General features: G+C 73.2%; 50 protein-coding genes and 1 riboswitch. Of the genes, 20 read left to right on the top strand and 30 right to left on the bottom strand.

From position 1 onward, the window contains the following. The 3 genes from AB0J67_RS14985 to AB0J67_RS14975 form a co-directional block, all read left to right on the top strand. The coding region (locus tag AB0J67_RS14985; RefSeq protein ID WP_363481819.1) for a glycoside hydrolase family 48 protein at nucleotides 1-3,024 on the top strand (3,024 nt) is incomplete at its 5' end. A 60-nt stretch (nucleotides 3,025-3,084) separates the two neighbouring features. After that, a complete protein-coding gene (locus AB0J67_RS14980) occupies nucleotides 3,085-3,879 on the top strand; it encodes a DUF4240 domain-containing protein (protein ID WP_363481816.1) in 795 nt (264 codons plus the stop codon). A gap of 73 nt (nucleotides 3,880-3,952) precedes the next feature. Further along, complete coding sequence (locus tag AB0J67_RS14975) at nucleotides 3,953-4,234, top strand: hypothetical protein (protein WP_363481813.1); 282 nt, start codon at nucleotides 3,953-3,955, stop codon at nucleotides 4,232-4,234. Nucleotides 4,235-4,302: 68 nt separating this feature from the next. On the opposite strand, the gene AB0J67_RS14970 is transcribed toward AB0J67_RS14975, so the two are convergent. Then, nucleotides 4,303-5,472 (bottom strand): low temperature requirement protein A, encoded by a 1,170-nt coding sequence (locus tag AB0J67_RS14970; protein WP_363481811.1) that lies wholly within the window; start codon nucleotides 5,470-5,472, stop codon nucleotides 4,303-4,305. A 133-nt stretch (nucleotides 5,473-5,605) separates the two neighbouring features. Here AB0J67_RS14970 and AB0J67_RS14965 point away from each other — a divergent pair, with 133 nt between their 5' ends. Further along, a complete protein-coding gene (locus AB0J67_RS14965; RefSeq protein ID WP_363481808.1) occupies nucleotides 5,606-6,097 on the top strand; it encodes an Hsp20/alpha crystallin family protein in 492 nt (163 codons plus the stop codon). 140 nt (nucleotides 6,098-6,237) lie between these two features. Here the strand turns inward: AB0J67_RS14965 and AB0J67_RS14960 are convergent, their stop codons facing one another. Together AB0J67_RS14960 and AB0J67_RS14955 are read right to left on the bottom strand one after the other, a co-directional pair. Beyond that, the gene (locus tag AB0J67_RS14960; protein WP_363481805.1) at nucleotides 6,238-8,355 is read right to left on the bottom strand and encodes an alpha-galactosidase; all 2,118 of its coding nucleotides are present in this window, start codon (nucleotides 8,353-8,355) and stop codon (nucleotides 6,238-6,240) included. A gap of 73 nt (nucleotides 8,356-8,428) precedes the next feature. After that, the gene (locus tag AB0J67_RS14955) at nucleotides 8,429-9,193 is read right to left on the bottom strand and encodes a GNAT family N-acetyltransferase (RefSeq protein WP_363481802.1); all 765 of its coding nucleotides are present in this window, start codon (nucleotides 9,191-9,193) and stop codon (nucleotides 8,429-8,431) included. Nucleotides 9,194-9,248: 55 nt separating this feature from the next. On the opposite strand from AB0J67_RS14955, the gene AB0J67_RS14950 reads away from it, so the two are divergent. Continuing rightward, complete coding sequence (locus AB0J67_RS14950; protein ID WP_363481799.1) at nucleotides 9,249-9,971, top strand: DUF72 domain-containing protein; 723 nt, start codon at nucleotides 9,249-9,251, stop codon at nucleotides 9,969-9,971. Nucleotides 9,972-10,118: 147 nt separating this feature from the next. Here AB0J67_RS14950 and AB0J67_RS14945 read toward each other — a convergent pair whose 3' ends face one another. Beyond that, the gene (locus tag AB0J67_RS14945) at nucleotides 10,119-10,832 is read right to left on the bottom strand and encodes a hemerythrin domain-containing protein (protein WP_363481796.1); all 714 of its coding nucleotides are present in this window, start codon (nucleotides 10,830-10,832) and stop codon (nucleotides 10,119-10,121) included. A 176-nt stretch (nucleotides 10,833-11,008) separates the two neighbouring features. Next, the gene (locus tag AB0J67_RS14940) at nucleotides 11,009-12,163 is read right to left on the bottom strand and encodes a site-2 protease family protein (protein WP_363481793.1); all 1,155 of its coding nucleotides are present in this window, start codon (nucleotides 12,161-12,163) and stop codon (nucleotides 11,009-11,011) included. Nucleotides 12,164-12,294: 131 nt separating this feature from the next. Here AB0J67_RS14940 and AB0J67_RS14935 point away from each other — a divergent pair, with 131 nt between their 5' ends. Together AB0J67_RS14935 and AB0J67_RS14930 are read left to right on the top strand one after the other, a co-directional pair. Continuing rightward, nucleotides 12,295-13,263, top strand: coding sequence for a CapA family protein (locus AB0J67_RS14935; protein ID WP_363481790.1), 969 nt, complete (start codon nucleotides 12,295-12,297; stop codon nucleotides 13,261-13,263). Nucleotides 13,264-13,414: 151 nt separating this feature from the next. Next, entirely contained in the window at nucleotides 13,415-13,594 is a 180-nt protein-coding gene (locus tag AB0J67_RS14930; RefSeq protein WP_363481787.1) for a hypothetical protein, read from the top strand. A gap of 22 nt (nucleotides 13,595-13,616) precedes the next feature. Here the strand turns inward: AB0J67_RS14930 and AB0J67_RS14925 are convergent, their stop codons facing one another. The 5 genes from AB0J67_RS14925 to AB0J67_RS14905 all read right to left on the bottom strand — a co-directional run bounded on the left by AB0J67_RS14925 (nucleotide 13,617) and on the right by AB0J67_RS14905 (nucleotide 18,427). Next, nucleotides 13,617-14,378, bottom strand: coding sequence for a nucleotidyltransferase domain-containing protein (locus AB0J67_RS14925; protein WP_363481784.1), 762 nt, complete (start codon nucleotides 14,376-14,378; stop codon nucleotides 13,617-13,619). Beyond that, the gene (locus AB0J67_RS14920) at nucleotides 14,375-15,880 is read right to left on the bottom strand and encodes a PQQ-binding-like beta-propeller repeat protein (protein WP_363481781.1); all 1,506 of its coding nucleotides are present in this window, start codon (nucleotides 15,878-15,880) and stop codon (nucleotides 14,375-14,377) included. The genes AB0J67_RS14925 and AB0J67_RS14920 overlap by 4 nt, the downstream gene beginning before the upstream one ends. Before the next feature lie 61 nt (nucleotides 15,881-15,941). Beyond that, nucleotides 15,942-16,634 carry a nucleotidyltransferase domain-containing protein gene (locus AB0J67_RS14915; protein WP_363481778.1) on the bottom strand — a complete coding sequence of 231 codons (693 nt, stop codon included), beginning with the start codon at nucleotides 16,632-16,634 and terminating at the stop codon, nucleotides 15,942-15,944. 2 nt (nucleotides 16,635-16,636) lie between these two features. After that, nucleotides 16,637-17,644 carry an L-glyceraldehyde 3-phosphate reductase gene (mgrA, locus tag AB0J67_RS14910; protein ID WP_363481775.1) on the bottom strand — a complete coding sequence of 336 codons (1,008 nt, stop codon included), beginning with the start codon at nucleotides 17,642-17,644 and terminating at the stop codon, nucleotides 16,637-16,639. 201 nt (nucleotides 17,645-17,845) lie between these two features. Beyond that, entirely contained in the window at nucleotides 17,846-18,427 is a 582-nt protein-coding gene (locus AB0J67_RS14905) for a dihydrofolate reductase family protein (protein WP_363481772.1), read from the bottom strand. Nucleotides 18,428-18,812: 385 nt separating this feature from the next. Here AB0J67_RS14905 and AB0J67_RS14900 point away from each other — a divergent pair, with 385 nt between their 5' ends. Together AB0J67_RS14900 and AB0J67_RS14895 are read left to right on the top strand one after the other, a co-directional pair. Continuing rightward, nucleotides 18,813-20,099 carry an MFS transporter gene (locus AB0J67_RS14900; protein ID WP_363481769.1) on the top strand — a complete coding sequence of 429 codons (1,287 nt, stop codon included), beginning with the start codon at nucleotides 18,813-18,815 and terminating at the stop codon, nucleotides 20,097-20,099. Between the two features lie 173 nt (nucleotides 20,100-20,272). Next, a complete protein-coding gene (locus AB0J67_RS14895) occupies nucleotides 20,273-20,743 on the top strand; it encodes a GNAT family N-acetyltransferase (RefSeq protein WP_363481766.1) in 471 nt (156 codons plus the stop codon). Between the two features lie 133 nt (nucleotides 20,744-20,876). On the opposite strand, the gene AB0J67_RS14890 is transcribed toward AB0J67_RS14895, so the two are convergent. Next, the gene (locus tag AB0J67_RS14890) at nucleotides 20,877-21,365 is read right to left on the bottom strand and encodes a molybdenum cofactor biosysynthesis protein (RefSeq protein ID WP_363481763.1); all 489 of its coding nucleotides are present in this window, start codon (nucleotides 21,363-21,365) and stop codon (nucleotides 20,877-20,879) included. A 75-nt stretch (nucleotides 21,366-21,440) separates the two neighbouring features. On the opposite strand from AB0J67_RS14890, the gene AB0J67_RS14885 reads away from it, so the two are divergent. The 3 genes from AB0J67_RS14885 to gcvP all read left to right on the top strand — a co-directional run bounded on the left by AB0J67_RS14885 (nucleotide 21,441) and on the right by gcvP (nucleotide 26,040). After that, entirely contained in the window at nucleotides 21,441-21,845 is a 405-nt protein-coding gene (locus AB0J67_RS14885; RefSeq protein WP_363481760.1) for a hypothetical protein, read from the top strand. A gap of 95 nt (nucleotides 21,846-21,940) precedes the next feature. Further along, entirely contained in the window at nucleotides 21,941-22,918 is a 978-nt protein-coding gene (locus AB0J67_RS14880; protein ID WP_363481757.1) for a zinc-binding dehydrogenase, read from the top strand. Nucleotides 22,919-23,079: 161 nt separating this feature from the next. Then, a riboswitch (glycine riboswitch) is annotated at nucleotides 23,080-23,168 on the top strand. Nucleotides 23,169-23,235: 67 nt separating this feature from the next. Then, complete coding sequence (gene gcvP, locus AB0J67_RS14875) at nucleotides 23,236-26,040, top strand: aminomethyl-transferring glycine dehydrogenase (RefSeq protein WP_363481754.1); 2,805 nt, start codon at nucleotides 23,236-23,238, stop codon at nucleotides 26,038-26,040. 121 nt (nucleotides 26,041-26,161) lie between these two features. Here gcvP and AB0J67_RS14870 read toward each other — a convergent pair whose 3' ends face one another. Further along, nucleotides 26,162-26,359, bottom strand: a complete 198-nt coding sequence (locus AB0J67_RS14870) for a DUF5999 family protein (RefSeq protein ID WP_120321268.1) — start codon at nucleotides 26,357-26,359, stop codon at nucleotides 26,162-26,164. Nucleotides 26,360-26,567: 208 nt separating this feature from the next. Between AB0J67_RS14870 and AB0J67_RS14865 the strand changes: the two genes are divergently transcribed. Continuing rightward, entirely contained in the window at nucleotides 26,568-27,743 is a 1,176-nt protein-coding gene (locus AB0J67_RS14865) for a chorismate-binding protein (RefSeq protein WP_363481751.1), read from the top strand. A 137-nt stretch (nucleotides 27,744-27,880) separates the two neighbouring features. Here AB0J67_RS14865 and AB0J67_RS14860 read toward each other — a convergent pair whose 3' ends face one another. The 5 genes from AB0J67_RS14860 to AB0J67_RS14840 form a co-directional block, all read right to left on the bottom strand. Next, a complete protein-coding gene (locus AB0J67_RS14860; RefSeq protein ID WP_363481749.1) occupies nucleotides 27,881-29,533 on the bottom strand; it encodes a substrate-binding and VWA domain-containing protein in 1,653 nt (550 codons plus the stop codon). A gap of 267 nt (nucleotides 29,534-29,800) precedes the next feature. After that, the gene (locus AB0J67_RS14855) at nucleotides 29,801-30,973 is read right to left on the bottom strand and encodes an alanine racemase (RefSeq protein ID WP_363481746.1); all 1,173 of its coding nucleotides are present in this window, start codon (nucleotides 30,971-30,973) and stop codon (nucleotides 29,801-29,803) included. A gap of 58 nt (nucleotides 30,974-31,031) precedes the next feature. Then, nucleotides 31,032-32,639 carry an IucA/IucC family protein gene (locus AB0J67_RS14850; RefSeq protein ID WP_363481822.1) on the bottom strand — a complete coding sequence of 536 codons (1,608 nt, stop codon included), beginning with the start codon at nucleotides 32,637-32,639 and terminating at the stop codon, nucleotides 31,032-31,034. Further along, nucleotides 32,639-34,195 (bottom strand): IucA/IucC family protein, encoded by a 1,557-nt coding sequence (locus tag AB0J67_RS14845; protein ID WP_363481743.1) that lies wholly within the window; start codon nucleotides 34,193-34,195, stop codon nucleotides 32,639-32,641. Before AB0J67_RS14845 ends, AB0J67_RS14850 begins: the two co-directional genes overlap by 1 nt. Nucleotides 34,196-34,411: 216 nt before the next feature. Next, nucleotides 34,412-35,293: an EamA family transporter gene (locus AB0J67_RS14840; protein WP_363481740.1), complete on the bottom strand. Its 882-nt coding sequence runs from the start codon at nucleotides 35,291-35,293 to the stop codon at nucleotides 34,412-34,414. A gap of 83 nt (nucleotides 35,294-35,376) precedes the next feature. Here AB0J67_RS14840 and AB0J67_RS14835 point away from each other — a divergent pair, with 83 nt between their 5' ends. After that, a complete protein-coding gene (locus tag AB0J67_RS14835; RefSeq protein ID WP_363481737.1) occupies nucleotides 35,377-36,288 on the top strand; it encodes a LysR family transcriptional regulator in 912 nt (303 codons plus the stop codon). A gap of 99 nt (nucleotides 36,289-36,387) precedes the next feature. Here AB0J67_RS14835 and AB0J67_RS14830 read toward each other — a convergent pair whose 3' ends face one another. Then, nucleotides 36,388-37,164 (bottom strand): TSUP family transporter, encoded by a 777-nt coding sequence (locus AB0J67_RS14830; RefSeq protein ID WP_363481734.1) that lies wholly within the window; start codon nucleotides 37,162-37,164, stop codon nucleotides 36,388-36,390. 226 nt (nucleotides 37,165-37,390) lie between these two features. Here AB0J67_RS14830 and AB0J67_RS14825 point away from each other — a divergent pair, with 226 nt between their 5' ends. Further along, nucleotides 37,391-38,200 carry an alpha/beta hydrolase gene (locus AB0J67_RS14825; RefSeq protein WP_363481731.1) on the top strand — a complete coding sequence of 270 codons (810 nt, stop codon included), beginning with the start codon at nucleotides 37,391-37,393 and terminating at the stop codon, nucleotides 38,198-38,200. A 67-nt stretch (nucleotides 38,201-38,267) separates the two neighbouring features. Here the strand turns inward: AB0J67_RS14825 and AB0J67_RS14820 are convergent, their stop codons facing one another. From AB0J67_RS14820 to AB0J67_RS14795, 6 genes are all read right to left on the bottom strand, one after another. Further along, nucleotides 38,268-39,224, bottom strand: a complete 957-nt coding sequence (locus AB0J67_RS14820) for a sporulation protein (protein WP_363481728.1) — start codon at nucleotides 39,222-39,224, stop codon at nucleotides 38,268-38,270. A 51-nt stretch (nucleotides 39,225-39,275) separates the two neighbouring features. Next, nucleotides 39,276-40,874 carry an ABC-F family ATP-binding cassette domain-containing protein gene (locus tag AB0J67_RS14815; protein ID WP_363481725.1) on the bottom strand — a complete coding sequence of 533 codons (1,599 nt, stop codon included), beginning with the start codon at nucleotides 40,872-40,874 and terminating at the stop codon, nucleotides 39,276-39,278. 132 nt (nucleotides 40,875-41,006) lie between these two features. Next, the gene (locus AB0J67_RS14810) at nucleotides 41,007-41,318 is read right to left on the bottom strand and encodes a GNAT family N-acetyltransferase (protein WP_363481722.1); all 312 of its coding nucleotides are present in this window, start codon (nucleotides 41,316-41,318) and stop codon (nucleotides 41,007-41,009) included. Beyond that, nucleotides 41,315-42,277, bottom strand: a complete 963-nt coding sequence (locus AB0J67_RS14805; protein ID WP_363481719.1) for an aldo/keto reductase — start codon at nucleotides 42,275-42,277, stop codon at nucleotides 41,315-41,317. The genes AB0J67_RS14810 and AB0J67_RS14805 overlap by 4 nt, the downstream gene beginning before the upstream one ends. A 67-nt stretch (nucleotides 42,278-42,344) precedes the next feature. Then, nucleotides 42,345-42,584 (bottom strand): hypothetical protein, encoded by a 240-nt coding sequence (locus tag AB0J67_RS14800; RefSeq protein WP_363481716.1) that lies wholly within the window; start codon nucleotides 42,582-42,584, stop codon nucleotides 42,345-42,347. A gap of 110 nt (nucleotides 42,585-42,694) precedes the next feature. Beyond that, nucleotides 42,695-43,168: a GNAT family N-acetyltransferase gene (locus tag AB0J67_RS14795; protein WP_363481713.1), complete on the bottom strand. Its 474-nt coding sequence runs from the start codon at nucleotides 43,166-43,168 to the stop codon at nucleotides 42,695-42,697. Nucleotides 43,169-43,220: 52 nt separating this feature from the next. On the opposite strand from AB0J67_RS14795, the gene AB0J67_RS14790 reads away from it, so the two are divergent. Continuing rightward, nucleotides 43,221-43,892 carry an MOSC domain-containing protein gene (locus AB0J67_RS14790; protein ID WP_363481710.1) on the top strand — a complete coding sequence of 224 codons (672 nt, stop codon included), beginning with the start codon at nucleotides 43,221-43,223 and terminating at the stop codon, nucleotides 43,890-43,892. On the opposite strand, the gene AB0J67_RS14785 is transcribed toward AB0J67_RS14790, so the two are convergent. Next, nucleotides 43,883-44,692 (bottom strand): PhzF family phenazine biosynthesis protein, encoded by an 810-nt coding sequence (locus AB0J67_RS14785; RefSeq protein ID WP_363481707.1) that lies wholly within the window; start codon nucleotides 44,690-44,692, stop codon nucleotides 43,883-43,885. The genes AB0J67_RS14790 and AB0J67_RS14785 overlap by 10 nt on opposite strands. 67 nt (nucleotides 44,693-44,759) lie before the next feature. Next, nucleotides 44,760-45,761, bottom strand: a complete 1,002-nt coding sequence (locus AB0J67_RS14780; RefSeq protein WP_363481704.1) for a class I SAM-dependent methyltransferase — start codon at nucleotides 45,759-45,761, stop codon at nucleotides 44,760-44,762. 97 nt (nucleotides 45,762-45,858) lie between these two features. Between AB0J67_RS14780 and AB0J67_RS14775 the strand changes: the two genes are divergently transcribed. Continuing rightward, complete coding sequence (locus AB0J67_RS14775; RefSeq protein WP_363481701.1) at nucleotides 45,859-46,392, top strand: NUDIX domain-containing protein; 534 nt, start codon at nucleotides 45,859-45,861, stop codon at nucleotides 46,390-46,392. A 4-nt stretch (nucleotides 46,393-46,396) separates the two neighbouring features. Continuing rightward, entirely contained in the window at nucleotides 46,397-47,005 is a 609-nt protein-coding gene (locus tag AB0J67_RS14770) for a DUF4240 domain-containing protein (RefSeq protein ID WP_363481698.1), read from the top strand. A 125-nt stretch (nucleotides 47,006-47,130) separates the two neighbouring features. Here the strand turns inward: AB0J67_RS14770 and AB0J67_RS14765 are convergent, their stop codons facing one another. Then, nucleotides 47,131-47,541: a nuclear transport factor 2 family protein gene (locus tag AB0J67_RS14765; RefSeq protein ID WP_363481695.1), complete on the bottom strand. Its 411-nt coding sequence runs from the start codon at nucleotides 47,539-47,541 to the stop codon at nucleotides 47,131-47,133. An 81-nt stretch (nucleotides 47,542-47,622) separates the two neighbouring features. Here AB0J67_RS14765 and AB0J67_RS14760 point away from each other — a divergent pair, with 81 nt between their 5' ends. Further along, entirely contained in the window at nucleotides 47,623-48,189 is a 567-nt protein-coding gene (locus AB0J67_RS14760) for a helix-turn-helix domain-containing protein (protein WP_363481692.1), read from the top strand. A 10-nt stretch (nucleotides 48,190-48,199) separates the two neighbouring features. On the opposite strand, the gene AB0J67_RS14755 is transcribed toward AB0J67_RS14760, so the two are convergent. The 3 genes from AB0J67_RS14755 to AB0J67_RS14745 form a co-directional block, all read right to left on the bottom strand. Further along, nucleotides 48,200-49,519 carry a hemolysin family protein gene (locus AB0J67_RS14755; protein WP_363481689.1) on the bottom strand — a complete coding sequence of 440 codons (1,320 nt, stop codon included), beginning with the start codon at nucleotides 49,517-49,519 and terminating at the stop codon, nucleotides 48,200-48,202. A 129-nt stretch (nucleotides 49,520-49,648) separates the two neighbouring features. Further along, nucleotides 49,649-49,909: a hypothetical protein gene (locus AB0J67_RS14750; RefSeq protein ID WP_363481686.1), complete on the bottom strand. Its 261-nt coding sequence runs from the start codon at nucleotides 49,907-49,909 to the stop codon at nucleotides 49,649-49,651. Nucleotides 49,910-49,986: 77 nt separating this feature from the next. After that, the gene (locus tag AB0J67_RS14745) at nucleotides 49,987-50,637 is read right to left on the bottom strand and encodes an HAD family hydrolase (RefSeq protein ID WP_363481683.1); all 651 of its coding nucleotides are present in this window, start codon (nucleotides 50,635-50,637) and stop codon (nucleotides 49,987-49,989) included. A gap of 125 nt (nucleotides 50,638-50,762) precedes the next feature. Between AB0J67_RS14745 and AB0J67_RS14740 the strand changes: the two genes are divergently transcribed. Continuing rightward, nucleotides 50,763-51,110 carry an FBP domain-containing protein gene (locus AB0J67_RS14740; protein ID WP_363481680.1) on the top strand — a complete coding sequence of 116 codons (348 nt, stop codon included), beginning with the start codon at nucleotides 50,763-50,765 and terminating at the stop codon, nucleotides 51,108-51,110. The last annotated feature ends 21 nt before the right edge of the window (nucleotides 51,111-51,131 follow it).

The following is a 51,131-nucleotide window of genomic DNA, read 5'->3' as shown; positions in this document are numbered from 1 at the left end:
CTGTCCTACAACGGCAGCCTGGCCACCGGCGCGTCCACCGGCATCGGGTTCAACGCCTCGTACAGCGGCACGAACACCAACCCGAGCAACTTCGCCGTCAACGGCGTCTCCTGCGGCCCGATCACGCCCACGGTCAGCCTGGTCGTCTCGCCGACCAGCGTGAGCGTGCCCGAGGGCGGCACCGCGACGTATGCCGTGCGGCTGAGCGCCGCGCCGTCGTCGAACGTCACCGTCAGCACGACGGCCGGCTCGGGTGACGGCAACCTCACCGTGTCGTCGGGCGGCAGCCTGACCTTCACGCCGTCGAACTGGAACACCAACCAGATCGTGACGCTGGCCGCGGCCGAGGACACCGACACCACCAACGGCACCCGGCCGTTCACCGTCGCGGCGAGCGGCCTGACCTCGGTCACCGTCAACGCGACCGAGGCCGACAACGACTCGATCACGCCGCAGTCGCTGGTGGTCTCGTCGACCGCGGTGAGCGTCCCCGAGGGCGGCACCGCGTCGTACACCGTGCGCCTGGCCACGCAGCCGTCCGGCACCGTCACCGTGACGAACGGGGCGGGCTCCGGTGACACGAACCTCACCGTGTCGTCGGGCTTGACCCTGACCTTCACCGCGTCGAACTGGAACGTCCCGCAGACGGTGGTGCTGGCCGCGGCGCAGGACTCCGATACCACGAACGGCACCCGCCTGATCACGGTGTCGTCCAGCGGGCTGAGTTCGGTCACCGTGACCGCGACCGAGGCCGACGACGACACGATCACGCCGCAGTCGCTGATCGTCACGCCGACCGCGGTCAACGTGCCCGAGGGCGCGACCGCCGTGTACGCGGTGCGCCTGGCCGCGCAGCCGTCCGCCAACGTCACCGTCACCAGCACCGCGGGCACCGGTGACACCAGCATCACCGTGTCGTCGGGCGCGAGCCTGACGTTCACCACGTCGAACTGGAACACCAACCAGAACGTCACCCTCGCCGCGGCGCAGGACGCCGACAGCACCAACGGCACCCGGCCGATCGCGGTCGCGTCCAGCGGGCTGACCTCGGTCACCGTCACCGCGACGGAGGTCGACGACGAGAACACGGCCAACGCCTACATCACCGAGTTCACCACGCAGTACAACAAGCTGAAGGACCCCGCCAACGGCTACTTCTCGCCCGAGGGCATCCCGTACCACTCGATCGAGACGCTGATCGTCGAGGCGCCCGACCACGGCCACGAGACGACGTCGGAGGCGTTCAGCTTCTGGATCTGGCTGGAGGCGCAGTACGGCCGGATCACCGGCAACTGGACGCCGTTCAACAACGCCTGGAACATCACCGAGCAGTACATCATCCCGTCGGCCGCCGCCCAGCCCGGCCAGAGCACGTACAACCCGGCCGACCCGGCCGACTACGCCCCCGAGGCGCTGACGCCCAACGGGTACCCGGTGCCGCTGAGCACCAGCGTGGTGGCCGGTCAGGACCCGCTGGCCAACGAGCTGCAGAGCACGTACGGCAACCGCAACCTCTACGGCATGCACTGGCTGCTCGACGTGGACGACGTGTACAAGTACGGTACCGGCCGTACCGGCGCGGAGTGCGGCGACAGCACGCAGCGGGTGACGTACATCAACACGTTCCAGCGTGGACCGCAGGAGTCGGCGTGGGAGACGATCGGGCACCCGTCCTGTGACACGGGCCGGTTCGCGAACTTCCCGTCGCTGTTCATCCAGGGCTCCAGCACCGGGCAGTGGCGCTACACCAACGCCCCGGACGCCGACGCCCGCGCGGTGCAGGCGGCGTACTGGGCGCTGCAGTGGGCCACGGCCCAGGGCAACCAGTCGCAGATCTCGGCGACCGTGGCCAAGGCCGCGAAGATGGGCGACTACCTGCGGTACTCGATGTACGACAAGTACTTCAAGAACCCGGGCTGCACCTCGCCCTCGTGTGCCGCGGGCAGCGGCAAGAGCAGCAGCAACTACCTGCTGTCCTGGTACTACGCGTGGGGCGGCGACATCGCCGGGGCGTGGTCGTGGCGCATCGGCTCCAGCCACAACCACCAGGGCTACCAGAACCCGATGGCGGCGTGGATCATGTCGCCGTCCGGCCCGACCGCGCTGCGCCCGCTGTCGCCGACGGCCGCGACGGACTGGAACACCAGCCTCAACCGCCAGCTCGACTTCTACCTGTGGCTGCAGTCGGCCGAGGGCGCCATCGCCGGTGGCGCGACGAACAGCTGGAACGGCGACTACTCGGCGCCGCCCGCAGGCACGCCGACGTTCTACGGCCTGGCGTACGACGTCAAGCCGGTCTACCACGACCCGCCGAGCAACCAGTGGTTCGGCTTCCAGGCGTGGTCGCTGCACCGCGTCGCGGAGCTGTACTACGCCACCGGCAACGCCAAGGCCAAGCAGATCTTGGACAAGTGGGTCGCCTGGGCGGTCTCGCAGACCACTCTCGGCTCCGGTTCGAACTTCACCATCCCCGGTGACATGACCTGGTCCGGTGCGCCGTCCGGCAACTTCAGCGGCGGCACCGTGGCGGCCAACCCCGGCCTGCACGTGTCGGTCATCAAGACCAGCAGCGACGTCGGCGTCGCGGCGGCGTACGCCCGTACGCTGACGTACTACGCGGCCAAGGAGGGCAACACCACCCTCGGCAACTCGGCCAAGGCCACCGCGAAGGGCCTGCTGGACCGGCTGATCATGCTCAAGGCGAACTCCGCCAAGGGCATCGTGGTGCCGGAGACCCGCGAGGACTACAACAGGTTCGACGACGTGTGGAACTCCTCCACGCAGACCGGCCTGTACGTCCCGTCGGGCTTCAGCGGCACCATGGGCACCGGCGTGCCGATCAACTCCAGCTCGACGTTCATGAGCATCCGCCCGTTCTACCAGACCGACCCGGCCTGGCCGGCGGTCCAGTCCTACCTGAACGGCACCGGCCCGGCACCGACCTTCACCTACCACCGGTTCTGGGCTCAGGCGGACATCGCCATGGCGTTCGCCGACTACGGCAGCCTGTTCCCCGCCGGCTGACCCACCCCGCCCGCCCCGGCCCTCCCGGCCGGGGCGGGCCCCGTCCTCTCTGTGTTGATCATGAACTTGTGGACGTGTTCGACGGCGTGTCACCACCCTGGCACCGTGATCGATCCGGGTGGCCGAGCACAGCCGTCGCACGGGTGTGCGAGAGTGCCTGCCGTGGATGTGGGGGAGTTCTGGTGGCTCGTCGAACGGTCGGTGCGCGAATGCACCGGGCGGCGGGCACGCGCGACGTGGCTGCAGGAGCGGCTGGCCGGCCGCGGCACGCGCGACATCCTCGACTTCGAGGTCCATCTCGACGACGCCTCCGACCGGGCGATGACCTGGCTGATGTGGGGCGCCGCCTGCCGCATCGTCGGACCGTGCAGCGACGACAGCTTCCACTACCTGCGCAACTGGCTGATGACCCTGGGCCGGGACGCGTTCGAGCGGGTCGTCGCCGATCCTGACGCGCTGGCGCTGCTGCCGCAGGTGCGCCGCCTGGCCGCGCGGGACCGCGCCGCCTGGCGGCCGGACGAGTGGCCGGAGTGGGAAGAGCTCGACTACGCGGCCGGAGAGGCCTTCGAGGGCGTACGCGGCGCGGGCGCCAACATCTACCGCGCCGTCGAGCAGCACCGGGCCCACCCGCGACTGCCCACCCTGCAGGACGAGCGCTGGGACATCGCCGACCCGGCCGAGGCCGCCCGCCGCCTGCCGCAGCTGACCAGGCTGTTCGCGCGGAGCACGCCGCCCGCCCCGGACCGCGCGGTGGCCGTGCCCGGCCGGCACGGCGAGCCGCCGGTGGCGGAGCAGATCCCCGGCCAGCTCGTCATCCCCGGCCTGCCCGGCGACGAGGGCAGCCGGCCGGCTTGACATCGTCTGGCATGGTGCCCGGCAAGGCGGGTACCGCAGCAGAAAGCCCATTTAGCAGCACCGGGAGGCGCCAGTGACGGACAGTACGGACAAACCCGACGGTGGGGCGGGCACGCCGGACACGCCCGGCACCGAGGGAGGCGGGGCGGACGCACCCGGCACCGGGGACGGCGCGACGCCGGCGGACGGCGGTAGCTCGCTGGCGCTGTGCATCGCCCTGGGCGTCGCGTTCGGGGCGGCGTTCGGGGTGGCGCTGGACAACCTGGCGATGGGTGTCAGCATGGGCGTCGTCATCGGCGTGGTGATCGGCGTCATTATCCAGGGGCGGCGCCGGCGCGGGCCGCCGTCGGACTGAGGTGCGGCCCGTCGGCCGGGCGCCGGTGCCCCGCCGCCGTGCCGTCGAGCCGTGCCGCAAGTCCATGATCAACGGGGCGGGGTGGCGGTGGGGTGGCGGTCGAGCAGGGAGGTGGCGGCGGCGACGGCCAGGATCACGGCGGTCGAGGCCGCGCCCAGTGCCAGCGGGCTGAGCACGGGCACCGCTGCCGCCAGCAGCGCCAGCGCGGCGATGCCGGCCAGGTGCGGCCAGGGCGTGCGGCCGGTCAGTGCCCGCTGGAACAGGCCCACGCCGAGCAGGAAGAGCGCGGGCCCGCCGAGCACGGTGGCCGCGGTCGCGGCGTCGGTGTGCCCGGAGGGGTGGGACAGGGTCAGCTCGTCGCCGACGGCGGTGACGATGATGCCCGCCACCATGATCACGTGGAAGTAGTCGTACGCGGTGAGCGCGAACAGGCTGGGCGTCTCCAGCCGGGAGATGTGCTCCTTGCCCGCCTCCGCGGTGCGGTGGAAGTAGACCCACCACAGCCCGGCGCTGCCCAGGAACGCCACGGTGAACGCGGCGATGGTGGCCGGTGTCGCCGCGAGGCCCGCCGCCGTGGCACCGGTGACCAGGATCGACTCGCCCAGCGCGATGATGATGAACAGCTGGCAGCGCTCGGCGAGGTGGCTGCCGGAGATCGCCCACACGCTCGGCGCGGAGCGGCCCAGGCCGGGCAGCCGGAACCCGGTCATCGGCGCGATGTACTCGACGACCACAGCGGCGGCCCACAGCGCCGTGCGGGCGTGCCCGGTGGCGGCCGCGCCGGCCAGCCACAGCGCGCCGGTCATCATGAACCACAGCAGCACCCGGACGAAGTTCGTGCGCAGCTCCGGGCGGCCGCGTGAGGCGGCGACCATGAACGCCGTGCGGCCGACCTGGATGGTGACGTACGCGACGGCGAACGTCCAGCCCAGGCTGCCGTACGCGTCCGGGATCGAGGCCGACATGACGAGGCTGACCAGCATGACCGCGAGCAGCAGCAGCCGCACGGGCGCCCGGTCGGGGTCGAACCAGCTGCTCACCCACGAGGTGTAGAGCCAGGCCCACCAGACCGCGAGCAGCAGGAGTGCGGTGCGCAGCGCGCCGACCGGATCGAGGTGCTCCAGCAGCGCGTGCGACAGCTGGGTGACCGCGAACACGAAGACCAGGTCGAAGAACAGCTCGACCGGGGTCGCGCCGCGGTCCTCGTGGCTCCTGAGCAGGTCGTTGCCTGGTCCCATACCGCTCATTGTGGACGGGTGCGGGGGCGGGTCCGGGAAAGTGCGCCGAACCGGGAATTGAGTCGACCCGACTCAAGTTTCACCGGATGCCGGCCCGCGCGGGCCGGTGACAGAGGACTGAGGAGAACTGACAGTGAGCAACCTGACGCTGTGGACTCGGCGCGACCCGTTCGCGCAGTTCGACGCCCTGGTCCGGGAGGCCTTCGGCCCGGTCGCGACCCGACCGGCCGTGTTCAGCCCGGCCGCCGAGCTGACCCGCGACGGGGTGGACGCGGTGATCCGCCTGGAGCTGCCCGGCATCGATCCGGCCACCGACGTGGCCGTCGAGGTCGACCGCGGCCGCCTGCTGGTGCACGGCGAGCGCCGCGACGAGCGCGCCGACGGCGGGCACGGCCTGCGCGAGGTCCGCTACGGCGCGTTCCGGCGCAGCTTCCGGCTGCCGGGGCACGTGACGGCGGACGCGGTCAGCGCGTCGTACGACGCGGGCGTGCTGAGCATCCGGCTCGCCGGGGCGTACGCGGGCGCCGACCCGCGCCGCATCGCGGTCACGACAGCGCACCCCGCCACCCCGCTCCCGGTCATCACGCCCGAGCAGCCCACGGCCGAGCAGCCCACGGCCGAGTAGGGCCGCGCGGCCGACCGCATGGAGCACGAGCGTGGCCGTGGTCTACCGCGGCCACGCCCACTGCGCTCGGCCCGCCCGGCGGCCCAGGGTTAGGAAGGGCACCTTCTACAACGCATAGCGTTAAGAAGGTGCCCTTCCTTTCAGGCGGGGCGGAGTTCCAGGAGGAAGGCCTCGGCGGGGCGCAGGGAGGGCGCCAGCAGGCCGTGGGCGGCCAGGGCCGCGCCGGTGAGGACGAGGTCGGGCTGCCAGGGGCGGCCGTGCAGGTGCGGGCCGGGCAGCTCGGGCAGCAGGGACACGCGGTAGCGGGTCGCCGGGTCGAGGCCGGGCAGGCGCAGGCGGGTGCCGCCGTCGCGGGTGCTCGCGGTCAGCTGCGCGTACGCGAACAGCGCGTGCCCGCCGTCCGGCGCGACCACGCCGTACACGTGCGCTGACGGGTCGGGGTGGTCGGCGCGCACGGTGCGGCCGGTGTGGATGAGGCCGCGCAGCCGCCGGTACGCGCCGATCCAGGCGGCGAGCTGCGTGCGCTCGTCGTCGGTGCACGAGGTGATGTCCCACTCGATGCCGGCGTGGCCGAACAGGGCGGTCACGCAGCGGAAGGCCAGCGAGGTGGCGCGCCCGTTGGTGTGCGAGACGGGCGGGCCGACGTGGCAGCCGACCAGCTCCGGCGGCAGCAGCAGGCCGGTCCAGCGCTGGATGTGCTGCCGCTCCAGGGCGTCGTTGTTGTCCGAGCCCCACACCCGGTCGGTGCGCGCCAGCACGCCCAGGTCGACGCGGCTGCCGCCGGACGAGCACGACTCGATCTCCAGGCCGGGGTGCCGCCGCCGCAGCGCGTCGAGCAGCCGGTACACCGCAGTGGTCTGCGCGTGCACGCCCGCGCCGCCGCCGTGCACGGCCTCGACCAGGTCCCGGTTGTGGTCCCATTTCAGGTACGCCGGGCGGTACTCGGTCACCAGCGCGTCGAGGCGGTCCAGCAGGTAGGTGAAGACCTCCGGGCGGGCCACGTCGAGCACGTGCTGCCAGCGCTGCTCGTCGGGCAGCCGGCCGGGCGCGGCCAGCACCCAGTCCGGGTGCTCGCGGGCCAGGCGCGAGTCCGGGTTGACCATCTCGGGCTCCACCCACAGCCCGAACTGCATGCCGAGCCGGCGCACCTCGTCCACCAGCGGGTGCAGGCCGTCGGGCCAGACCTGCGGGTCGACGTACCAGTCGCCGAGGCCGGCCCGGTCGTGGCGGCGGCCCAGGAACCAGCCGTCGTCGAGCACGAACCGCTCCACGCCCAGCTCCGCCGCCGTGCGGGCGAGCGCGGTCAGCTTGCCGAGGTCGTGGTCGAAGTAGACGGCCTCCCAGGTGTTCAGGGTGAGCGGCCGGGGCGTGGCCGGGTGCGACGGGCGGGCGCGCAGCCAGCCGTGCAGCGCCGCGGACAGCCCGTCCAGCCCCGCTGACGAGTACGCGAAGTGCGCCCACGGGCTCTCGTACGTCTCGTCCTGCGCCAGCCGCACCTCGCCGGAGTCGAGCAGTTCGCCGCCGCCGAGCACGCCGTCGCGCTCGGGCAGGCGCTGGGCCAGGTGCTGGTGGTTGCCGCTCCAGCCGACGTGCACGCCCCACACCTCGCCGTGCCCGAAGCCGAAGCCGGGCGCGCCCACCACGAACAGCGGCGGCGCGCCGAAGCCGGTGCGGCCGCGGCGGCTCTCGTGCGCGATCGTCTGGTCGCCGAACAGGCTGCGCTGCGGGACGCGCTCGCGCGACCAGCGGCCGGTGAAGTCGAGCAGCTCGCCCGCCTGGGCGGGCACCGGCAGCAGGCACAGCAGGCTGTCCAGGTGCCACGTGCCCGGCGCGGTGTTGGTGACGGCGTGCCGCAGCCGCAGCAGGCCCTGGGGGGTGAGCTGGAGCTCGGTGCGCACCGTCACGCCTGCCGTCGGGTCGTGCGCGACGGCGGCGAGGGTGCCGCCGCCGTCCGGATCGGCCACGACCGACACCGGGGCGGCGAGGACGAGCCGCAGATGGCCCGGGCCGCCGTCGCGGTGGCCGGACACGCCGGGCCGCCCGGCCCAGCGGTCGTACTGCGTCGGCAGCAGCGGGACCGTCGGCGGCACCGCGTTGCCGCCCGCCTCCTGCGCGGCGAGCAGCTGGCCCAGCAGGTCCGGGTCGGTCTCACCGAGAGGAGCGCCCCAGTGCAGGACCCGGGGCAGCCGGGGCCCGGCGATGTCGAGCACGAGGGACACGCCCTCGGCACGCAGCGCCACGAGTTCGGAGTCGGCCATCGATTTCCCACCCGTTCAAACGAAATCCAACACGACCGGACGGCGTCGAGCGTAGGGACGTCGGCGGTGATCGTCAACGGGCGGTGAAGGCGAACTCCCCGTACTCCGCGGTGCGGGTGAAGCCCAGCCCTGCGTAGAGGGCCAGCGCGGCGGCGTTGTCGGCCTTCACGTTCAGCGTCACGTGGTCGACCGTGTCCAGCAGCCGCCGGCACAGCGCCGCGACGGCGCCCCGGGCCAGGCCCTGCCCGCGCGCGTCCGGATGCGTGGTGACGTTGCCCAGCGCCGCCACCCGGTACTTCGGCGACCACACGTGCACCCCGGCCACGGCCAGCAGCACGCCGTCGCGGCGCACGCCGACATACTGCCCGGTCTCCAGCATCCGGGCGTCGAACCAGTTCTCCGGGTACGCGACCGCGTACAGCGCCAGCACCTCGGCCAGGTCGGCCGGGCCGAGCGCGCCGCCCAGCGGGGCAGCCCCGGCCGGCGCGGTGTGGTCGGTCAGCGCCATCTTCAGATGCGGGCCGCCGGGCACCGCGTCGAAGCCGTCCGCGAGCACCAGCTCCGCGCCCGGTGACAGGTGGGCGTAGAAGCGGCGCGGCAGCAGCGGGGCCAGCGCCGCCAGCAGGGCGTGCGAGGCGCGCGGTGCGCGGTCGAAGGCCAGCAGCGTCGGCATCCCGCCGCCGTGGTACATCAGCGCCACCGCGTCGTCCAGGCGATACCAGCTCGTGTACGGCCAGAAGAAGTCGTCGAGGTCGCCGAGCTGGTACGCGTGCAGCGCGGGATCGCCGCCCAGCAGCCCGGCCAGCTCGCCCCGGTCGTGGACGCTGTGCAACGGCATACCCGATGATCACATGCGCCGCCGCCGCCGCCCCTCCCGGGTGGACACTGGAACGGTGATCGTCGTCGGCACCTCCGGCTGGCAGTACCGCGACTGGCGCGGCCCGTTCTACCCGAAGGGCCTGCCGCAGCGCCTCTGGCTGCGCCACTACACCGAGCAGTTCGACACGGTCGAGGTCAACAGCGTCTTCTACCGCCTGCCGCCGCGCGACACCTTCGCCCAGTGGCGCGACCAGCTCCCCGACGGCTTCCTGATGGCGGTCAAGATGAGCCGCTACCTCACCCACATCAAGCGCCTGCGCGACCCGGCCGAACCCGTCGCCCGCTTCCTCGGTGTGACCGGCGCCCTCGGCGACCGCCTCGGCCCCGTCCTGCTCCAGCTCCCGCCCACCCTGCGCGCCGACCCGGCCGCGTTGGACGCGGTGCTGCGCTGCTTTCCCGACGGCGTACGCGTGGCCGTCGAACCCCGCCACCGCTCCTGGTGGACCGACGAGACCCGCGCCGTGCTCGGCGCCCACGACGCCGCCCTGTGCTGGGCCGACCGCCTCGGCCGCCCGGTCACCCCGCTCTGGCGCACCGCCTCCTTCGGCTACCTCCGCCTGCACGAAGGCCGCGCCACGCCACGCCCCCGCTACGGCCGCGCCGCCCTGGACTCCTGGCTCGCCCGCATCACCGACACCTTCCCCGCCACGTCCCCGGTCTACGTCTACTTCAACAACGACCCCCACGCCGCCGCCGTCCACGACGCGTACGCCCTGAAAGGAAGGGCACCTTCTTAACGCCATGCGTAGCGGAAGGGCACCTTCTTAACGCCTTGACCCAGCTCGCGACGTATAGGCGGCCGGACCTCGCCGCCGGTCCACCGGACCGTGCACAGGCCGCAGCCCTGGACGTGATGACGTCCAGGGCTGCGCGGCACCGGTGGGTCAGGACTTGGCGCTGCTGAGCGACAGCGGGTCGGCCGGGGCCTTGGCCTTGGCCGCCTCCATCTTCGCGCCCAGCTCCTTGAGGTCAGCGCGGCTCATCTTCTTGCGCACCTCGGGGAACCACTCCTGCTCCTCCTCCTCGACGTGGTGGCGCACGTTCTCCATCAGCACCATCATCTTGGCGTCGAAGCGCTCGTCACGCGGGTCGGCCTCCTTCAGCTCCGACAGCATCCAGGCCACCACGTGGTGCTCCTCGACGCTCTCCAGCACGTGCTCCTTGGTCTCCGGGACCGCCTTGCGGGCGGTCGGGTAGAACAGCGTCTCCTCGATGTACGCGTGCGTGGTCAGTTCCTTGATCACCTCGTCGACGATCTGGCGCTTCTTGGCGTACGCCGTGTCGCCGGCCTTCTCGAACTGCTTGAACAGCTTCTCGACGACCTTGTGGTCGTCCTTGAGCAGCGCGATCGCGTCCTGGCCGACGGCGGTGGCCGGCATCGACTTCTTGCCCTGCGGCGACTTGGCCCGCGCGGTCGCGGTCTTGGCCGTCGCGGTGCTCTTCGCCGCCTTGGCCGTGGCGGTCGTCTTCGCGGCCTTCGCCGTCGCGGTCTTCGCAGCCGCGGTGGTCTTCGTGGCCGCGGTGCTCTTCGCCGCCTTGGTGGCCTTCTTGGTGGCGGTGGTGGCCTTGCTCTTGCCGGTGCCTGCGGTCTGGGTCATGGTTCCTCCCGAGGTGGATCACGTCCGTCGAGATGACATCTACCCGAAGGTGCGCGGCGATAGTCATGGATTGCACAGATCCGGTGGTATCGGTGGCTACGCGGGCTCCGCCACGCCGCCGCGGCGCGACGCCGGTCGGCCCGCCCGAGCGGGGTCGGCCGGCGTCGCCAGGCGCTCTAGGAGGGTGCCCTTCCTTTGCGGAGGGTGGACAGGTCGATGAGGCGGTTGAGGTCGGCGGTGGTGAGCAGGCCGACGAGGATGCCCTGGTCGATGACGAGGGCGGGGAGGCGGGAGGAGACCACGCTGCGGGCGGCTTCGTCGAGGGGGGTGTCGGGGGACAGCACGGCGAGGCGCTCCAGCGGGATGCGTACGTCGCGCAGCGTCGCCTCCGGGCGGCGGGCCTCGGGGACGCGGGCCATGGCGAACAGGGTGACCAGGCCCGCGGGGCGCCCGTCGGGGTCGAGCACCGGGTACGCGTCGGCGGGGCGCTGGGCGGCGGCGACGTCGGCGAAGTCGGTGAGGCGCTGGGTGACGTAGCCGCTGACGGGCGGCGGGATCATCGCGTCGCGGACGGCGAGCCCGGCCAGCGCGCCGCGCAGCCGCGCGTCCGCCTGCTCGGCCTGGCCCGCGAAGAGCAGGAACCAGCCGAGCAGCACCAGCCACAACCCGCCGAAGTCGGCGGCCCACACGATCTGCAGCGTGCCGGCGGCGATCAGCAGGGCGCTGACGACCATCCCGGTGCGGGCGGCGGCGCGGGCGGCGAAGGCCCGGTCGCCGCGCCACCACCAGAGGGCGGCGCGCAGCACGCGGCCGCCGTCCAGGGGCGCGCCGGGCAGCAGGTTGAACACGGCGAGCACGGCGTTGACCAGCGCCAGCCAGCCCAGCGCCACCCAGACCAGCGGGGCCAGGCCGGTGAGGTAGAGCCCGCCGGCGGCGGCGCCGAACACGGCCGCGGCGCCGAGGCTGGCCAGCGGCCCGGCGATGGCGACGAGCAGGTCGGCGCGGGCGTGCGGTGGCTCGGCCTCCAGCTCGGCGACGCCGCCCAGCAGCCATAGCGTGATCCGTTTGACGGGTACGCCGTAGTGGCGGGCCACGACCGCGTGGCTGAGCTCGTGGGCGAGCAGGGACAGCAGGAAGAGCACGGTGACCGCGGCGGCGGCGGTCCAGTACGCCCCGGTGGACACGCCGGGCGCGCCCGCGGGCAGCACGGCGGTCGCCAGCCCCTGGCCCAGCAGCAGCATGATCACCAGGACCGACCAGTGCACGCCGACCGGGATGCCGGCGATGCTGCCCAGCTTCAGCGTCGGCCGCATGCCGTCCTCCTCGCCCACCCATCATCCCTCGTGACGCCACCCGGGAGGGATCTTGCGCGGGTGGCTCCCGTGCTGCCCGATCCGGCCGGGTCGCCGGCCACATCGCCCGCAAGATCGCGGATCGGCCGATGGCGGGGGAGAATGAGGGCGTGAAGCTCGTGCTGGCGGGGGACACGATGCTGGGCAGGTGTGTCGCGGAGCGGCTCACCGTGGGCCAGGCGGGGTACCAGGAGATCGTCACCGAGGCCGTCCGCGAGCTCACCGCCGGGGCCGACCTGTGCGTGGTCAACCTGGAATGCTGCATCTCGGACCGGGGCGAGCCGTGGCCCGCGCCGGGCAAGCCGTTCTTCTTCCGTGCCCCGCCGCGTGCCGCGGGGCTGCTGGCCTGGCTCGGCGTGGACTGCGTGACCCTGGCCAACAACCACGCGCTCGACTTCGGCGTGCCGGCGCTCACCGACACCCTGGACCACCTGGCCCGCGCCGGGATCGCGGTGACCGGGGCCGGGGCCGACCTGGCCCAGGCCCGCGCCTGGCGGCTGCTGGAGGCGGGCGGGCTGCGGGTGGGCGTGCTCGGCGTCACCGACCACCCCGAGGACTTCGCCGCCACCGAGCTCGGACCCGGCGTGGCGTACGCGGACCTGCGGCATGGCGTGCCGGGGTGGCTCACCGACCTGGTGGCCGAGATGGCCGGCCAGGTCGACGTGGCCCTGGTGACGCCGCACTGGGGGCCGAACATGACCCCGGGCCCGGTGGAGCACGTACGCGAGGCCGCGGCGCGGCTGCTGGAGGCGGGCGCGACGCTGGTGGCCGGGCACTCGGCGCACGTGTTCCACGGGGTGCACGGCCCGGTGCTGTACGACATGGGCGACTTCGTGGACGACTACGCGGTGGACCCGCGGCTGCGCAACGACCTCGGGCTGCTGTTCGAGGTGACCGTCGACGAGCAGGGGCCGGTGTCGGCCGAGGCGGTGCCGCTGGCGCTGGACTTCACGCGCACCCGGCTCGCGGTGCCGCACGAGGCGCAGTGGATCGGCTGGCGCTTCGGCAAGGCGTGCGCCGAGCTCGGCACCCAGGTCACGACCACGGACGACGGCCGGCTGCGGGTGCCGCTGCGCTGAGGGCGGCCCGCTTTGCTCTGCTTACGGATACGCGCCAGCTCGGGTGCGTATTCGTAAGCAGAGCAAAGCCGCTCGGCCAGGTTTACCGAACGGCCCCCGCGGACACCTCAGTGCCAGTGCACCACCCCACACTGACCTCTTTGGAGTAACCATGTTCGCGATCATCGCCGCGATCTGCTTCGGGTTCGCGCTGCTACTGGACCTGCTCGGCGAGAGCCTGGAGCCGCTGTTCACCCCCGGCACGCTGACCATCCTGGGCCTGCTGTTCGTCGCGCTGCACCTGGCCGGCTTCGCCACCGCCGTGCGCGGGCGCAACTGGCGTCGGCGGTAACACGGACCCCCGCCTGTGTCGGTCAGGGGCGCAGGCGGGCCCGCACGACCAGATCGTGCAGGGCGTCGGCGGCGGCCGGCTGCTGCGGCAGCCCGGTCGCCGCCTTCGCTTCGGTGAGCTCGGCGCGCAGCCGGACCGCATCGGCCATGATCACATCGGGTCCGGGCAGCCCCGGGTCCACCCCGAGGCGGCGGTGCTCACCCTGGAGCTTGGCCGCGATCAGCTCCGGCACGTAGGGCAGTTTCGCCTCGGCGTACAGCAGGTTCAGGTCGGCCTGGACCTGCCCGGTGCGCATCAGGTGCAGCCCGGTGGCCAGCACCCGCAGCAGGTACAGGGCCGGCTTGAGCTCGCCGGTCTTCGCGAACAGCTTCTCCGACGACTCCGAGAAGCCCAGGTAGTGGGCGCCGTAGCCGGCGTTCAGGCAGCTCGGCACCAGCGACAGCAGCTCCTCGTGCACCGGCGAGCTGCGCACCACCAGCGGCGAGGTCACCTGCTCCAGCACGTCGCCGCTGCGGCCCAGCAGCAGCCGGCAGCACTTGGCCAGGTCGTGGGTGACCAGGTCCAGCTCGACGCCGTCCCGGTCGCCGGTGTGGGTGATCGTCTCCGGGCCGCGCCGCAGCCCGGCCACCTCCGCGATGGGCAGCACGTGCGCGGCGCGCAGGTCCACATCGGAGTCCACCGAGGCGAACCCGTACAGGTGCGCGCCGCTGACCGTCGCGAAGACCAGCGGGTACGGCTGCTCGTCGGCGACCGCGCCGGCCCAGTCCGGCACAGTGACCGTCATCGCAGGCCCAGGGCGTGGATCTGGCCCGCGCGGGTGCCGACGTAGATGCGGCCCTTCCACACGGCCGGGGTCGACTCGATGCACAGCCCGGGCTTGATCTTCCACAGCGGCTTCGGCGCCGCCGACGTGTCGGCGACGTCGAACGCGTGCAGGTAGCCCCGGCTGCAGTCACCGATGACCAGCACGTCGTCGACGATCACCGGCGAGCCGTGGCCCAACCCGGCGAGCTTGTAGCGCCAGCGGACCTCGCCGCTCATCCGGTCGATGCCGAGCAGCTCGCCGCCGTGCGTACCGTAGATCACGATGTCCTTGTGCAGTGCGACGGTGCTGTAGATGCCCGCGGGCTTCGTGGCGTGGTCGTCGACCTTCCACACCACCGGGTCGTCGGGCTTGCTCGGGTCGAGCTTCATCATCTGGCCCATCGCCTTCGAGCGGGCGTTGCCCTTCTCGTACTGCGAGCCGACGTACAGCATGCCCTGCTCGTCGGAGACGATCGAGCCGTCGGTGTCGTCGCCGGTCCAGAAGCGCAGCACCCGCTTGGGCTTCCTGCCCTCCTTGAGCCCGCTGATGTCCCAGCCCTGCACCAGCCCGGCCGAGTTGGCGAAGTAGATGGTGTTCCCGGTGACGTTGACCGAGTTCTCGATGGACACGGTCTGGTGCCCGGCGTCCTTGAGCAGCTGGGAGTCCCAGCCCGGGGTGTGCCAGACCAACTCCGGCCGCACCGTCACCTTGCCCTGCGCGTCGTACTCGCGGTTGAGCTTGAGCACGTGGAACTGGCTGTTCTCGCCGCCCTCGAACACGTAGTCGTCGATGACGATCGGGGAGCTGTCCCAGTCGTTGTTCCACATCGTCGGCTTGACCGCGTACGCGTCGAGCTTGAACAGCTCCTTCGGCTTGTCCCGGTCCATCGCGATGACGCGGAAGAAGTTGTCCCGCGAGCCGGTGTAGAGCAGCGGGAACCCGTCGGGGTCGACGGTCACCGAGCCCTTGATGATGTCGCCGGTGGGGAAGTCGGGCAGGATCCGCTCGCCGGTCTCGGCGTCGAGGAAGTGCACGTTGCCGTCGTACGCGCCGAACACCAGCCAGGTGCGCCCGTCGCGCTCGAACACCGCGGGCTGGCCGGTCCAGCCCATGCCGCACCACAGCCGCACGCCGGTCTCGTCCTTGGAGTTGCGGCACATCTGGCCCGACTTCGGGAACTTCCACAGCTGCTCGGGCTGCGTCTTGGGCATCGGCCCGGTGCCGTAGAAGGTGCGCGTCGGGTTGCCGCGGAAGGTGAGCAGGCCCTGCACCTTCTCGCCCCACGGCTTGCCCGAGTTGGCGGGGTCGTGCCAGCCGGTGAACGCGGCCGACCCCGGCTGCGGCGACGGCGTGCCACCGGACGCGGCCGCCGACGGCGGCACGAACGAGGGCTCCGGCGCGGCCGAGTCGCAGGCGGCTGCGGTGAGCGCGAACAGGGCGGCGGTGAGCACGGCGAGGCGGCGGCCGAGGGGTCGGGTCACGCGCGTCAGTATCCGTGACGACCGTCCGTCGCCGTAAGGTCACCCGACCGGAGCGGGGCGCTCACCGAACGGCGGAGCCCAGCCCTTCCTCGCGTACGCCCACCAGGAACGCGTCCACCACCGCCCGGTCCGGCTCGGCGGGCAGCACGCTGTCGGCGGCCGCCGCCGCGAGCTCCTTCGAGCGCTGCTCGGCCAGCGCCGACACCTCGGCGAACGGCACCTCGCCCCGCTTGACCGACAGCAGCAGCTCCCGCTCGTCGGCGACGTCGACCAGCACCTGCCCGGTGCGCAGCACGTGCGCCCCGGCCCGCAGCAGCCGCAGCATGTGCATGGCCTGCTTCCAGCGCACCTCGCCGGTGCGCTCGCGGTGCGCGCGCAGCTTCGCGAACTGGTCCGCGGCGTACCGGCCGTAGGTGTCGGCGGCGCGCTGCGACAGGAACGCGCCGCGCACCGCCAGCAGCCGCTCCCCGGTCGGCGTCAGCAGCTCCACCAGCGGCGACCACAGGCACTCCAGCACCGTCGGGTTGGCGGTCAGCGCCAGCGTGCACAGCCGCTCCACCTCCCACGAGAACTGCTCCTCGGCCGGCCCGTCGACGTGCGTCGGCGGCTTGTCCAGGCCCCAGAACAGCCGGGTCGGCGCGACGAACACGCCGCGGCGGTCGGTGTCGGAGGCGGGGCCCGCGAGGCCGTACGCCCGCGAGCCCACCACCACCGACAGGATGCTGTGCTCGGTGACGAGCCGCTCGTCCTCCATCGCTAGACGACGATCTCGGCCTCGGTCGCGAACTGGTCGATCTCGGTCAGCTCGGCGTCCGTGAAGTGCAGGTTGCCCAGCGCCGCGATGTTGTCCTCCAGCTGCGCCACGCTGGACGCACCGATGACCAGGCTGGTCATCCGCTCGTCGCGCAGCGCCCAGGCCAGCGCGAGCTGCGCCAGCGACTGCCCGCGCCGCCGCGCGATCGCGTTGAGGCCGTCGACCTTCGCCCGGTTGCTCGGGGTCAGCGCGTCCTCGTTGAGGAAGCGGCTGGTGCGGATGCGCGAGTCGTCCGGCACGCCCTTGAGGTAGCGGTCGGTGAGCAGGCCCTGCGCCAGCGGCGAGAAGGCGATGCAGCCCGCGCCGACGGTCTCCAGCGTGTCCAGCAGCTGGTCGCGCTCGGTCCAGCGGTTGATCATCGAGTACGACGGCTGGTGGATGAGCAGCGGCGTGCCCAGGTCCTTCAGGATCGCGGCCGCCTCCAGCGTCTGCGCCGACGTGTACGACGAGATGCCGACGTACAGCGCCTTGCCCGCGCGCACGGCCGCGTCCAGCGCGCCCATCGTCTCCTCGAGCGGCGTCTGCGGGTCGAAGCGGTGCGAGTAGAAGACGTCGACGTAGTCCAGGCCCATCCGCTGCAGCGACTGGTCCAGCGACGCGGTCAGGTACTTGCGCGAACCCCACTCGCCGTACGGCCCCGGCCACATGTCGTAGCCGGCCTTCGTCGCGATGACCAGCTCGTCCCGGTACGGCTTCAGGTCCGTGGCGAGCATCCGGCCGAAGTTCAGCTCCGCCGCGCCGGGCGGCGGGCCGTAGTTGTTGGCCAGGTCGAAGTGGGTGACGCCGAGGTCGAACGCGCGCCGCACGATGTCTCGCTGGCGCTCCCAGGGGCGCTCGTGGCCGAAGTTGTGCCACAGTCCCAGCGAGATCGCGGGCAGCTTCAGCCCGCTGCGGCCACTGCGGCGGTAGATCATGTCGTCGTATCGCTTCGGCTCTGCCACGTACGTCATGACGATCAGCCTAGTGGGGGTGCCGGACACCGATGGCCGCACCCGGACCGGCCCTGCGGGGGCTAGGCTGCCCGGACATGTCATCGGTCCGTCCTCGGCCACGCGCTGCGGCACGCACAGACGGTGCACGGCAAGCGCGTGTGGACCGATTGAACCGGGCCGCCGGCCGGCCGGGCGGCGTGCGGGCCGCGCGTCGGTGCCTCAGACCACCTCGTACCCGAGCATCAGCACCCCCGTGCTGGTCGGGGTGCAGCCCACCAGGTTCAGCCGCTGGGGCCGGGGCAGGTCGCGGAACAGGCGCTTGCCGGTGCCGATCAGCAGCGGGTGCAGGAACAGCTGGTAGGCGTCGACCAGGTCGCGCGCCATGAGCTCCTGGACCAGCACGCCGCTGCCCAGGACGGCGATGGTGCCCTCACCTGAGGCTTTCAGCTCCTGGACCGCGGGGACCAGGTCCCCGTCGATGATGTGTGCGCCAGGCCAGCGCACGTCGGTCAGGGTGCGGGTGGCGACGTGCTTCGGGGTGGTGTTGAGGTGCGCCGCCATCGGGTTCTCGGCGGGCTGGTGCGGCCAGAAGGCCGCCATCTTCTCGTACGTCCGGCGGCCGAACAGGTACGCCGTCGTCGCCTTGAGCCCCTCCGCCGCGGCGGAGGCCTGGGCCTGGTCGAAGTACGCGGCGGACCAGCCGCCGTGCGCGAAGCCGCCGTCGCGGTCCTCGTCCGGCGACCCGAGCCCCTGCATGACCTCGTCGAGGGTGATGAACTCGATCACGGTGAGCGTGCGCATGCCGTCTCCTTCCCGCACGTGGCCGGATCCGCACCGGCCCTCGTCACCCATACGAACGGCGGCCGCCCGGATCGACAGCGTTGCGGAGGCGGCGGCCGATGACGTGATCGCGGTCACCCTGAGGGTCCGTCGAGGCGGTTCGCACAGCAAGCGCGCCAGCGCGGTGGTCGGCGGTAGTCCATTGCCGAACGGCATCATCCGCGCTGCTCAGGGGCAGGGTCCGCCGCTGCTCCGGGGCCGGCGTCACGAGTGAGCCACCGTGCCGCTCACACCAAGAAAATTAGCAGCTCCCAGCCCTTTGCGGTATCGGCCGGCGGAATGATCGCGCAGCCGGATGCGACTGGCTAATTTGGCCCGGTTGCTCCGAAACAGAATGGGGGATTCTGTGCGCGTTTCACACGAAGCGGCCGTTGACCAGGAGACCGGCGACCTCGGTGCCGGCCCGCTGCGGAAGCTGATCCGCCGCGGGCTCGTGCCGCAGACGCGATCCCAGCGGTTGCTGGCGCTCGCGACGTTCGTCAACATGATCGGCACCGGCGTGTTCATGGTCAGCGCCGCGCTGTACTTCACCCGCGTGGTCGGGCTGCCGCTGGCCCAGGTCGGCCTGGGCATGGGCCTGGCCGCGGGCGTCGGCCTGCTCGCGGGCGTGCCGGTCGGGCGCATCGCCGACCAGCGCGGGCCGCGCGAGGTGTACCTGGCGATGCTGGTCGTCCAGGGCGCGGCCATGGCGGCGCTGGTGTTCGTCCAGACGTTCTGGCTCGTCCTCGTCGCGCTGTGCGTGGGGGAGCTCGCCCGCTCCGCCGGCGGCGCGGCCCGGGGGCCGCTGGTCCGGGGCTACGGCGGCGGCCAGCTCACCCGCTTCCGCGCCTACCTGCGCTCGGTGGCCAACCTGGCCGGGAGCTGCGCCGCGGTGGCGACCGGCTTCGCGGTGCAGGCCGACACCCGCACGGCGTACCTGGCGCTGGTGGCCGCGAACGCGCTCAGCTTCGTGGCGAGCGCCGCCATCGTCATGCTGCTGCCGTCGCTGCCACCCGTGCCCGCGCCGCCGAGCGAGGGCCGCTGGCCGGTGCTCAAGGACCGTGGGTACGTGGCGTTCGTGCTGCTTGACGCGGTCATGTCGGTGCACCACCAGGTTCTGATCTTCGCGCTGCCGCTGTGGATCGTCGGGCGCACCGACGCGCCCCGGTGGACCGTCGGGCTGACGGCGCTGGTCAACACCGCACTGGTGGTGATCCTCCAGGTGCGGGCCAGCCGCGGGGTCGACGACGTCACCACGGCGGGCCGGGCCATGCGCCGGTCGGGGGTCGCGTTCATCCTCGGCATGGCCGCGATCGCGGCGGCCGCGGGGGCGCCCGGCTGGGTCGCCGTCGCGCTCATCGTCGTCGGCGTGGTCATCCACACGGTGGGCGAGCTGTGGCACACGGCCGGGTCGCTGGAGCTGCGGTTCAGCCTGGCGCCGGCGCACGCCCAGGGCCAGTACACCGGGCTGTTCGGGATGGGCACCGGGGCGGCGGGCGTGGCGGCTCCGTCGATCCTGGCCCTGTGCTGCATCACCTGGGGCGTGCCCGGCTGGCTGCTGCTCGGCGCGGTGTTCGTGGTGGTGGGCCTGCTCACGCCCCGGATCGTCCGCTGGGCCGAGCGGAACCGCTCGTGGTCCCCGCAACCGGCCTGACGCAAGGTCGCCGCCGCGACTTCACGGCGCTCGGCGGCGCCCGGTGACGGAGCACCGGGTGCCTGCCGCGTCGCGGCAGAAGCTGGTTCAGCGGGTACGCCGAAATTGCGCCACGACCCGGGTCGGTGCTCGATAACATCGCCCGCCGTAGGGCCGGAGGGAGGCTGTTCGGGATGAGGTTGCGGGGATTCGAGCCGGAGGACGCGGACACGGTCGCGGGCTGGCCGGAGTCGGCGGAGGAGTGCCGGCGCTGGTGCTCGCGTGACGCGGTGTCGGCCGAGGTCGTGGCGGGCTGGGCGGCGACGGCGGACGTCTACGCGTACGCGCTGGTCGAGGGCGAGGAGCTGGTCGGCTACGGCGAGCTGTGGCGCGACGACGAGGAGGGCGAGGTCGAGCTGGCCCGCCTGATCGTGGCTCCCGCGCACCGGGGCCGCGGGCTCGGACGCCACCTGGTGTCCCGGCTGACCGAGCTGGCCCGCGAACACCACCCGGCCGTGTTCATGCGGGTGCACCCGGACAACACCACCGCGCTGCGCTGCTACACCGGGGCGGGCTACACCCGCGTCCCGCAGGAGCAGGCCGACGCGTGGAACAGCGCCCAGCCGGTGCCGTACACCTGGCTCACCTGGTCCGCGCGGGCCTGAGGAGGCGGCGTGGCCTGCGAAGATCGCTGTTTCCGGTCGAGAAGTAAGACTGCACCACACTTTCCGACCGGAGACAGCGATCTCCGCCGCCGGCCCCGCGACCGCGGGCCCGCGACCGCCGGCCGCTGGCGGGTCAGGGGGTCGGTAGGGGGGTCTCGATCGTGGCGGTGACGGGGCCGACGCGCAGGACGCCGTCGTTCAGCGGGGTGCACCGGATGCCGCCCCTGCCGCGCAGGGCGCGCCACGCGCCGGGGCCGATGGTCACGTCCATCCAGGCGCACGGGTTCGCCGGCCGCTGCACCTTGAGGCGGACCGGCCCGTCCCCGCTGTCCAGCACGAGCACCGACCCGACCAGGGCGTCCACGTCGATGCCGGCGGTCAGGATGTTGCGCCGCACCTGCGCCAGGCCGGTGCCCTCGGGCAGCGACTCCTGCGCGATCACCGTCACGGTCGCGTCGCGGTGGGCCTGCTTGGCGAAGTAGCGGTCGCCGACGATGCCGAGCGCGGCGCGGATGCGCACCTCCTGGACCAGCTCGCCCGGCGGGGCCGGGGCGGGGCCGTCGGCCGGGCGGCCCTGGAACCGGCGGACGGGCGAGGCCAGCAACTGCACGATCTGCGGCACAGCGCCGATTGTACGGAGGCGGTGACCGGGGGAATCCGGTTGTCCGGCACCGGTGCCGCGCCTACCGTGACATCCGTGCCGACGGATATCGAGTGGTGGCAGGGGCGACGCAGGTCCCCGCAGGAGAAGAAGGCGCTGAGCTACGCCAAGGATCGGCGCAACGACTACGGCGAGAACGACAAGAGCTCCCGCAAGAGCATCCGCCGCAACAAGCGCACGCCGAACCGGGCCGACCGGCACCGCGAGCGCCAGGTGCTGTGGGACGCGACCGGTCCGGCCGTCGAGCCGGAGGCGGCCGAGCAGGTCGAGGTCCGGCTGTACGTGAAGAAGTCCAGGTGGATGTCCATGCGCTGGCGCAAGTGCCGGGACACGCCGCTGGCGCGCGACGTCGAATACAAGCTGCGGCGCCGCGCCGAGCTGGGCATGGTCGACGAGGCGGCCGTCGAGGCGCAGGTGGATCGCATCCGCCGCCGCACATAGCGGACTGGGACCGGTCGGTGCGCGCCGACGGAGCTTGACCTCAAGTCGGCTTGAGGTTTTAGCGTCGGTCGACACCGACGCACCCAGGAGTGACCATGCGCGCCATCCGGCAGTACGAGTTCGGCCCCGCCGAGAACCTGCGCTACGAGGAGGTCCCGGACCCCGTGCCCGGCGACGGCCAGGTGCTGATCGAGGTCGAGGCGGCAGGCGTACACCTCATCGACACCACGATCCGCGCCGGCGGGGCGGTGCCGTTCCCGCTGCCCCAGCTGCCGATGACCCCCGGTCGTGAGGTCGCCGGGCGGGTGGCGGCGACCGGTCCGGGCGTGGATCCCGCCTGGCGGGGCCGCCGCGTCGTCGCCCATCTCGGCATGGCCAGCGGCGGGTACGCCGAGCGCGCCGTCGCCGGGGTCACGTCCCTGCACGAGATCCCGGAGCGGCTGAGCGCGCCCGCCGCCGTGGCCATGATCGGCACCGGGCGGACGGCGGTCGGCGTGCTGCGGCTGGCGGGGCTGCGCGAGGGCGACGCGGTGCTGGTCACCGGCGCGGCCGGCGGCCTGGGCACGCTGTTCGTGCAGGCGGCCCAGCGGGCTGGGGCGCTGGTCGTCGGCGCGGCGGGCGGGCCGGACAAGGTGGCCCGGGTGCTGTGCAACGGCGCGGACGTCGCCGCCGACTACAACGAGCCGGGCTGGGCCGACAAGGTCCGCGCCGAGCTGGGGGAGCGGGACCTGACCGTGGTGCTGGACGGCGTCGGCGGCGCGGCGGGCCGGGCGGCCCTGGAGCTGCTCGCCCCGGCGGGCCGCTTCCTGATCTTCGGCTGGTCCGCCGGCAGTGCGACCGAGATCACCACGCAGGACCTCTACGCCCGGGGCATCACCGCGTCCTCGGCGCTCGGGCCCGCGATGCTCAAGGTCGTCGGCGGTCTCCGCCCGCTGGAGGAGCAGGCCCTGCGCGAGGCCGCCGAGGGCTGGTTCACCCCCGCGATCACCGAGTTCCCGCTGTCCGGGGCCGCCGCCGCCCACCACGCCCTGCAGACCCGGGCCACCGTCGGCAAGGTCGTCCTCCTCCCTTGATCATTCGACTTGCCTGGCACATGGGCGTATCGCGGCGCCCGATACGCCCATGTGCCGGGCAGGTCGCGCGATCATGAGCTGGGGAGATCGACACTCGGCCGAGCGGAGTGGCATAGGTTACGGTGCGGAAACACGAGGGCTGGTAGCGTGGGCGGTGCCGGCACACCCGTGTGGGAGAGACCGCGTGCAGCGGCGCCGAAGGGGCAATTCCTCCCCGGAACCTCTCAGGCACCCGGACCACAACGGGCATGGCGACTCTGGAGCGACGCCGCGACAGAGGGGGAGGACCTAACACGTCCTCGACCCCGGAGTCTCACATGAGCGCTTTCGTCGAACGTCACATCGGCCCCGGTCCCGACCAGACCGAGCGCATGCTCAACGCCATCGGGTACTCCTCGATCGAGGAGCTGATGGACGCCGCCATCCCCGAGGTGATCCGCTGGCACGGGGCGCTGGACCTGCCCGTCGCCGCCACCGAGGCGGAGACCATCGCCGAGCTGCGCGCCTTCGCCGCCCGCAACACCGTGGCCACCTCCATGATCGGCCTGGGCTACTACGGCACGCACACCCCCGGCGTGATCAAGCGCAACGTGCTGGAGAACCCGGCCTGGTACACGGCGTACACGCCGTACCAGCCGGAGATCAGCCAGGGGCGGCTGGAGGCCCTGCTCAACTTCCAGACCGTGGTCACCGACCTGACCGGCCTGGCCACCGCCAACGCCTCGATGCTGGACGAGGGCACCGCCGCCGCCGAGGCGATGACGCTGGCCCGCCGCGCGGCCAAGAGCAAGAGCAACGTGTTCGTGGTCGACGCGGACACCCTGCCGCAGACCATCGACGTGATCACCACCCGGGCCGAGCCGCTCGGCATCGAGGTGCGGGTGCTCGACCTGGACACCGAGCCGCTGCCGGCGGAGTTCTTCGGCCTGCAGCTGCAGTACCCGGGCGCCTCCGGCGCGCTGCGCGACCACGCCGCGCTGATCGAGGCCGCGCACGCCCGGCAGGCCCTGGTCTCGGTCGCCGCCGACCTGCTGGCGCTGACCCTGGTCCGCGCGCCGGGCAGCATCGGCGCCGACATCGCCTGCGGCAGCGCCCAGCGCTTCGGCGTGCCGATGGGCTTCGGCGGCCCGCACGCCGGCTACCTGGCGGTGCGCACCGGGCTGGAGCGCTCGCTGCCCGGCCGCCTGGTCGGCGTCTCCAAGGACGTCGACGGCACCCGGGCGTACCGGCTCGCCCTGCAGACCCGCGAGCAGCACATCCGCCGCGAGAAGGCGACCAGCAACATCTGCACCGCGCAGGTGCTGCTCGCCGTCATGGCCAGCATGTACGCCGTCTACCACGGCCCGGACGGGCTGCGGCGGATCGCCCGCCACGCGCACGACAGCGCGAGCCGCCTGGCGGTCAGCCTGCTCACCGGGGGCGTGGAGATCGCGCACACGGCGTTCTTCGACACCGTCACGGCGGTCGTGCCGGGCCGCGCCGAGACCGTCGTCGCCGCGGCCGAGCAGGCCGGGATCAACCTGTGGCGGATCGACGCCGACCGGGTCGGGATCTCCTGCGACGAGACCACCACGGTCGCGCACCTGAAGGCGGTGTGCGCCGCGTTCGGCGTGGAGCTGGCCGAGCCGCGCGAGGCCACCGCGATCCCGGCGCACCTGGCCCGGGACACCGAGTTCCTGACCCACGAGGTGTTCCGCAGCCACCACTCCGAGACGGCCATGCTGCGCTACCTGCGCCGCCTGTCCGACCTGGACTACGCGCTGGACCGGGGCATGATCCCGCTGGGCTCGTGCACCATGAAGCTCAACGCCACCACGGAGATGGAGGCGGTCACCTGGCCGGAGTTCGGCCAGCTGCACCCGTTCGCGCCGCGGCACCAGACCGCCGGTTACCGCGACCTGATCGCGCAGCTGGAGGCCTGGCTGGCCGAGGTCACCGGGTACGACGCGGTCAGCGTGCAGCCCAACGCCGGTTCGCAGGGCGAGCTCGCGGGCCTGCTGGCGATCCGGGCGTACCACCGCGCCAACGGTGAGGCGCACCGCGACGTGTGCCTGATCCCGTCCAGCGCGCACGGCACGAACGCGGCCAGCGCCGTGATGGCCGGCATGCGCGTGGTCGTGGTGGCCTGCGACGACTCGGGCAACGTGGACCTGGTCGACCTGGACCGGGCGATCGAGAAGCACCGCGACGACCTCGCCGCGATCATGGTCACCTACCCGTCGACGCACGGCGTGTACGAGACCGGCATCGCCTCGCTGTGCGCGAAGGTGCACGAGGCGGGCGGCCAGGTGTACGTCGACGGCGCGAACCTCAACGCGCTGGTCGGCTTCGCCAAGCCGGGCAAGTTCGGCGCGGACGTTTCGCACCTGAACCTGCACAAGACGTTCTGCATCCCGCACGGCGGCGGCGGCCCCGGCGTCGGCCCGGTGGCGGTGCGCCAGCACCTGGCGCCGTACCTGCCCGGTTCGGCGGACGTGTCGGCGATCAGCGCGGCCCCGCACGGCAGCGCGGGCATCCTGCCCATCCCGTGGGCGTACCTGCGCATGATGGGCCCGGAGGGCCTGGCGGCGGCGACGGGCACCGCGGTGCTGGCGGCCAACTACGTCGCGGCGCGGCTGCGCGAGCACTACCCGGTGCTCTACAGCGGCAACAAGGGCCTGGTCGCGCACGAGTGCATCCTCGACCTGCGGCCGATCACCAAGGCCACCGGCGTGACCGTGGACGACGTGGCCAAGCGCCTGATCGACTACGGCTTCCACGCGCCGACGATGTCGTTCCCGGTGGCGGGCACCCTGATGGTGGAGCCGACCGAGAGCGAGGACCTGGGCGAGCTGGATCGGTTCGTGAACGCGATGATCTCGATCCGTCGCGAGATCGACAAGGTGGCTGCGGGTGAGTGGCCGGCCGGGGACAACCCGCTGGTCAACGCGCCGCACACGGCTGCGATGGTGACCGGGGACTCGTGGGAGCACGCCTACCCGCGGACGGTGGCGGCCTATCCGGGCCTGGCGGGCGCGACCGAGCGCGCCGGGAAGTACTGGCCGCCGGTGCGGCGCATCGACGGGGCGTACGGCGACCGGAACCTGGTCTGCTCGTGCCCGCCGCCGGAGGCGTTCGCCTGAGAGTCAGGACCGCCGGCCCGGGGAGGCGTCTTCGGACGCGGGCTTCGGGCCGGCGCGGCAGATGCGAGAATGGTTTGATCTTCGGGGCGCCTCGTCGCGCCCCGCGGTCCGGTGGGTCAGGTCAGGCCATGGCGTGCACCGCGGGCCCGCGGTGCGGAGCGATGCTCGACCCGTCGGGGAGCAGTTCGCCGGTGTCCTCGAAGACGATGACGCCGTTGCAGAGCAGGCTCCAGCCCTGCTCAGGGAAGGATGCGACGACCTTCGCAGCGTCGTGGTCGATCGCGTCGGCTGAGGGGCAGACCGGTTGGTGCTGGCACAACATCGGGGTTCTCCGCGATTCGGTTAGGGGTGGTGGCGTTGGAAGCTCGGTCAGAGACTGTCCGGCGCCGGTGTGCTGTCGATCACAACAGTGACGCACGCTACCAAGTCGAACGAGCCTTTAACGAGCACGTAACGCAGGCCTTTTCTAACAATCAACCTTTCGGACGAGCGGAATGAAGCCGGTCGGTCTAGCCCCCACCCACGGGATGGCCAGGGATATTCCGGGCATACCCACAACCTGCCGGGACCATGCCTGGGAACGCTCCCGGATGGAGTGGCGCCAGGGCGACCCCGGTGACCCGTCCGCCCTGGTGGAGGGCTTTCTCGCCCGGCACGGGCTGGCTGTCCGTGATCTGTCGGCGGGATCGGGCGGTTCGGCGGAGCACGACGTCTGCGGCGCGGCGCTGTTCGTCTCGGCCGCGGGCGGGGCCGCGATGATCGGCGGTGCCGCCGGTGCGGGCAGCCCCGCGCCGGCCGTGCCGGACGTGGTCGTCGTGGTCTACGAACACGCCGCAACCGTACGCCCGCCAGAGCCGCCGGGTGGCGCGTTCGACCGATCTGCCGGTCCGTGGCGGCTGGGCCCGTGGCGTGCCTCCTGGACCCCTTCGCGCCATGCCGAGGCGGTGCAGGAGGTCCGTGCGGCCATCGCTCGAGGCGACGTCTACCAGGTCAACCTGGTCGGGCACGCCCGCGCCGGGTACGCCGGGGACCCGCTGCCCGCCCTGCGCCGGGTCGCTTCGCTGCCCGGTGCCCGGTACGCCGGGATCCTGCGCGGCGACGGCTGGGCCATCGGCTGCGCCTCCCCGGAGACGCTGCTCGAGGTGCGCGACGGCCGGGCCGTGACCCGGCCGATCAAGGGCACCGCCCCGGCCACCGCCGACGGGCGCGAGGCGCTGCTCTCCTCGCCGAAGGAGCGCGCCGAGCACATCATGATCGTCGACCTGCAGCGCAACGACCTGTCGCACGTGGCCGTCACCGGCTCGGTCCGGGTGCCCGAGCTGTTCGCCGTACGCCGCTGGGCCGACCTGTGGCAGGCCGAGTCGGACGTGACCGCGCTGGTGCGGCCCGGCACCGGCCTGGCCGGGCTGCTGCGGGCGGTCTGCCCGGGCGGCTCGGTCACCGGCGCGCCGAAGCTGGCCGCGCTGCGCGAGATCGCCGCGCTGGAGCCCGTGGGCCGCGGCGCCAGCATGGGCGCGCTGGGCTGGGTCGGCCCGACCGGGATCGACCTCGGCCTGACCATCCGCACCGTGGTCGCCGACGGCGAGGACGTGCACGTGTGGGCGGGCGGCGGCATCACCATCGACTCGGACCCCGCAGCCGAGGTCGCCGAGGCCGCCGCCAAGGCCGCCCCCGTCCGCGCCGCCCTGCACGGCCTGATCTGACCCGTCCGCCCGGGGCCACGCCTCGACTCGTGCCGCAACTTTTGAAGAGCTGTGGCCACAGGACGGTCCTGTGGCCACAGCTCTTCAAGAACTGCGCCGGCGGGGAGGAGGTCCTCCGGGTCCGGCGGCGCGGTGGGTTACTGCTGGAAGTCGAAGATGGCGGCGCGCAGGACGTTGCCGATGTCGTACGAGCGCTCGGAGCTGTAGGTGTTGACGTTCGTGGCGGCCGAGATCTTCGCCATCGCGGTGCTGTTGGACGGCTTGCCCAGGGCGATGGTGACCACCTTGACCGGCTTCTTCGCGTCCGCGCCCTTGATCTTGTCGACGAGCTGCTCGAGCTTGAGGCCCTGCAGCTGGTCGTCGTCGGCGCCGTCGGACAGCAGCACGATCATGTTGGTCGCGCCCTCGACGTAGTTCTTCTGCATGGTCTGGTACGCCGCCCACACCGTGTCGTACATGCCGGTGTTGCCGCCGGGCTCCAGGCCCTTGAGCTTGGTCTTGAGCTGGGCGCGGCGGGTCTTGCCGTCGACCTCGTCGGTGAGCTTGCCCAGCCCGACGACCTCGCGGTAGGCCTTGCTGCCCGACTGCTGCGAGGAGAAGACCCACAGGCCGACCTGGACGTCGTCGCCGAACATGTCCACGGCCTCCTGCGCGCCGGCCTTGGTCAGGTCCAGCTTGGTCTGCCCGGTGCCGCGCACCAGACCGCCCATGGAGCCCGACACGTCGAGCACCAGCAGCATGTTGGTGGGGCGGGTCAGCGCCGTCCAGGTGTCGACGGTCCGGGTGATCGACTCCGACAGCAGCACGCCGCCGGGCAGCGCGGTCAGCTGGCTCACCACGCCGTTGGCCGGGGTGAGCTTCGGGCCGGGCACCCGGTTGGAGTCGCGGTAGCCCTGCTCGCGGACGGCGTCGCGGGCCGCGTCGCCGCTGATGTAGTCCAGGAACGCCTCGGCCGCGCCGATCCGCTCCGGGTTGGTCCAGCCCGCGTTCTTCAGCACCAGGTACGGGTTGTCCGCCTCGGTGGTGGCGTTCTTCGGGTAGAGGGCGACCAGCGGCAGGTCGGGGTGCTCGGTGTTGTGCCGGACGATGTCCTGCTCCAGCGCCGGGAACGCGTTGAGCGTCTTGCCGGCGCCCTTGACGTACTCGGCGAACAGCTCGTCGGTGGTGTTCTTCTGCACCGCCACGCGCTGCTCCAGCGCGAAGACGCGGCCGAGCTCCTCGGGGTCCACCTCGGTGTTGTCGTCCGCGTCGATGATCGCCGACAGCGCCAGCAGGCCCGCGGTCGAGGTGGCCGGGTTGCTCATGCCGACCTTGATCGAGGAGTTCTGCGCGAGCTTGTCGAGCAGGTCCTTCCAGTCGAGCTGCGCGTCGGGCCAGCCGAACTGCTGGGCGGCCTGCTTCGGCATCGCGATGACCACGGGGGTCCGTGCCACGCTGGGCAGCCGGTCGGGCAGCAGCTGGTCGGCGACGGCGCTCTTGGCGGCGGAGAACTTGACCCAGGCGCTCGACGGCGGCACCCACACGTCGGGGGCCGGGCCGGAGGTGTTCGGGTCCCACTCGTGGGCCAGCGCCTGCACGGTGGCGGCGGTCTCCTGCACGCCGATCTGCACCGAGGCGCACAGGCCGTCGACCGCGGGGTCGGTCTCGGCCCACTTGTCGGCCAGCGAGCGCAGCAGGTCGGCGGTGCCGGGGGCGGCGACCACGGTGGCCTGGGCGCTGCCGCTGCACGCGTTCTTGATCAGGTATACGTACCCGATGGTCAGACCGGAACCGACCAGCACGACCGACATCGGGATGACGATCCACGGTGCGACGCGGCGCTTCCGGGCGCCGCCGCGCCGGTGCGATCGGACCGCGGAGCTACGGCCGTTCGGCATCGGGGCCTCCGCTTTCAGGGGTGTCGAGGGGGGCGTAAGGGGGGTGTCTCGCACCACACGTGGTGGTGGACGGGCACAGTCTAGGACGATGTCAAGCCGGGCCGAACAGGGCGGACCGACTCGTGATCATCCGATTCGCTGGGTAGATGCGAGGGTCACTCTGCGCGGTCGCGGCACCCGTCAGAGCACCACGAACTCGGGGTGCGGATGGCGCAGGAACGCGTGGTGGGAGATGTCCCAGCCGTACGCGCCGGTCCGCGCGAAGACCAGCACGTCGCCGATGCGCAGCCGGTCCACCGCCTGCCCCCGCGCCAGCACGTCGCGCGGGGTGCACAGCTCGCCGACCGCGTCCACCGCGACCCCGGTCACCTCGGGCCGCGGCCACGGGTGGTCCCACCGCTGCACCGGCAGCACCGCGAACGGATGGCTGTACCCCCACGCGGCGGGCAGCCGGAAGTGGTGCGTGCCGCCGCGCAGCACCGCGAACCAGCGCCCGTGCGTGTGCTTGAGGTCGAGCACCTCGGCGGCGTACCAGCCGGTGTCGGCGGCCAGCCACCGGCCCGGCTCGACCACCAGCTCGACCCCGTCGGGCACCGCCACCCGCAGCTCGTCCAGCGCGAACGCGGCCGTGCCGGTGTAGTCGACACCGAAGCCGCCGCCGGCGTTGACCGTGCGCAGCGGCACGCCCAGCGCCGCCGCGGTGCGCGCCGACCAGCGCAGCGCCTCGGCCAGGAACGCCGCGTGCGCCGCCGCGTCGAGGTTGTTGGAGACCGCGTGCAGGTGCCACCCGGCCAGGTCCAGGCCCGGCAACGTACGGGCCAGCGCCACCGCCTCGGGCAGCTGCGCCTCGTCCACGCCGAACGGCGTCGGCGCGCCGGTCATCGCGTGCGTGCCCGGCAGGCCGGCGTCGGCGCGGTTGACCCGCAGTGTGATCGTCGCGGTCACCCCGGCCCGCTCCGCCAGCAGGCTGAGCCGGCGCAGCTCGTGCGGGCTCTCCACGTTGACCGTCGCGCCCAGCCGCAGCGCGTGCGCCAGCTCGGCGTCGGTCTTGGCCGGGCCGCCGAACACGATCCGCCGCGCGCCCGCCGCCTCGGCCAGCGCCAGCTCGCCGCCGGAGGCGACCTCCAGCCCGTCGCAGGCGGCGGCCGCGGCGGCGACGATCGCCGGGTGCCCGTTGGCCTTGACCGCGTAGCAGACCGTCACCCCGGGCAGCGCGGCCCGCAGCGCCGCGACCCGCGCGGTGAGCACGCCGGGGTCGTACACGTACGCGCACACCGGCGCCGCCACGCCGCGCAGCGCCGCCGCCACCCGCTCCGGCACCGCCCCGCCACCGGTGATCACAGCTGCCTCCATGCCGTTAGAACAGCACGGGCACGACGCCGATGCCGGCAGGGGGTGGGGCGGTGCGGGGTCAGCGGCCGTGCAGGGGGTTGCCGACCGGGATGTAGAGGTCGCCCGCCCCGGCCAGCCGCATGCGGGTCAGCGCCTTGTGCGGCACCGTCGGGGCGGTGTAGAAGGCGTGGTCGGCGTGGCCGGCCAGGGTCTCGTCCACGACCTCGCGGACGATCCGCCAGGCGGCGTCGGCGTCGAGCGCGTGCGACTGGCCCAGCCGCAGCACCAGCTCGCCCAGGTGCGCCTGGAACGCGGTGTACGCCACTTTCGCCAGCAGCACCGCCTCGTCGTCGGTGCCGATCACCGAACCGGGCCACAGGTGCAGCGCCGACCCGGCGGCGGCCAGCCTCGGCTGGTGCACGCGCAGCCCGGCCAGGTCGCGCAGGGCCAGCCGGTGCGGCACGCCGCCGACGAAGGTGGGCACGCAGTTCTGCAGGTGCGCCTCCAGCCCGATGCCGTGCCGGGCGGCCAGCGCCAGCACCGGCGGCAGCAGCAGCGCGGCGTACTCGCCGAGGAAGCCCGCCGCGGCCGACGACGGCGAGCAGCCGCGGGTCCGCGCGTACCGGTCCACCAGCCCCGCCAGCAGCGTCCGCCCGGTCACCGGGTCGATCGCGGCCAGCGAGCTCGCCGGGTAGGGCTGCTCACCGTCGGCCAGCCGCCCGCCCAGGCCGTCGCGGGCGATGGTGCTGAGCTGGCGGCCGTCGGCGAGCAGCCCGGCGACGCCCGCCGGCTCGGCCATCAGCAGCACGCGCTCGCCGCCGGGCACGCGTTCCAGCAGCCGCGCCAGCACCGTGCTCAGCTCGGGGCCGTTGCGGGTGGAGGCGATGGAGATGCTGCGCCGGGTCGAGGTGACCTGGATGTCCAGCGACAGCTTCAGGTACGCCGTACCGGCGGGCAGGACCGTGCGCAGCGCCGAGGTCGGGCGGGCGGGCAGCACCTGGTCGAGCACCCGCAGCGTGCCGTCGGCGAACAGCTCCGGGAACCGCCCCATGAGGTGGCGCAGCTGCCAGATGTGCACCGGCAGCAGCCGCCGCCCGCCGGGCACGGCGACGCCGAGCCGCTCGGACAGGTCGTCGCCGAGGGCCAGCTCGGGCCGCACGGCGAGGAAGCCGATCGCGGTCGACTCGCTCTCCAGGTCGTGGGCGATCATGTCGCCGGTGGTCCAGCCCAGCCGGGTGCGGCCGCAGGGGTGCAGGTTGTGGCCCTCCACCGCGAGCTGCTCCAGCCGCACCGTCCGCTCGTCGGGCGCGGTGCCGTCGAGCAGCGCGGGCAGGTCGGGCACGCCGGCCACGGCCGCCGCGGCGCGGTGTCCCGGATCCTGCGAGGCGCGCCGGGCGTACGCGAGCGCGAGCCCGTGCACGGCGCTGTCCAGCTCCGCGCGCAGGCCCTCGTGGGCCACCAGGTCCACCGGATCGGCGTCGACGGGGTCGAGCAGCACCCGGTCGAAGCCGTGCCGCTCGCCCCGGAATCGGGTGCGGGCGTCGCCGAGGTCCTCGCGCCACAGCGCCTCGGCCAGCCGCGTGGCCACGGTGACCCGGGCGCGCGGCAGCGCGTCGGCGTACCCGTCGAGCAGTTGCGGGGCGAGCTCGGCGAGCTCCGCGCGGATCGGGTCGGTCAGCGGGCGCATCACGCGGCCAGCGGGTTCGGCAGGGACGCCCACACGTCGGTGAGCGGGTCGGCGGCCAGCCGCATCGCGGTGGTGGCCTTCAGCGGCAGCGGCTCGCCGAGCACGGCGCGCGCGTCGGCCGCCGCCGACGGCGGCAGGTTGTCGTAGACCGTCTCGACCCGCTCGCGGACCAGGCGCCACAGCGCCTCGGGCGTGACGTCGTACTCCCGGGACAGCACCGCGATCGGCTCGCCGAGCGCGACGGCGATGCCCGAGGCCAGTGCCTTGGCGCGCAGCTCGGCCGGGTCGTCACAGGCCAGGTCGCCGTGCAGGGCCGGGGCGTCGGCGCCGTGGCGGCGCAGCCGCTGCGGGCTGAGCCGCACCCCGCCGACGTCGCGGTAGGACAGCCCGGTGGGCCGCCCGTGGGTGAGGGTGACCAGCAGGTTCTGCCCGTGCGCCTCCAGCGCGACGCCGCGGTGCAGCAGCGTGAGCAGCACCGGGACGATGAGCGCGGCCAGGTCGGCGAGGAAACCCGCCGGGTGGCCGCCGTAGCCCAGGGTGACCGCCTCGCGGATCAGCGGGCGCCCGTCGGCCGGCGACGGCGCGGCCAGCGCCGCCAGCGGTGCGATGACCTCGTTGGGGCCGGGCCGGGCGGCGCGCCGGGCCACCACGGCCAGGCTGCGCAGCGGCGCGCCGTCGCCGTCGAGCACCGCGCCGCCCGCGAGCTCCGGCCACACCCGCAGGCCCAGGTCGGCCGACAGGGTGGCGAGCAGCTTGGACACGACCGGGCCGTTGCGCACGGCGGCGGGGGACACGATGCGCACCGCGCTGGTCATCTGCACGTCCACGGCGGTCTTGTAGTGCCGGGTCGGGTCGGCCACCGCGGCCAGTGTGCGCAGCGACATCAGCGGCCGCGCCGCGATCTTCTCCCCGGTGGGCTTGAGGAACGGGTACGCCGACAGCACGTGCTCGCGCTGCCACGGGTGCACCGGCAGCCGGGGCGCGAGCCCGGCGCCCGTGGTCAGCCAGCGCTTCGGCGGGACGGCGAACACCTCCAGCGTCACCGTCGGGCGGTGCTCGGGGGCGTACGCCAGCATCTCGGCCTCGGTCATCCCGATGCGGGTGCGGCAGCACGGGTGCAGCGGGTGGCCGTCGACCACCGACTGCTCCAGCACCGCGAGCCCGTCGGGGCGCCCCGCCAGCACGGACAGGCTCGCCTCGCCGCCCGCCCGCCAGGGCTGACCGGCGCGGGCCAGGGCCAGCCCGGCCACGCTGTGCGCGACCTCCGCGGTCAGCCGGGCCACGTCACCGGGCAGCCGCAGCGCGCGCAGCAGCTCGACCGGATCGTCGAAGGCGCCCGCCTCCGTGACCACACGCAGGCCCTCCGGCGGGACCACGAACGGCTGCGCCATCGCGGTCGACCCGATGACCCGCTGCCCGCCGCCCAGGGTGACCCGGGTGTCGCCGCCGTACGCCTGCCGCTCGACGCCGGGCAGCGGCTCGCGGACCAGCGCCCCCCACAGCCGCGCCAGGATCGCGGCGCGGGCGCCGGGAAGCGCGTCGGTCACACTCGGCACGGCGTTGATGTCAGGCTCCCTCGGCAGGCATCTCGGAGATCCAGTGTGGACCACGAGGGCCGTCACCGGCCAGCCGCCCTCGCCTCACCCTAGCGTCCTAGGACCCCCTACCGACGGTGCCGCCCCCCACGAAAGGAAGGGCACCTTCTTAACGCAATACGTAGAGGAAGGTGCCCTTCCTAACGCCCCGGGAGCGGCCGGCGCGGAGGGAGCGGGTCAGCGGCGGCCGGTGCGCTGGGCGCCGATGCCGGCGACGACGACGAACGCGACGCCGAGCACCTGCAGCGGGTGCGGGTGCTGGCCGAGCACGGTCGCGCCGACGCCCAGCGCGAACGCCGGTTCCAGGCACATGAGGGTGCCGAAGGCGGCGACGGTGAGCCGCCGCAGCGCGAGCAGCTCCAGCGCGAACGGCAGCACCGGCAGCAGCAGCGCCAGCCAGGCCGCCTGGGCGAGCACGGACCAGGACAGGCCGCCCAGGGCCTGCGGCAGGCCGACCAGGGTCGCCGCGACGGCGGTCGCGGGCATCGCGATGGCCAGGCCCTTGACGCCGTCGAAGCTGTCGCCGACGCGCTGGGTGAGCACGATGTACCCGGCCCAGCAGACCGCCGCGACCAGTGCCAGCACCACGCCGGCCACGTTGACTTCGCCCTGCCAGGGCCGGGTCAGCGCCAGCACGCCGACCAGCGCGAGCGCCGGCCACAGCAGCCCCAGGCGGCCGGAGCGCCGCAGCACGGCCAGCGTCAGCGGCCCGAGGAACTCCAGCGCGACGGCGGTGGCCAGCGGGATGCGGGCGATCGACTCGAAGAAGGTGATGCTCATGACCGCGCTGACCGCGCCCAGCGCGACGGCCCCGGCGAGCTCGCGGCGGGACTGGGCACGCAGCCAGCGCAGGGTGGGCCGGGCGATGAGCAGGAAGGCCAGCGCGGCCCAGCAGGCGCGCAGCCAGGCGGTGCCGGCGGGGCCGATGTCGTCGAACAGCCGGGTGGACGCGGCAGCGCCGACCTGCACGGACAGCATCGAGCCCAGGAGCAGGGCCACGGCGGGTGCGGTGCTGCGGCGCGGGGTGGTGCCGGTGGCGGCGACGTCGACTGCGGTCATCACTCCATGTGACCGGATCGCGATCATGTACGTCCACCACGGGTGTGCGGACGCAACGTCCGCGAATCGCGGATGATGGAGCCGTGGACACCAGGCTGCTGCGCGTGCTCGTCGAGCTGGCCGATAGGGGCACGCTGCGGGCGGTGGCCGAGGTCACCGGGTATGGCACCTCCGCGGTGTCGCAGCAGCTGGCCACCCTGACCCGGGAGGTGGGCACGCCGCTGGTCGAGCGCTCCGGGCGGACGGTCCGGCTGACCCCGGCGGGGCGGCGGCTGGTGGGGCACGCCCGGCCGATCCTGGCGGCGGTGGACGCGGCGCGCTCGGCGCTGGCGCGCGGCGGGGAGCCGGGCGGCACGGTGCAGGTGGCGGCGTACGCGACGGTGCTGTCGGGGGACCTGATCCCGGTGGTGCGGGAGCTGGCCGCCTCGCATCCGGGCCTGCAGGTGATGCTGCAGGAGCGGGAGCCGCCGGAGGTGACCCGGCTGCTCGACGAGGACCGGGTCGACCTGGGTTTCGTCTACGACTACGACCTGGTCCCGCGCGATTTCACCGGGTACGCGGTGCGCCGGCTGTGCGAGACGCCGCTGATGCTGGCCGTCCCGGCGGGGCGGGCGCTGCCGGAGGTGATCGACGCCCCGGAGCGGCTGTCGGCGCTGGCGGGGGAGTCGTGGGTGGTGAACTCGCGCGGCCCGGACGACGACGAGCTGGCCACGCGGGTGTGCGCGCTGGCGGCGTACCGGCCGATGATCGAGCATCGGGCCGACAGCCTGGATCTGGTGCTGGACCTGGTGGCGGCGGAGCTGGGGGTGGCGCTGCTGGCGGCGGTGGTCGCGCCCCGGCCCGGGGTGCGGTTCGTGCCGATGCCGGGGGTGCCGGTGCGCCGCCGCATGTTCGCGATCACCCGGCCCGGCCGCGAGCACTGGCCCGCGGTCGCCCTGGTCATCGACCGCGTCGCCGCCCACGCGGCGACCTGGCCCCCACCACCCGCCCCGTGACCCTAGATCACTCGACTTGCCTGGCACATGGGCGTAAGCCGGCTCGTGATACGCCCATCTGCCAGGCAAGTCGGACGATCTTGGGTCGGCGGGGCGGGGTCAGGCGAGCCACTGGTCGTAGGAGAGGCGGGCGATCAGGGCCAGGACGACCACCAGCAGCACGATGCGGACGAAGCCCGAGCCGCGTTTGAGGGCCATGCGGGCGCCGACCTGCGCGCCGATGATGTTGCAGATCGCCATGCCGGCGCCGAGCTGCCACCACACGTGCCCGTCCAGGGCGAACACGATGAGCGCGCCGAGGTTGGTGCCCGCGTTGACGATCTTCGCCATGGCCGAGCCGTGCAGGAAGTCCGCGCCGATCACGGTGGTGAAGGTGAGCACGAGGAAGGTGCCGGTGCCGGGGCCGATCATGCCGTCGTAGAGGGCGATGAGCCCGCCGGCGAGGGCGACGGCGAGCGCGGCGCGGCCGGTGGTGCGGCGTTCGGGGTGCGGGTAGATGCCGTTGTTGGGCTTGAACGTGACGAACAGGGCGACGGCGACCAGGATGCCCAGCACCACGGGCCGGTAGACGTCCTTGTTCGGGGTGAGCGTGATGGCCAGCCAGGCGCCGACGCCGGAGACGGCGATCGCGATGAGCCCGGCGGGGCCGGCGACGCGCCAGTCGATGCGGGTGCGGCGCGCGTACGTGATGGCGGCGCTGGTGGTGCCCGCGATGGCGGTCATCTTGTTGGTGCCGAGCACGGTGGCCAGCGGCGTCTGCGGCAGGCCGATGAGCAGGGCGGGGAGCAGGAGCAGGCCACCGCCGCCGACCACGGCGTCCACCCACCCGGCGGCGGTGGCGGCGGTCAGCAGCAGCGTGAGGCTACCGGCGTCCATGGGCGTTGCTGGGGGTGGTGCCTACGCTATGGATCATGATTTACGGCGCTGGGTGGCGAGCCACATCCCGATCGCCCCGATGGCGATGAAGAGCAGCATGAAGCAGACGAGGGCCTTGAACACCCGGCAACCATAGCGGGCCGAACACCGGGTGCGCGCCGGGCGGTGGGCGTAGGTTGGGCGGTGGCCGAACCCCCGGGCCGGTTACCGGATGGAGGGTTCTGGCATGTCGGTACGCAGGGTGTTGTCGGGTGTCGCCGCGGTCGCGGCGGTGACGCTCACGTTCGCGATGGCCGCACCGGCGGCCGCGGCGGGGCGCAAACAGACGAAACCGACGATCGTGCTGGTGCACGGCGCGTTCGCGGACTCGTCGAGCTGGAACGGGGTGATCCCGCTGCTGCAGGCACAGGGTTACCCGGTGGTCGCGGCGGCGAACCCGCTGCGCGGGGTGGGCAGTGACGCCGCCGAGGTGTCCGCGCTGCTCAAGAGCATTTCCGGGCCGATCGTGCTGGTGGGGCACTCCTACGGCGGCAGTGTGATCTCGAACGCGGCCGAGGGCAACCCGAACGTGAAGGCGCTGGTGTACGTGGCCGGGTTCTCGCCGGAGGTGGGGGAGAGCGCGGCGGCGCTGTCGGCGAAGTTCCCGGGCAGCACGCTCGGGCCCGCGCTGGCGCCGCCGGTGGCGCTGGCGGGTGGCGGCAAGGACCTCTACATCGACCAGGGCAAGTTCCGGGAGCAGTTCGCCGCGGACGTGCCGGCCGAGCAGGCCACGCTGATGGCGGCGGGGCAGCGGCCGATCACCGAGGCGGCGCTGAACGAGGGCTCACCGGCGGCGGCGTGGAAGAACATCCCGTCGTGGCATGTGTACGGCTCGGCGGACAAGAACATCCCGCCGGAGGCGATGGCGTTCATGGCGCAGCGCGCGGGCGCGAGGGAGACCGTCGCCGTCGACGGCGCGTCGCACGTGGTGATGGTCTCGCACCCGGACCGGGTCGCCCAGGTCGTGCAGAACGCGGCGGCCACCGCCACCCAGTGACGGACAACGATGTCGGGCAGGCGCCTACGCAACCCACGTCCGGTGCGAAGGCGCCTGCCCGACCCGGTCACTCCTCGAAGCCGAAGCCCATGTCGACGTCGAAGACCTCTTCGGCGATCTCGCCGGCGACCATGCCGCCGACGAAGCCGGCCGCCGCACCGGCGACGGCGCCGCCCATGCCGTGGCCGCGGTGCCCGTGACCGTGGCCGCCGTGGAACCCGTGGCCGCCGCCGTGCCCGCCGAAGCCGGCGGAGCCGTGGCGGTCCAGCGCCTGGCGGATCCAGCCGTCGACGACCGACGGCCAGTCGGTGCTCGCGACGTCGGCGTGGCTGACGTGGTGGCGGCTGAACGTGTCGTGCGAGCCGAGGAAGCCGCGCTTGTCGAACTCGAGCACCACGTCCATGCCCTGCGCGCTGGTGACGAAGGTCAGCTCCAGCTGGCGCATGCGGCTGGCGTACGCCTGCGACGGGTAGAACTCGATCTCCTGGTAGAACGGCAGCGTCTGGTGCACGCCGTGGATGCGGCCGCGCTCCAGGTCGGCCCGGCTGAAGTGGAACCCGAGCCGGGTGAACGCCTCCATGACCGCGGCCTGCACCGGCAGCGGCTCGATGCGGACCGGGTCGATGTCGGTCTTGTCGACGGCCTTGGCCACCGACAGCTCGGTGCGCACGCCCATGGTCATGCCGTGCAGCGGGGTGCCGTAGAAGCTGGTGACCGGGGTCTCCCACGGCACCTCGATGCTGAACGGCAGCTGGTGGGAGGTGCCCGCGGCGAGCGTGAACGAGCCGGTCAGGTGCAGCTTGTGGAACTCGACGGTGGTGTCGTACTCGCTGTCGTGGCCCTCCACCTCGACCCGGGTCACCAGGCCGAGGGAGACGTACTCGATCAGCGTGTCGTGGTCGCCGCCCTTGACGTGGACGGTGCCGGACAGCGTGCCGCCGGGCTGGACGACGGGGGTGGCGAGCACGGTGTCGACCGACGGGCCGCCGACACCGAAGGCGGCGAGCATCTTCTTGAAAACCACTGAACTACATCTCCTCTGGTGCCGGTCCTGGTGACCTGCGCTGTCACATTCCTAGCAGACGAGGTCCAGTCGCCGGCCCTGCCAGGTGCGGCGCAGCCACCGGTCGTGGCTGGCGACCACGACCGCGCCGGGTGCCCGGCGCAGCGCGTCCTCCAGCTCGTCGGCCAGGGCGGGCGACAGGTGGTTGGTGGGTTCGTCGAGCAGCAGCAGGTGCGGCGGGTCGGCGATGAGCAGCGCGAGCGCGACGCGGCGGCGCTGGCCGACGCTGAGCGCGCCGACCGGCCGGTCCAGGTCGCGCGGGGCGACCAGGCCCAGTTCGATCAGGGGTACGTCCGCGCCGGTGCGCTCGTACAGGGTGCGCGGGGTGGCGGCGGGGTCGTCGAACCGGTCGTCCTGGGCCAGCAGCCCGACCCGCAGGCCGCGGCGGCGGGTCACGCTGCCCGAGGCCGGTCGCAGCCGGCCGGCGAGCACCGCCAGCAGCGTGGACTTGCCGGCGCCGTTCGGCCCGGTGACGAGCAGGCGGCCGTCGGCGGGCAGGTCGAGGCGGTCCAGCCGCAGCCGTCCGGGCACGTGCACGTCGCGCAGCGCCAGCGCAGTATCCGCGCGTTCACCCTCGGCGGTGGCCGAGGTGAGCGCGGGCGCCTGAAAGCTGAGCAGCGCCGGCGGCCTGCGGATCGGGTCGCGTTCGAGCACGGCCAGGCGCTGCTCGGCGTTGCGCACCCGCCGGGAGACCTGTGACTGGACCCGTTCGCCGTGCCGGTCGTAGCTCATCTTGTTGCGGTCGCGGGGCGGGCGGCCGTAGGCGACCTGCCGGGCGGTGGTCGCCGCGGACTGCCGCAGCGCCGCTAGCTCGGCCTGCTGGTCGGCGAAGGCGCGTTCCCAGCGGGCCCGCTGCTCCCGTTTGGCGTGCTGGTACTGCGTGTAGGCGCCGCCGTAGCGGACCAGGCCGCCGTGGGCGGTGTCGCTGGGGTCGAGGTCGACGATGTCGGTGCAGACCTCGTCGAGGAAGACCCGGTCGTGGCTGGCGACCACGACCACGCCGGGCAGCTGCCGCAGCTGCCGTTCGACGAACGCGACCGCCTCGTCGTCGAGGTGGTTGGTGGGCTCGTCGAGCAGCAGCGCGGCGGGCCGGCGGACCAGCAGCGCGGCGAGCGCGACGCGGGAGCGCTGCCCGCCGGACAGGGTGCCCAGGGTGCGGCCGTGGTCGAGGTCGGCCAGGCCGAGGCCGTGCATGACCAGCTCGGCGCGGCGGTCGGCGTCCCAGGCGTCGAGCTGCTCGGCGCGGGCCAGCGCCGCGGCGTACGCGTCGAGCCGCTGCTCGCCGGTCAGGTCCGTGCTCAGCTCGTCGAGCCGGGCAAGCAGTTCGCGGCTCTCGCGCAGGGCTTCGGCCAGCACGTCGCCGACGGTGTCACCGGGTGCGTAGGGCAGCTCCTGGTGCAGCAGGCCGATGTCGTCGGGGCGGGTCACGGCGCCGCCGTCGGGGGTGTCGGCACCGGCGAGCAGGCGCAGCAGGGTGGACTTGCCGGCGCCGTTCTCGCCGACCAGGCCGACGCGGCGGCCGGGCGCGACGGTGAGGTCCACGCCGTCGAGGACGCGGCGGTCCCCGAAGAACTTGACAAGATCAACAGCAGTGAGGGACTGAGCAGGCATGAGCACCACCGGAAGGTTTTCCGCGAAACTGAGCCTGCCGGGCGGAACGCCTCAGGTCACAGGCCGGTCGGTGATGTCACAGCTCCATAGTGGGGCCAGCCTAACGACCGGCCCCACCCCGCTGCCAGTGATTTACGCCCGCTCGATCAGCGGCAGGTACTCCGGGTGCTCGTGCACCCAGCGGCGCACGAACGAGCACGCCGGCACCACGTGCACCTCGTCCTCGGCCGCCCCGGCCAGCGCGGCCGCGCACAGCATCGCGCCGATGCCGCGGCCGCGGGCCTCCGGCTCGACGCCGGTGTGGTCGAACACGATCATCCCCGGCTTGCGGTGGTACGTCAGCACGCCGAGCAGCCGCCCGGCCTCGCGTGCCTCGTACCGGCTGCTCTCCGGGACCTCGACGACCTCGACCTGCACCGGCGTCTCCTCTCCTGCTGCCGTCATCGCGCCGGCACGGGCGCGAGCTTGTCCAGCTCGGCCAGCTCGTCGGCGGTGGGCTCCCAGTCGGCGGCGGCCGCGTTCGCCGCGACCTGCGCCGGGCTGGTCGCACCCGCGATGACCGAGCCGCAGCCCGGCTGCGCCGCCAGCCACCCGATCGCGACCCTGCCCAGCTCGTGCCCGCGCGCGTCGGCCCAACCAGCCAGCGCCTCCACCGTGTCCAGGCGCTCGTCGGTGATGAACCCGGCCTGGTCCTTGGCCAGCCGGCTGTCGGCCGGGGCGGCCTGACCGCGCCGCACCTTGCCGGTCAGCAGGCCGTTGGCCAGCGGGAAGAACGGCAGCACGCCCAGCCCGAAGTGCCGCGCCGCGGGCACGACCTCGATCTCGCTGCCGCGCTCCAGCATCGACCAGTGGTTCTGCGCGCTCACGAACGGCGTCACACCCATCGCCTCGGCCAGCCGCGCCGCGTCGGCGATCTGCCAGCCCGCGAACTGCGAGCTGCCGATATAGCGCACCTTGCCCTCGGTCACCAGCTCGTGCAGCGCGGCCAGGGTCTCCGCCAGCGGCGTCACCGGGTCCGGGGTGTGCAGCTGGTAGAGGTCGATGTGGTCGGTGCCCAGGCGGCGCAGCGACTCCTCGACCGCGCGTCGGACGTACTTGCGCCCGCCCTTGGCGCCGGCGGCCGGGCCGTAGCCCATGTCCGCGCCCTGGTGGCCGAACTTCGTCGCCAGCACCACCTGGTCGCGGCGTCCCTTGAGGACCTCGCCGAGCATCGACTCCGACGCCCCGATCGCGGTGGCGCGGCCGTAGATGTCGGCGGTGTCGAAGAACGTGATGCCGTTGTCGATCGCGGCGTCGACGACGGCACGCGTGCCGTCCAGGTCCAGCCGCCAGCCGAAGTTGTTGCAGCCGAGCCCGACCGCCGACACGATCAGCCCGGAGTTGCCCAAAGCCCTGTAACGCATGATCGCCACCCTATCCCTCCCGCCGGGACCCCGTCGCCGGCCGACCGCCGGGGGCCGGGGGCACGGGTCAGTGGGAGAAGCGGTTGAGCAGGTCCTGGGCGGCGCGGTCGACGGCGGCCGGGTCGGCCGGGTCGGCGACCTTCACCTGCGCGCCGGTGACGGTGTACCACTCCTCGGCGCCCTTGTACCGCACCCGCAGGCGTACCGTGTCGCCCTCGACCTTCGGCTCCAGGGTCAGCTCCCCGGTCACCGTGCCGACCTCGTCGGTCATCACCCCGCCACGCGGCGCCATCACGTCCACTGTCATGACCACCGCCTACCCGGCTGGCCCGCGCCGGAACCACGATGGGGCGGCACTCGTCGCAGCGGCGCTGGTGAGATCGCCGGTCCCGGCACCCGTGGTGGTGCGGCGTGCGGTCAGTCGGCCAGCTTCGCCAGAGCATCGCCGGAGACGCGGTACACGGTCCAGTCGTCCATCGGCTGGGCGCCGATCGACCGGTAGAAGTCGATGGCGGGCGCGTTCCAGTTCAGAACCCACCACTGCAGACGCGTGTAGCCGCGCTCGCGGCAGATGCGGGCCAGCTCGCGCAGCAGCGCCTTGCCGTGCCCGTGGCCGCGGGCGGCCGGGCGCACGAACAGGTCCTCCAGGTAGATGCCGTGCACGCCGTGCCAGGTGGAGAAGTTCAGGAACCAGATCGCCACACCGACCGGCGCACCGGTCCGGTCGTCGACGGCCAGGTGCGCGAACGCGGCCGGGTGCGGCCCGAACAGCGCCGCGTGCAGCTGCTCGGCGGTCGCCCTGGCCTCGTGCGGCGCCTTCTCGTACTCGGCCAGCTCACGGATCAGGTCGAGGATGACCGGGACGTCGTCGGGCACGGCGGGACGGATCATGGTGGGCACCATACTCGGTGGCGCCCCGGATCATGCGGGCTAGGCTGGCCCGATGGGCACCGTACTCTCCGTGAACCTGGGCGCCGCGCGCCCGAGCGAGGCCGCCGACATCGGCCGGACCGGCATCGACAAGCACCCGGTGGACGGGCCGGTGGCGCTGCGCGCGCCCGGGCCGCGTGACAGCGGGCTGGGCAGCGGCGTGGTCGGTGACGAGATCTGCGACCGGCGCCACCACGGCGGCGACGACCAGGCCGTGTACGCGTACGCCCGCGAGGACCTCGACGGCTGGCAGGCCGAGCTGGGCCGGCAGGTGCCCGGCGGCATGTTCGGCGAGAACCTGACCACCGCGGGGCTCGACGTCAACGGGGCGCTGATCGGCGAGCGCTGGCAGGTCGGTGAGCAGGCGGTGCTGGAGGTGTCGTCGCCGCGGATCCCGTGCCGGACCTTCGCCGGCCAGATGCGCGAGCAGGGCTGGATCAAGACGTTCACGCAGCGCGCCCTGCCGGGGGCGTACCTGCGCGTGGTCGTGCCCGGTGAGGTGCGCGAAGGCGACGCGGTGACGGTTCTGCACCGGCCCGACCACGACGTGACGGTGGCGCTGGCGTTCCGGGCGATGACCCTGGAGCCGGACCTGCTGCCGCGGCTGCTAGCCGCCGACGCCCTGCCCGAGAAGATCAAGGTTAAGGCCCGCCAGCGCGCCGCGAAGCAGGCCGATCAGGCATAGGCGGCGAGGTTTCCGTCGAGGACGGTGACGGCCCGGCCGGTCAGGTCGACCCGGTCGCCGCGCAGCCCCGTGCGCACCAGCCCCGACCGCGCCGAGGCCTGCAGCCCGACCAGCTCGTCGCGGCCCAGCCGCGCCGACCACAGCGGAGCCAGCGCGGTGTGCGCGCTGCCGGTCACCGGGTCCTCGGGGACGCCGACCGCCGGGCCGAAGAACCGGGACACGAAGTCGTAGCCGGACGCCGGGTCGGCGGCCTGCGCGGTCACGATGACCCCGCGGGTGGCCAGCCGGGCCACCGCGGCCAGGTCCGGGGCCATGGTGCGGACGGTGTGCTCGTCGGCGACCTCGACGAGCAGGTCGGCCAGGGCCCCGGTGTCGTAGGAGGCCACGACCGGCACGCCCAGCGCCTCGGCGGTGCCCGGCAGCGCCTCGATCGGGATCACCGGCGACCTCGGGAAGTCCAGGGTGATCGAGCCGTCGGCGGCGACCGTCGCGGCGAGGATGCCGCTGCGGGTGTCGAACCGGACCGTGGCGGCCGCGAGCCCGTCCTCGGCGAGCGCGTGCGTGGTGGCCAGGGTCGCGTGGCCGCACAGGTTCACCTCGGTGAGCGGGGTGAACCAGCGCAGCGCCCAGTCCTGCCCACCCCGCGCGTGCGCGAACGCGGTCTCGGACAGGTTCAGCTCCGCCGCGACCCGCTGCATCCAGGTGTCGTCGGGGAAGCTGTCCCCGTCGAGCACGCAGACCCCCGCGGGATTGCCGCCGAACGGCCGGTCGGTGAACGCGTCGATGATCCTGATCCGCATGACAAGACCCTAGACCAGCGGGTACGCCGCAGCGCACAGCCAATCCGCGGCGCGTGGCCCGCACCGCTCAGCCGCGCCGCCAGACGTCGACGTGGCCGTCGCCCGGGGCCAGCGCGGCCAGGTCGGGCGCGGGCCTGCCCCAGCGGCGCGCGAGCTCGGCCACCGCCTCGGCGAACCCGTCCGCGTCGTCGGCGACGCTCAGGTGGTGCCCGTAGACCAGGTCGACGGTCAGCTCCAGGTGGTCGACGTCGGCGACCTCGACCACGAACCGGGACACGGTGGCGCCGGCCAGGTCCGCCCACGCGGCCTCGGCGACCCAGGTGCCGTGGTCGACGCGCACACCCGTGTCGTCGACCGTGACGGCGCGGCGCGGCGACGGCGCCGGCTCGGCGCGGGTGCCGGTGCGGGTCGGGCGGTAGTACGAGTCGACGGCGGGCTGGCCGGTGTAATTCGGCCCGGCCTGGTCGTCGGCGCCCGCGAACGCCAGCGGCAGGTCCAGCTCCCGCGGGCCGGTGCAGGTGACCAGGCGGCGCCGGGCGTCGTACCCGATGCCGGCCTCGCGCAGCAGGCGGCGCACCAGCCGCGTCGCGGGCCCGCCGTCGAGCAGCCGGATGCTGTTCAGGTCCAGGTGCCCGGCGAACGTGCCGCCCGGCGACAGCCAGGTCAGCGCCCGGGCGAGCACGCCGAGCTTGTCGCCGACATAGTGCAGGCCGTGTACGCAGGTGATCAGGTCGAAGGTCCGGTCCGGCCGCCAGGTCGTGATCGAGCCGGTGACCAGGGTGAGGTTTGGCGCGCTCGCCGCGGCCGGGTCGAAGTGGCCGACCAGATCCACGCCGACCAGGGTCAGTCCGTCGCGCCGCTGCCCGGCGGCCTGGGCGAGGGCGCGTCCCCGGCCGCAGCACAGGTCCAGCCACGCGGCGCCGTCCTGGCCGGACAGTGGTGGTTCCAGCCGGTCCAGCGGGTGGAAGCCCAGGTCGCGGGCGTAACTGTTGACGCCGTCCAGGCCGCGCTCGCGGTTCATCGCGTTGTTCGCGACCACCGCGGACCGCTGCAGTCGCTCCTCGTCCACCAGCCTCACGGTCGGTCATCCTGCCAGCCGGGGGCGACACGCGGTGGCCCTCGACCACTATCGTGCGGGCTCGGGCGAACAGGCCGAGGGAGGTGGCATGACGACCGAGCGATCGTCGGAGGGGACCTCGGGCGAGCTGCCTCGCCTGCCGGCGCGGACTGGCACCCGCCGCGACCACTACGGCGACCCGGACGCGCCGGCCGCGACCCGGATCGTGCCCGGCGGGGTGGCCGTGGTCGAGGACGAGTTCGGCCGGATCCTGCTGCAGCGGCGCACCGACTCGGGCAACTGGGCGCTGCCCGGCGGGACCATGGAGCTCGGCGAGACGATCGAGCAGTGCGTGGTGCGCGAGGTGCGGGAGGAGACCGGGCTCGACATCGAGATCACCGGCCTGGTCGGCATCTACACCGACCCGCGGCACGTCGTGGCGTATGCCGACGGCGAGGTGCGCCAGCAGTTCAGCATCGCGTACCGGGGCCGGATCGTGGGCGGGAGCATCGCGGTCAGCGCGGAGTCGACCGAGGTGCGTTTCGTGCATCCGGCCGACTTCGACCGCCTGCCCATCCACGAGACCACCCGGCTGCGGCTGCGCCACCACCTCAGCGACCCCGTCACCCCGTACCTCGGCTGACCCGATGCCACGCGACGACGTCGACGACTTCTGGGACGTGATCGAACGGGTGCGGGCGGGTGCCGACCACGCCGAGTTCACCGACGCGCTGACGCTGGAGCTCGCGCGGCTGCCGGTCCCGCGCATCGTGCGCTTCCACCTGACCGCGATACGGCTGGCGAACCGGGCGCTGACCTGGGAGATGTGGGCGGCGGCCGACATCGTGTACGCGCGCCACGAGTACTGCGGGGAGTACTCGTTCGTGGGCTTCCGGCTGTGGCTGTTCCGGCTCGGGCGCGACACGTTCGAGGACGCGCTCGCCGACCCCGACTCGCTGGGCGAGGTCCCGGAGCTGGTCGCGCTGGCCGCACGGCCCTCGTGGACCGACGCGGAGTATCCCGACACGCAGGAGCTGTGCGGGGTTGCCGAGACGGCGTACGAACTCGTGCTGGCCAGGCTTGCGCCCGCGGTCGCCGCGCAGCTCACGCCGCCGGCGGAGTTCGCCGAGCGACCCGACCGGGAGCCGCGCACCGGGCGTCCGCTACCCCACGACGAGGCGCTGAAACGAGAAAGGTTCCCCCGCCTCACGGGGCTGTTCCGGCGTCAGGCCCACGATGCCGACTGCGACACATAGGTGGCGCAGATGTCCACCGACGACACGACGGCCCCACCCGCGGCGCTGCCATGGTCATCCGACTTGCCTGGCAGATGTGCGTATGTTGGGCGCGGATACGCCCATGTGCCAGGCAAGTCGGGCGATCATGCGGGGGCGAGGGCCTGGGCGATGGCGAGGGTGTGCTGGTATTCGCGCCAGTGCGCGATGCGGCCGTCGCGGACGCGCAGGACGCCGACGAACGGGGCGGCGGCCGTCGCGCCGGTGGTGGTGACGGTGCCGCCGAGCTCGTACTCGACGACGATGACGTCGGGGTCGGCGGTCCGGTGCGCGGCGGTGATGTCGCACCGGTCGAACCGGACGGGCAGTGCGGCGCGGCCCGCCCGTGCGAACGCGACGAACGCGGCGCGGCCCTCGATGCGGGTGGGGCGGCCGGGTGCCGCGAACGGCATCTCCACCACGACGTCCTCGGTGAACAGGTCCTCGTCGGGCGTCGCGGAGTCGGCGAGGAACCACTGCTGCCGCAGCCGGTCGAACGCTTCGCGGGGCGTGGACATCGGACACCTCCGGCTAAGATGAGCAACGACTCAGGTTCACCACGATAGTGAGTGGACACTCATGTTTCAAGGGGAGTACGCGTGCCGATCGACGACGCCAAACCGCTGCGCGCCGACGCCGCCCGCAACCGCGCCCGCATCATGGCCGCCGCCGAGCAGGTGTTCTCCGAGCGCGGCCCGGCCGCGTCCACCGAGGAGGTGGCCAACCGGGCGGGCGTCGCCATCGGCACCGTCTTCCGGCACTTCCCGACCAAGGCCGACCTGCTCCGGGCGATCATGAAAGACCTGCTGGCGCGGCTGGTGTCCGACGTGGACGACCTGCGGCGCGGCAGCGAACCGGGCGACGCGCTGTTCGCCTTCTTCACGAACCTGGTGGCGCACTCGGCCCGGCAGAAGACCGTCATCGACCTGCTCGCCGCGGCCGGATCCGAGCTGAACGTCCCCGACGCCGTGGGGACGCTGGAACGCTCCGTCGGGGGACTGCTGCGGGCGGCCCAGCAGGCGGGCACGGTGCGCCGCGACGTCGGGCTGGCCGAGGTCATGGCGCTGCTCGTCGCGGTGTGCCAGGGCGCGGTCCAGGCCGGCTGGCCCGCCGACCTGCAGACCCGTACCCTCGCGGTCGTCTTCGCGGGCCTCGCCCCCCGCTGAGGGGGGGCGCTCAGGTCGCGCCGGTGCGGGGGCGGGGTGGGCACAGGGCGTCGCCCGCGGGGCCGCCGCAGGGACGCAGCCGGATCCCGGTGATGGCGTGCCGGTCGACGGAGGTCACCTGGGCGGTCCAGCCGTCGAGGTGCACGATCTCGCCGGGGCGGGTCGGCACGTGGCCGAGCATCGCGATGACCAGACCGGCGATGGTGATGTAGTCGCCGTTGGGTCGCTCGTCGAGGTTGACCCCGATGTCGGGCAGGTCGTGGATCGGGAACGTGCCGGGCAGCAGCATGTCGCCGTCCTCGCCCTGCTGCACCGCCATCACGTCGCGGTCGGCCTCGTCGTAGATCTCGCCGACGACCTCCTCCAGCAGGTCCTCCATGGTGACGATGCCGTCGACGGCGCCGTGCTCGTCCACGACCAGCGCGAACTGCTGCCGCTCGGTCTTGAACCGGCGCAGCGCGTCCCCGGCGTGCAGCGAGTCGGGCAGCAGCAGCGCCGGGCGGGCCACCTCGGCGACGGTGCCGGTGTCCTGGCTGAGCAGGTCGCGCAGGTGCACGATGCCGATGGTGTCGTCGAGGTTGCGCCGGCGCACCACCGGCGCGCGGGAGAAGCCGGAGCCGGCCAGCTCCTTGCGGGCCACGTCCATGGGCAGGTCGGCGTCGAGCGTGAAGACGTGGCGACGCGGGATCAGCACCTCGCGCAGCACCCGCTCGGTGATCTCCACGGCGCCGGCGATGATCAGGCGCTGCTCGGCGGTGAACCCGCGATGCACGCTGACCATGTCGCGCACCTCCTCGGGCGTGATCTCGTCACGGTGGCCGTGCGGGTCACCGCCCATGAGGCGTACGCCCAGGTCGGTGGCTCTGCTCAGCACCCACACGAACGGACGGGAGAGGTTGGCGAGCGCGGTCAGCGGGCGCCCGGCGAGCCGGGCCCAGCGCTCGGCGTGCTGCATGGCCAGGCGCTTGGGTGCGAGCTCGCCGAAGACCAGGGTGAGGAACGTCAGCACCAGGGTCACGCCGACGACGGCGACGGGCCGCGCGGCGCGGCCCAGGAAGCCCAGCGCGGGCTGCAGCACCTCGGCGAGCGCGATGGCGGCGGTCGCCGACGCCAGGAACCCGGCCAGGGTGATGCCGATCTGAATGGTCGCCAGGTACCGGTTGGGGTCTCTGGCCAGCGCGGCGGCGGCCGCGGCGCCGCCGCCCTGCTGCTGCATCCGGCGCAGCTGGCCCTCACGCAGCGAGACCAGCGCCATCTCGCTGCCGGCGAACAGCGCGTTGAGTGTGATGAGTACGGCTACCAGTGCGAGCTGGATCCAGTGGTCGCCCACGACACATCACCCGGGGCCCGCCTGGATCGTCAGCCGGTACGCGCAGGCCGGGCATCGGCCCGGCCCGGTATCACAGCCTTCCATTCGGTCAACGGTATCAGCAGGTCAGCGACGTGTCCCGGCGTTGGGTCAGCGGCCGCCGCGGGGCTGGTTGCCCTTCTTGAGGCGCATGATGTTGGCCTGGCCCATCGACGTCTGGGTGCGGCTGGCCTTCTCCCGCGACGCCATGGCGTGCTGGCGGGAGCGCTCCTGCGCCCGTTCGGTGGTCCAGCCGGGATGCGCGTCGGGGCCGTGCTCGTGCTCGGCGTGCGGGTTGCCGGGCTGGTCCTGCTCGGTGTGCTGCCTGGGCTCCTGCTGCGGGTGCCGGCGGGACTGGTTGTGCTTGGCCATCGCTCCTCCTCGAAGAATCATCTCCACGCTAGGAGCGTCGGCCGCCGGGCGCAGGCGGTTGCGCGAATGCCGCGCGATCAGGCGGGGCGCAGCAGGTCGGGCAGGGCGCCGAGGCCGTCGACGATGGTGGCGTGCCGGACCGCCTCGGGCTTCTCCGAACCGAGGTATCCCCACGGGCCGCGGCGGACCAGCACGGGCATCATGCCGGCCCGGGTAGCCGGGAGCACGTCGTTGTCGACGCGGTCGCCGACGTAGCAGATGTGCGCGGGGTCGAGCGCGGCGACCTCGGACACCTTGGTGAAGAAGTGCGGGTGCGGCTTCTCGATGCCCCACTCGGCGGAGGTGAAGATGGCGTCGACGGGCAGGTCCATCCGCTCGAGGGCGGCCTTGGCCTGGGGCGGCTGGTTGCCGGCGATGATCACGGCGAGGCCGCGTCGGCGCAGCTCGGCGAAGGCCGGGCGCACGTCGGGGTAGAGGTCCACCTCGTCGAAGTTCTCGCGCAGCCCGTCGGGGTCGTCGACGGCCCAGGCGGCGATCTCGGCGTCGACGTCGAGACCGGGGCGCAGCAGCGCGAACGCGTCGCCGTGCGGGCGGTCCATGGCGGCCATGCCGCCGAGCAGCCCGAGCATGGCGAAGCGGGGCACGCCGAGGCGGTCGGCCCAGCGGCTCCAGATGCGGGTCTCGTCGATCAGCGTCTCGCCCACATCGAACACCACTGCCTTGATCATCTGCCCAGGATATCGGTCGTCGGGGCCGAGATCCGGCACGGGTGCGCCGGGGGTGCCGCCCGTCACCGGCGAAAACGGGTCGATCACGCCGACACCTGCGGCGTAGCGTGCGCCGGGTGGAACCGATGAGCGAAGCCCAGATCAGGCGGGCGATGTCCAACTGCTCGCGGGGCGACGCGTCCGCGATGACACTGCCGAAGGATCTGGCCGAGCGGGACTGGCCCGCGCTGACCTACCTGGGCTGGCGCGACCCGAAGCTGGAGCAGCGCGGATACCTGCTGCGCCGGCACGAGGGCAGGCCGGCGCGCTCCGGTAGATCTTGGAAAGTTGTGGTTGCTCTGGCGACATCAACTTTCCAAGATCTGGCCGGCGCGGCCCGCGGAGACTGCGGAGGTGCCGGGGTGCCGGGCCTACCCCCGCCATGCGTTCGACGACCGGAGTGCCGGGCCGCGGCTGGCCCGGACCGTCAGTGATGTTTGTCGATCGCACCAATA

It is taken from the genome of Catellatospora sp. NPDC049609 (genome assembly GCF_040675365.1).
Lineage (GTDB): Bacteria > Actinomycetota > Actinomycetes > Mycobacteriales > Micromonosporaceae > Catellatospora.
Note: the sequence above shows the minus strand (reverse complement) of the source record. Positions and strands in the feature narration are given on the sequence as shown.

What these genes read in the sequence shown, in the direction of transcription:
- AB0J67_RS14980 (WP_363481816.1), top strand. Translation starts at nt 3,085, where the DNA reads ATGAACTTGTGGACGTGTTCGACGGCGTGTCACCACCCTGGCACCGTG.
- AB0J67_RS14970 (WP_363481811.1), bottom strand. Translation starts at nt 5,472, where the DNA reads ATGGGACCAGGCAACGACCTGCTCAGGAGCCACGAGGACCGCGGCGCG.
- AB0J67_RS14960 (WP_363481805.1), bottom strand. Translation starts at nt 8,355, where the DNA reads ATGGCCGACTCCGAACTCGTGGCGCTGCGTGCCGAGGGCGTGTCCCTC.
- AB0J67_RS14955 (WP_363481802.1), bottom strand. Translation starts at nt 9,193, where the DNA reads ATGCCGTTGCACAGCGTCCACGACCGGGGCGAGCTGGCCGGGCTGCTG.
- AB0J67_RS14945 (WP_363481796.1), bottom strand. Translation starts at nt 10,832, where the DNA reads ATGACCCAGACCGCAGGCACCGGCAAGAGCAAGGCCACCACCGCCACC.
- AB0J67_RS14930 (WP_363481787.1), top strand. Translation starts at nt 13,415, where the DNA reads ATGTTCGCGATCATCGCCGCGATCTGCTTCGGGTTCGCGCTGCTACTG.
- AB0J67_RS14925 (WP_363481784.1), bottom strand. Translation starts at nt 14,378, where the DNA reads ATGACGGTCACTGTGCCGGACTGGGCCGGCGCGGTCGCCGACGAGCAG.
- AB0J67_RS14915 (WP_363481778.1), bottom strand. Translation starts at nt 16,634, where the DNA reads ATGGAGGACGAGCGGCTCGTCACCGAGCACAGCATCCTGTCGGTGGTG.
- mgrA (WP_363481775.1), bottom strand. Translation starts at nt 17,644, where the DNA reads ATGACGTACGTGGCAGAGCCGAAGCGATACGACGACATGATCTACCGC.
- AB0J67_RS14905 (WP_363481772.1), bottom strand. Translation starts at nt 18,427, where the DNA reads ATGCGCACGCTCACCGTGATCGAGTTCATCACCCTCGACGAGGTCATG.
- AB0J67_RS14895 (WP_363481766.1), top strand. Translation starts at nt 20,273, where the DNA reads ATGAGGTTGCGGGGATTCGAGCCGGAGGACGCGGACACGGTCGCGGGC.
- AB0J67_RS14880 (WP_363481757.1), top strand. Translation starts at nt 21,941, where the DNA reads ATGCGCGCCATCCGGCAGTACGAGTTCGGCCCCGCCGAGAACCTGCGC.
- gcvP (WP_363481754.1), top strand. Translation starts at nt 23,236, where the DNA reads ATGAGCGCTTTCGTCGAACGTCACATCGGCCCCGGTCCCGACCAGACC.
- AB0J67_RS14865 (WP_363481751.1), top strand. Translation starts at nt 26,568, where the DNA reads ATGGCCAGGGATATTCCGGGCATACCCACAACCTGCCGGGACCATGCC.
- AB0J67_RS14860 (WP_363481749.1), bottom strand. Translation starts at nt 29,533, where the DNA reads ATGTCGGTCGTGCTGGTCGGTTCCGGTCTGACCATCGGGTACGTATAC.
- AB0J67_RS14855 (WP_363481746.1), bottom strand. Translation starts at nt 30,973, where the DNA reads ATGGAGGCAGCTGTGATCACCGGTGGCGGGGCGGTGCCGGAGCGGGTG.
- AB0J67_RS14850 (WP_363481822.1), bottom strand. Translation starts at nt 32,639, where the DNA reads ATGCGCCCGCTGACCGACCCGATCCGCGCGGAGCTCGCCGAGCTCGCC.
- AB0J67_RS14840 (WP_363481740.1), bottom strand. Translation starts at nt 35,293, where the DNA reads ATGACCGCAGTCGACGTCGCCGCCACCGGCACCACCCCGCGCCGCAGC.
- AB0J67_RS14830 (WP_363481734.1), bottom strand. Translation starts at nt 37,164, where the DNA reads ATGGACGCCGGTAGCCTCACGCTGCTGCTGACCGCCGCCACCGCCGCC.
- AB0J67_RS14825 (WP_363481731.1), top strand. Translation starts at nt 37,391, where the DNA reads ATGTCGGTACGCAGGGTGTTGTCGGGTGTCGCCGCGGTCGCGGCGGTG.
- AB0J67_RS14815 (WP_363481725.1), bottom strand. Translation starts at nt 40,874, where the DNA reads ATGCCTGCTCAGTCCCTCACTGCTGTTGATCTTGTCAAGTTCTTCGGG.
- AB0J67_RS14810 (WP_363481722.1), bottom strand. Translation starts at nt 41,318, where the DNA reads ATGACGGCAGCAGGAGAGGAGACGCCGGTGCAGGTCGAGGTCGTCGAG.
- AB0J67_RS14805 (WP_363481719.1), bottom strand. Translation starts at nt 42,277, where the DNA reads ATGCGTTACAGGGCTTTGGGCAACTCCGGGCTGATCGTGTCGGCGGTC.
- AB0J67_RS14800 (WP_363481716.1), bottom strand. Translation starts at nt 42,584, where the DNA reads ATGACAGTGGACGTGATGGCGCCGCGTGGCGGGGTGATGACCGACGAG.
- AB0J67_RS14795 (WP_363481713.1), bottom strand. Translation starts at nt 43,168, where the DNA reads ATGATCCGTCCCGCCGTGCCCGACGACGTCCCGGTCATCCTCGACCTG.
- AB0J67_RS14790 (WP_363481710.1), top strand. Translation starts at nt 43,221, where the DNA reads ATGGGCACCGTACTCTCCGTGAACCTGGGCGCCGCGCGCCCGAGCGAG.
- AB0J67_RS14785 (WP_363481707.1), bottom strand. Translation starts at nt 44,692, where the DNA reads ATGCGGATCAGGATCATCGACGCGTTCACCGACCGGCCGTTCGGCGGC.
- AB0J67_RS14775 (WP_363481701.1), top strand. Translation starts at nt 45,859, where the DNA reads ATGACGACCGAGCGATCGTCGGAGGGGACCTCGGGCGAGCTGCCTCGC.
- AB0J67_RS14770 (WP_363481698.1), top strand. Translation starts at nt 46,397, where the DNA reads ATGCCACGCGACGACGTCGACGACTTCTGGGACGTGATCGAACGGGTG.
- AB0J67_RS14765 (WP_363481695.1), bottom strand. Translation starts at nt 47,541, where the DNA reads ATGTCCACGCCCCGCGAAGCGTTCGACCGGCTGCGGCAGCAGTGGTTC.
- AB0J67_RS14750 (WP_363481686.1), bottom strand. Translation starts at nt 49,909, where the DNA reads ATGGCCAAGCACAACCAGTCCCGCCGGCACCCGCAGCAGGAGCCCAGG.
- AB0J67_RS14745 (WP_363481683.1), bottom strand. Translation starts at nt 50,637, where the DNA reads ATGATCAAGGCAGTGGTGTTCGATGTGGGCGAGACGCTGATCGACGAG.
- AB0J67_RS14740 (WP_363481680.1), top strand. Translation starts at nt 50,763, where the DNA reads ATGAGCGAAGCCCAGATCAGGCGGGCGATGTCCAACTGCTCGCGGGGC.